This is a genomic window from Microbacterium sp. LMI13-1-1.1 (assembly GCF_040815625.1).
Classification (GTDB): domain Bacteria; phylum Actinomycetota; class Actinomycetes; order Actinomycetales; family Microbacteriaceae; genus Microbacterium; species Microbacterium forte.
This window is the reverse complement of sequence record NZ_JBFPNL010000005.1, coordinates 277,487-332,046: the sequence shown is the minus strand read 5'-3', so window position 1 is coordinate 332,046 and position 54,560 is coordinate 277,487. Positions and strand designations below refer to the sequence as shown.

Genomic DNA, 54,560 nt, shown 5'->3' with positions numbered 1-54,560 from the left:
CGGAGTCGGCGTCGAACAACGCCGCTGCGTGCAGACCGCCCGTCTTGTCGAATGCAGCCTGCTCCGCACGCAGTCGATCCGGAAGCGCGGCGATGTGCTCGGCATCGACCTGCACGTCATCCTGGTCGACCGGATGGCGAGACACCGTGCGCACCGCGTCGATGCTGGCCTTGCCGCAGACGCCGCACGAACTGGTCGTGTAGAAGCGTCGGGCGGCATCGGGGTCGGGAAGCGCGACGCCGCGAGCAAGGCTGATGTCGAGGACGTTGTACGTGTTCTCCTGGCCACCCGTGCCCGGGCCGCCGCAGTGGATCGCCGAGTGGAACTCGGCGCCTTCGGCGATGATCCCCTCGGACACGAGGAACCCGGCCGCCAGCTCGACGTCGTGCCCTGGAGTGCGCATCGTGACAGCGAGCGGCGAGCCCGCGACGCGGATCTCCAGCGGCTCCTCGACGGCCAGCGTGTCGGCGCGACGGCTCGCACCCTCGCCGAGGGTGAGCTTCAGAATCGGTCTCCGCGTCGTGATCCGCCCCACACCAGCGAGCGTACTCCGCGGTCACGGGATCGGATCGATACGTCATCGGGAGGCCGATACCTGGGTACCCTAAGCCCATGAGCGCGCCTCGCAACGCACGTCGGACACCCGCAGCCCTCGCCATGGCGGCGATCGTCGCCGTGGCGCTCACCGCGTGCACCGGCGGTGGAGGCGAACAGGGCACGACGAGCGACGGCGGCCAGGGATTCCCCGACGACGGCTGCACCCACATCGCGGTCGCCACCTCGTCTGAGAAGGTCAACATGCTCGACGAGCTGGCCGAGGCGTTCAAGGATTCACCCGAGCACGAGGGGCTCGAGACGTGCGCCACGGTGCGCCCGACCAACGTGTCGTCCGGCAACGCGACGCGCTTCCTGACCTCCGGCGAAGACTGGCCGAGCGATGACACGTCGCTCTGGCCTACCCTGTGGTCTCCGGCATCCACCGTCTGGACCGATCGCGTGGCGGCCGCCGCATCACCCAGCCTCGTGGGCGAACCGAAGTCGTTCACGCGCACGCCCGTCGTGTTCGGCATGCCCGAGCCGATGGCCACGGCCCTCGGCTGGCCGAACACCCCCATCAGCATCAGCGACCTCGAGACCCTGTGCCAGGACCCCGCGGGGTGGGGCAGCGTCGGCAAGGACATCTGGGGTGCCTTCAAGATCTCGAAGACCAACCCCAACACCTCGACCACCGGGCTCTCGACCATCCTGATGCAGTCGTACGAGGCGACCGGCAAGCTCGAGGGACTCACCTCGGCCGATGTCGAGGCCGCGGCGGACTTCTCCCGGGTGTTCGAGGAGTGCGTCATCCACTACGGCGACACCACCGGAAACGTGCTCTCGACGCTCTATGACGAGACGCAGAACGGCTCCAACGGCTCGGCCTACGTCTCGGCCGTGGCGCTGGAGGAGACCTCGCTGCTGAACTACAACCAGGGCAACCCCGACTCGCACACCGTGCAGCCGGGCGAGACCCTGACGCCGCCGAAGACCAAGCTCGTCGCCGTCTACCCCGAAGGTGGCTCCATGTGGTCGGACAACCCGATCACCGTGCTCGGGGCCGATTGGGTGACGGCCGAGCAGCGCACGGCCGGGGAGGCCTTCGCCGAGTTCGTGCAGACGACCGCGGCGCAGAAGATCCTGCCCGAGTACGGCTTCCGCCCGCTCGACGAATCGGTGCCGCTGGGCGACCTGTTCACCCCGAAGTACGGAGTCGATCCCGCTCAGCCCGCCGTGACGCTGCCGAAGCCCGAGGTCGACGTGATCTCGACGGCGATCGACCAGTGGACGCAGGTGCGCAAGCCCTCGTCGGTGCTCGAGCTCATCGACATCTCAGGGTCCATGGACGACCCGATCGGCGACGGACGCTCGCGCCTCGACGGGGCGATCGAGGGTGCGCAGTCGACGCTGAACCACTTCCGTTCCACCGATGAGATCGGCGTCTGGGCGTTCACGACCGGAATCTCCTCCGACGAGGGTGAGGGCATCCAGGTGCTCCGTGACGTGAGCGCGCTCGGCTCGGACGGCGAGAAGCTCGACTCGTCGCTCGATGACCTGCGCTACGCGCAGCGCAACGGCACTCCGCTCTACGACTCGATCCTGCTCGCGTACGAGGCGATGAGCGAGCGGGCCGAACCCGGTCGCATCAACGCGATCGTGGTGCTCTCGGACGGCGAGGACACCGACTCGAGCACCTCGCTCGACTCGCTCATCGCCAAGATCGGCAAGAGCACGAAGGAGGGCGGAGACGACGCTCCCGTGCGTATATTCCCGATCGCGTATGGAGAGGGTGCTGACACCTCGGCACTGCAGCGGATCGCGGATGTGACTGGCGGACAGCTCTTCGACGCCTCGGATGCCGAGCGCATCGACCTCGTCTTCGCCTCCGTGATCAACAACTTCTGAGGTCTCGCGATGCCGTATCTCTCCTCGTCGAACAACCCGTGGCTCGAGGATGCCGTCGCAGGCATATCCGGTCAGAACATCTACGTCGACCCCGACGTGTCGGGCGGACAGGCGCTGACCAACGCCCTCGCGGGGGTCGTTCCCGGTGACGGATCGATCGCGGTGGTCGTGCTGCCGGCAGAGGCCGACAAGACCACGCCCTACAGCAGCTACATCCTCGAGCGGCTGACTGCCGCGGGCGACCACGAGACCGTGATCCTCGCCGTCGGCGACGATCTGCAGGCGGCCTCAGCGGCGATTCCCAGCGATGACGCCCTGCGCATCGCGAACGAGAACGAGTCGTCAGGGGCGAATCTCCAAGACAAGCTCGTCGAAACGGTGCAGGAGATCTCAGCCGAGACCCCGACCTCATCGGGGTCTGACTCCGGTGTCGCCGGGCCGGTGATCCCGCTGGTGATCGGAGGCGTGGTTCTCGTGGCAGCCGCCGTGACCGCCGCCGGCCTGATCGCGCGTCGTCGACGTCGCACCGCGGCCGTCTCGATCGACCCGGTGCCCGCCGGCATCCGTCTGCGAGTGAACCGTCTGCGTGAACTCCGCGCCGACTACGCCGCCGTGCCGGGCAGCCCGGTGGCGGCCGAGACGGCGGCGGGGATCGACGCCCTCGCCTCGCACGTCGAGCAGCTGTTCATCCGTCTCGACGCCAAGGCCGGTGAGGACCAGAGCGTGCTGGCCGAAGCCGAGTACTCCGACAAGCTCGCCCGCCTGGTCGCGGCCCTCGACCGCGACTACCTGCTCGACCTGCTCACCCGGCCCGACCTGTGGGATGCCCCCGACGAGCGCATCGCCGAGGTGCGCGAGGCGCTGTCGTCGGTGACCACCCAGATCGTCGACAACATCAAGCAGGTCAACGCCCGCAAGGGACTGCTGTTCCAGGTGTCGCTCGACTCGCTCATCGGTCGCAGCGAGCTGCGCGACTGGGAGCGTCAGTTCAAGCAGAGCTCCGGGGAGTAGTCGGCTCTCAGCGCATCGGAACGGCGGCGTCGACCACACGACCGTCGACGAGGTGCAGCACCCCGTGCATGCGCGGAAGATGCACGAGATCATGCGTGACGAGCAGCGTCGAGGTGTTCAATTCGTCGGTGAGCCGCAGGATGAGGTCGATGATCTTGGCGCCGCGTTCCTGATCGAGAGCACTGGTGGGCTCGTCGACCAGGAGCACGCTCGGATCGTTCATCAGCGCTCGCGCGATGTTGACGCGCTGACGCTGTCCGCCCGAGAGCTGGTGCGGCCTCTTATGACCGTGCTCGGCGAGGCCGACCGCGGCGAGCAGCTCATCCGCGCGAGCTGCCGCCCTGGCGCGATTCCGCCGGCTGTGCGGGGCCCCGAGCTCGTTCATGACGCTCAGCTGCTCACGGGCGGTCAAGGAGGGGATGAGGTTGGGCTGCTGGAAGACGATCCCGATCCGATCGCGCCGCAGCCGCGTGGCCTCGGCCGGATCGAGGGCCGTGACATCGCTGCCGTCGATGAGGATCTCGCCGGAATCGGGACGCAGAAGGGTGCCGGCGACGGCGAGCAGACTCGACTTGCCGGAGCCGCTCGGGCCCGTGATGCCGGTGACGGTTCCGGGGTGGGCGGTGAGGGAGACGCCGTCCACGGCGGTCACCCGGGAGTCGCCGTCGGGGAAGGTCAGGGTGATGTCGTTCAGGCGGATCATCGGTTGCTCCCGAGGGCGGTGAGGGGGTCGGCGGAGGTGACGGAGCGCAGGGCGAAGGCGGCGCCCGCGAGGCCGAGGGCGATCATGATGCCGCCCGGAAGGAGGGTCGTGAGGGGGCTCAGCAGGAACGGAAGGGCGGTGCCTGCGAGCAGGCCGAGCGCAGTGACCATCCCCAGACCGATGCCGATGCCCACCAGCAGGACGATCAGCGCTTGACCCAGCGCGTCGCGGATCAGGGACGGCGTGCTCGCGCCGAGCGCCTTGAGGACGGCGACATCGCCCTTGCGCTGCATGGTCCACACGGTGAAGAAGGCCCCGATGACGAGTCCCGAGATGCCGAAGAGCATCGCCACCATGAGCAGGAGCGATCCGATCTCGGAGCGGAAGGCGCTCAGCGCCGTCAGCGATCCGAGGGTCGTCTCCGAGATCGTGTCGTTCGCGGCATCCGCTGCATCCCAATCAGGGGCGCCTGTGACGGCGAGCACCGTGGCGTAGGCATCGGGGTTTCCCGTGGATGCCGAGTAGGCCTGCCAGTCGTGCAGGGTCATCTGAACGACGGGCGTATGGCTGTACCACGCGTCCCCCTCGACCGTCTCGACGTCGTAGGAGACGCCGGCGATCTCGATCTGCGCTCCGACCTTCACGCCGAGCGCATCCGCAGCGGGCACCGACAGGCGCAGCTGCCCGTCCCCGGAGGGCGCACCGGCGTCGAAGCCGGGCTCGACACCGAACACCGCGATCGCAGCACGGGTGTCGTCGGTCTCGGCGCGGGTCTGACTGATGCCGAGGGGGCGCGCGTCGGTCACGCCGGACGTCGCCGCCCAGTCGTTCGCCTGCTGCTCGGTGATCGTGGAGTCGGCGAAGCTCGCCGCATCGTCTCCGCCCGAGGGGGCCGAGAACACGATGCGGTCTGCGGGGAGCGCCAGCACGCCAGAGACGTTCTGGATGGCGAGGCCCCCGGTCAGTCCACTGAGGAACCCCACGAGAAGGGTGATGAGGGCGACGACGGAGCCGATGAGGATGAATCGCCCCTTGGCGAAGCGAAGATCGCGTAACGCGACGAACATGACGGTTGCCTTTCCTGTCTCCGATGCGGCGACCATTCCACTCTCGTCGTCGGCGCCATCGTGGTCATCGGCCACTCGGAGAGCGTTCCCCGCCCAGGATGAGTACGCCTCGATCGTCCTTTCGGACGATGCCGCGCTCGGTGCGGCGGCGTAGAGTTCGATCCATGGCGCATACCGCTCTGACCCCGGTGTTCGTGGGTCTGCGGACCGGCCTCCACGTCCTCTTCTTCGCCCTGACGGGGGTCGTCATCGCCCGCGCCGTGCTCGACCCGTCGGATTCGAGCGCCGCCGCGATCGTGCTGGCACTGATCGTCGGCGTGACGTACGCCTCGGGTGTGCTGCTCGCCCGCCTCTCCCATGGTCGACGACCCGTGTCACTCGTCTGGTTGGCGCTGCTCTCCCTGGAGTGGCTGGGCCTGCTCTGGCTGAGTGCCGATGCCGCATATCTCGTCTTCCCACTGTTCTTCCTGTTCCTCCACCTGCTGGGACGCTGGGCGGGATCGGCCGCGATACTCGTGTCGACGATCGTCGCGGTGTACGCCCTCGGCATTCACGGCGGGTGGAGCGTCGGCGGAGTCGTCGGTCCGTTCGTCGGCGCCGGCGTCGCCCTCCTGATCGGCCTCGGCTATCAGGCTCTGGCGAACGAGGCCCAGCAACGCGAAGCGCTGGTCGGCGAACTGCTCGCGACCCGTGGGCAGCTGGCCGCGCAGGAGCACGAATCCGGCGTCCTCGCCGAACGTGCACGGCTCGCCCGCGAGATCCACGACACGCTCGCGCAGGGACTCTCCAGCATCCAGATGCTGCTGCACGCCGCCGAACTCGCCGACGACACGCGCCCGGGGATCGAGCACATCCGACTCGCACGCGAGACGGCTGCCGCGAACCTCGTCGAGGCGCGGCGGTTCATCCGCGAGCTGACGCCTCCCCAGCTCGACGACCAGACCCTCGGCGGGGCGCTGCGCCGACTGGCCCGCACGCAATGGGCGACGCAGGGACTCGACGTGCAGGTGCGGGTGTCCGACACGGTCGTCCTGCCCATGCATCTGCAGACGGCCCTGCTGCGCATCACCCAGGGTGCGATCGCCAATGTCATCCAGCACGCTCACGCGAAGACGGCGACGGTCACGATCGGCATCGAGGACGACCACCTCCACTTCACCGTCGAAGATGACGGAACCGGGTTCGATGCGGAGATTCCTGCACCGGGGACCGCCGAGAAGTCGGATTCCTTCGGTCTGCGCGCCACCGCCGAGCGGGTGCAGCAGTTGGGCGGGAGGCTCGAGGTCGATGCGGCACCAGGACGGGGAACGACGCTCACCGTCGACCTCCCTCTGACGGAGTTCGCATGATCCGCCTCGTCATCGCCGACGATCACCCCATCGTCCGAGCCGGTCTCACGGCCCTGTTCGGCCTCGAACCGGACCTGGAGGTCGTCGCAGAAGCGTCGACACCCGACGAGGCCGTCGCCTGCGCCGAGCGCGAGAACCCCGACGTGGTGCTGATGGACCTGCAGTTCGGCTCGCAGTCCCAGGCCACGGGCGTGGACGCGACGCGACGCATCCGTGCGCTCGAGGCTCCGCCCTACGTTCTCGTGCTCACCAACTACGACTCGGATGCCGACATCCTCGGCGCCGTCGAGGCCGGCGCGAGCGGCTACCTGCTGAAAGACGCCCCACCGCATGAGCTGACCGCCGCCGTGCGCGCGGCGGCAGCCGGAGAGAGCGCGCTCGCGCCGGTGATCGCCTCCCGCCTGCTCGACCGCATGCGCGCGCCCCGCGTCAGCCTCAGCAGTCGCGAGATCGAGGTGCTCGAGCTCGTCGCCGCCGGGCGATCGAACAGCGAGGTGGCAGAACAGCTCTTCGTCAGCGAGACGACCGTGAAGTCGCATCTCGCGCACATCTTCTCGAAGCTCGACGTCAGCTCACGCACCGCCGCGGTCTCGGCGGCCCGCCGGAAGGGCATTCTCCGCTGAGACCTGGAGCGTCCTGGGAGATCCGGGCCGGATCGAGTGCTCACACGGGAGCGAGTGGTTCACCCACCCCCGCAGGGATCTCCGCCACGACCAGATCGCCGGGCTTCACGACACCGCCGGCGAGTACGACACCCATCACTCCCGCCTTGCGCACCGTGCGACCTTCGGAGTCGGTCTCGACGACCTGCTTCAGCAGACCAGACTCGAAACGATCGATCTGCAGACACGGGTTCCTCAGCCCCGTCACCTCGACCACGGCGTCCGCTCCCAGCCGCAGCAGCGTTCCTCGGGTGAGGGCGAGCAGATCGATCCCCTCGGTGGTGATGTTCTCGCCCAGTTCACCCGGAGAGACATCCGCGTCGACCTCATCGAACAGTTCTCGGTGCATGAGATGAACCTGGCGGAGATTGGGCTGCGTGGGGTCGCGTCGAACCCGGGAGAGATGCTGCACCGTTTCGCCGAAATGCGCGTCCCCCTCCACCCCCAGGCCGGCGACGAGGGTGATCGCCTCACGGCGGGGCTTGGTGAAGCGGTGCTCGTCGTCACTGCTGACCGAGACGACGCGGGGGGTTGTCATGCCACCAGTCTCCACCTGCGTGCTGTTCCTGCGAAAACCCACGACCGCCGCCCCAAGGGCCTCCGCCAGGCCCTCCGGAGACAACTGGCATCACTCGCTGTCGAGGCGACGTCTCACGAAGCAGGGCGCATCATGTTCTCAGCCGGGCGTTCCGCTGATCGTGAGACGACGCAGACGCGACCTCAGGCGGCGCCGAGCAGTTCCGTCATCTTGGCGTAGAACACGGCGGGGTCCCCCGCGAGCGATGCCTTCACCATCGCGCTCCAGTCGTCGACGATCACCTCGATCGAACCGTCCGCGAGGCCGTCGAGTGACCGACGGGCCACGTCGCGAGGATCGATCTTGGGCCCGTCGTAGTTCGCCATGAGATCCGTGTCGGCGGCACCGAGATGCACGCCCTGCACGAGGGTTCCCTGACCTGCGAGCTCCAGCCGAACCCCGTTGGTCATGTTCCATGCCGCAGCCTTCGCGGCGGCATACCCTCCGGCACCCGGAGACGCGAACCACGACAGCGCCGACAGCACGTTGACGACAGCACCGCCGCCGTTCGTGGAGAGGATGGGAGCGAACTCGCGGATCACGTTGAGCGTCCCCCAGAAGTGGGTGTCCATCTCGCGGCGCAGATCCGGCAGATCGCCGGTCACCAGGCCGGCACCCGTGGAGATCCCCGCGTTGTTCACGACGACAGTCACGTCCTGGGCCACACCGGCCGCCTCGACGATCGAGTCGTGGTCGAGCAGATCGAGCCGCATCGGCACCACGCGCCGGTCGTCGAAGTCGAGCGTGTCAGTGCGGCGGGCAGTCGCGTAGACGGTTCGGGCACTGCGTTCGAGCAGTTCGAGCACGAACTGACGGCCGATTCCGCGGTTTGCTCCGGTCACGAGGGCGATCTGGTCGGTGACGTTCATGGGTTCCTTGCTTCGCTGGGATTGTGCGCTCTCCGGCCCGATCGGGCCGACACCACTACGCTAGAACTTGACGTTGACGTCAAGGTCAAGTCCCAGTCACGAACACGGAGGAACGGATGCGGATCGGCGAGGTCGCACGTCAGGCAGGGGTCAGCACGAGGGCGCTCCGCTATTACGAAGAGCAGGGGCTGCTCGCCTCGGAGCGCACGCCCAGCGGACAGCGCGAGTATGCCGTGTCGGCCGTTGAGCGCGTCAGACTCGTTCAGCAGTTCTTCACTGCGGGGGTGCCGAGCCGCACGATCGCGCAGCTGCTGCCTTGCGTCGACACCGGACACGGTTCCCCGGAGGCCTTCGCCCTGCTGGCAGCGGAACGCGATCGCATCACCGGCGCCATCGAGGGGCTCACCGCCGCCCGCGATGCCCTGGACCTCATCATCGACATCGCCCACAACCCCACCCCGGAACACTGCCCGGCCCTCCGGCACCCAGCCTGGGAACCACACGTCACCATCGAGGCGGCGGCAACCGCACTCGACCGGGTGTGACCATGATCACTGGATGCGACGCAGGCCTCAGTCACCGAGGGTGACAGTGGCGGGAGCAGCGGTCGATGCGCGCACGATCAGCTGCGAGCCCAGCGTCACGACGTCGTCGATCGCCGTGCCGTTCATCGCCTGCAGCAGCAGATCCACGGCGAGCGCACCGCTGCGTTCGATCGGCATCCGCACCGTGGTGAGCGCTGGCGTGACCGCGCCGGCCAGGTCGATGTCGTCGATGCCCACGATGCTGATGTCGGCGGGGCAGCGCTTGCCGAGCTCGAGCAGTCCTGCCTCGAGTCCGAGGGCGACGAGGTCGTTGTAGGCGATCACGGCCGTGGCGCCGCTCGCTGCGGCCGGGGCGGCGGCCGCTCGGCCACCCTGGATGGATGCGGCGTGGTGGCTGAGGCCGGTGAGACGGATGCCGTGGCGCTCGCATGCGCGGGCCACGGTGTCGGCGCGACGCACATCGGCCCACGATCCGCGAGGACCCGCCGCGTACGCGATATGCGTGTGGCCGAGCGCTGCGAGGTGCTCGATCGCCTGCGCCGGCCCGTGCTCGGTGTCCATCAGCACGCAGGGGGCGCCGTCGATCTGGCGGTTCACCACGACGTAGGGGGTGTCGCCGACCAGTTCGAGCACGTCGGCATCGGGAAGGCGAGGGCTGCACAGCAGCATCCCGTCGAGCTTGCGGGCCTGCTCGATCTGCTCGCGCTCACGGCGCAGGTCTTCATCGGCGTCGAACAGCACGATGCGGTGGCGCCCGTGCCACGCCTGCCCCTGGATCGCCTTGAGCAGCGTCGCGTAGACAGGGTTCGACACGTCGGGCACGACGACCCCGAACGTGCGGGTCGCGGTGGCTGACTGCGGGGTGGAGTAGCCGAGCTCCCCCGCGGCTTCGAGGACGCGACCGAGGGTGTTCGGCGCGAGACGATCCGGCTCTCCGAACGCGCGGGAGGCGGTCGCGATCGAGACGCCTGCTCGTCGTGCCACGTCCGTCAGCGTCGCTGCCATCTTCACCTCCCGCTCTCGCAGCAATCCTACGATCCCCCACTCGGATGTAAAACGTGTTGACAAGTTTGTACAAAAGATGCACACTGATTTGCATGACGATCAACGCCGATCACCCTCAGCGGTGCGCGGCCCCGAGCGAAGGAGCCACCGCGTGAGCATCCCAGCACCGGCCCTGCGCCGCACGACCTCTGCGACCGCATCCCCCCTGGTCGCCCCGACTGCTGCAGGCATCCTGCACCTCGGACTCGGCAGCTTCCACCGCGCACACCAGGCCGTCTACACCGCAGCAGCACTCCAGTCCGCCGGCGGCGACTGGGGAATCGTCGGCGTCGCATCGCGTTCGCGCTCGATCGTCGACGCGATGCACGCGCAGGACATGCTCTACTCGGTCGCGACCATCAGCCCCGGCAGCACGTCGCTGACCATCCCCGGCGTGCACACCGACGCGTTCGTCGGCGCCGAGCAGCCCGAGCGCGTGATCGCGCAGATCGCCGACCCCGGCATCCGCATCGTGACCCTCACCGTCACCGAGAACGGCTACAGCTACTCCCCCGCGACGCAGCGCCTCGATCTCGACGACGACACGGTGCGCGCCGACCTCCGTGGCGGTGCCGCTCGCTCGACGATCGGCCAGCTCGCCCGCGGTCTGCAGGCCCGTGCCGCTGCCGGCGGAGCGCCGATCTCGATCCTCAGCTGTGACAACCTCTCGTCGAACGGCGCCCACACCGAGAAGCTCGTTCGCGAGTTCCTGCACGAGCTGCCGGGCTCGGAGGGCGCAGATGCGCTCGCGTTCCTCGACCGCTCCGTCTCGTTCCCCTCGAGCATGGTCGACCGCATCGTGCCCTCGACGACCGCCGAGCTGCGCACCCGCGTGAGCGCCCTGCTCGGTGCCACCGACGACATCCCCGTGCCCGCAGAGCCCTTCACGATGTGGGCGATCGAAGACCGCTTCGCCGGCGGCCGCCCCGCCTGGGAGGCCGCCGGCGCCGTGTTCACCGACGAGGTCGGACGCTACGAGCAGATGAAGGTGCGGCTGCTCAACGGCACGCACTCCCTCATCGCCTACCTCGGTGCGCTCAGCGGAGTCGGCACGATCCCCGAGGCGATCGGACTCGACGGCATCGAGAGTGCCGCGCGCGCCGTGCTGCGCGACGAGTACGAACCCTCGATCGAGGTGCCCTCCGGCGTCGACATCCGCGCCTACGAGAGCGAGCTGTTCGAGCGCTGGGCCAACAGCGCCCTCGGCCACCGCACCAGCCAGGTCGGAACCGACGGCTCGGTCAAGCTGCGTCAGCGCATCCCCGAGCCGGCCATGCTCGCCATCCGCAACGGCGGGATGCCGCACCTGATCGCCCTGACTGTCGCCGGCTACCTGTCGTGCCTCGCTCCCCTGCCGGGCTTCGACCCCGGCCCGCACGCCGCCGCGATGACCGACGGCGCCCGCGAACGCCTCGCAGGATACGCGGCGAGCGCTCGCGACGGACGCGAGCTCGCGCAGCGCGTGATCGGCGAACTGCACCTGTTCGGTGATGAACTCGGATCTCAGGATGCGTTCATCACCCGCGTCGGCGAGCTCGTCGACACCATCCAGCGACGCGGCGTCGATGCCGCGATCGCCGATGCCGTCTCGGCATCCCAGACCACATCATCACTCACCGGCGCAGAGGAGATGCAGCCATGAAGGCTCTCGCCATCCACGGCAAAGAAGACATCCGCTGGGAGGACCGCGAGGTTCCCACTCCCGGCGACGGCGAGGTGCGCCTCCGCGTGAACTACGTGGGCATCTGCGGATCCGACCTGCACTACTACTTCCACGGCGCCAACGGCGAGTACACGATCCAGGAGCCGCTGACCCCCGGTCACGAGCTCTCGGGTGTCGTCGACCTCGATCCGTCAGGTCGCCTCGCACCGGGAACCCCCGTCACCGTGCACCCCGCGCGCTACGGCCCCGAGGTGCCCGGTCTCGAGGACCGCCCACACCTGCGCCCCGGCGGTGACTACTTCGGCAGCGCCGCGGCGAACCCGCACCGTCAGGGCGGAGCATCCGAGCTGCTGATCGTCGAAGAGCAGATGATCCGCGTGCTTCCGGCTTCGCTTCCCCTCGAGCGTGCCGCCCTCGCCGAGCCTCTGGCCGTCGCGATCCACGCCGTGAACCTCGCCGGCGACATCGCAGGCAAGCGCGTGCTCGTGATCGGCGCAGGGCCCATCGGCCTCCTCGTCGTGGCCGCCGCCGTCAACGCGGGGGCATCGGTCGTCGGCGCCAGCGATGTGCGCGAGGAGCCCCTCGAGCGGGCGAAGAACCTCGGCGCGACCGAGGTCTCGCTCGTCGGCCGCGACACGATCGACAACGAGTCGTACGACGTGGTCTTCGAGTGCTCCGGCGTCGGAGTCGCGCTCACGCAGGCCGTCCGCGCCGCCCGCCGTGCCGGCACGATCGTGCAGGTCGGGATGCTCCCGAACGCCGATATCGGAGTGAACCTCGCCCCGATGCTCGCGAAGGAGCTGACCATCCGCGGCGCCTTCCGCTTCTCCACCGAGATCGACGACGCGGTCGCCCTGCTGGCCGAGTCCGACGCCCTCGACTCCGTCATCTCTCACGTCCTCCCGGCATCCGACGCCGTCCAGGCCTTCGAGCTCGCCCGCGACTCGTCCGCTTCGGCGAAGGTCCTGCTCTCCCTCTAGCGACACCCCACCCGACACCCCCCTGTTCCTGGTCCGAAGGAGTACCTCCCATGTCAGAACCGCAGACGACGGCCACCGCCGTCGACCCCGCCGAGAAGAGGTCGGTCAAAGACCTCGTCCGCGCCGCCATCTCCGGATGGCTCGGCACGGCGCTCGAGTTCATGGACTACCAGCTCTACTCGCTGGCCGCCGCGCTCGTCTTCGCCGACCTGTTCTTCTCCTCCGAGAACCCGGCAGTCGCCGTGGTCGCCGCGATGGCCACCTACGGGGTCGGCTACGTCGCCCGCCCGGTCGGTGCGTTCTTCTTCGCTCGTCTCGGTGACAAGACCGGCCGCACGAAGGTGCTGTTCTACACGATCCTCCTGATGGGTCTCGCGACCACCCTGATCGGCTTCCTGCCGACCTACAACCAGGTGGGCGTCCTCGCACCGATCCTCCTCGTGCTGCTGCGCATCGCGCAGGGCTTCGGCGCGGGAGCCGAGATCTCCGGTGCCGGCGTCATGCTCGCCGAGTACGCACCGGCCAAGCGCCGCGGCATCATCGCCTCGCTCGTCGCCCTCGGCACCAACTGCGGCACGCTGCTCGCCTCGGGCATCTGGGCCATCCTCCTCGTCGCCTACAGCGAAGACGAGGTCATCGCCTGGGCATGGCGCATCCCCTTCATCGCCAGCGCGGTCATCATGCTCTTCGCGATCTGGGTGCGCTTCAACCTCAAGGAGACCCCGGTCTTCGAGGAGCGCGACGACGTCGTCGACGGCAAGGCGCTCTCCCGCGACGAGGTCGTGAAGCTCGCCACCGAGACCAACGACATCCGCACTCTGGAGGCGCTGCAGCGCAAGCCGTGGAAGGCGTTCTCGATCGCGCTCCTGCTGCGCTTCGGCCAGGCCGGCAACTCCGGCATGATCCAGACGTACCTGATCAGCTACATCACCGTCGTGCTGCTGCTCGACCGCTCGATCGGCGTCAACGCCGTGATCGTCTCGTCGCTCGTCGCCTTCATCACCGTTCCGCTGTCCGGTTGGCTCGGCGATCGCTTCGGCCGCAAGCGCATGTACATGGTCTGGTCGATCGTCGCGCTCATCGTCATCGTCCCGACGATCCTCATGATCAGCAGCAAGGACACCGTGCAGGTCTTCGTCGGCTATGTCGTGCTGCACAACCTCGCGGTGATGAGCTTCGCATCGCTCGAGAACCTCACGCTGCCCGAGCTCTTCGGCTCCCGCAACCGCTACACCTTCACGGCCATGGCACGAGAGATCGCCGCCATCGTCGCGACCGGTGCAGGCCCCGTCATCGCCGCCGCATGGGTGTCGGCCGTCACCGGCTCGTTCATCCCGATCATCATCATGCTGTTCATCTTCACCCTGAGCGCGCTCGTCGCATCGATCTGGATGCCCGAGGTCGCCGGTCGCGATCTGACGGACCCCCGCGACGCGATCTGACCGAACCGCTCATCACGACCCGGGGTGCGGGCGCCCGAACGCCCGCACCCCCACTTCGACCCGCTTCTTCAGGAGAACGACATGACCATCGAGATCGTCGACGTCAACATCACCAGCCCCGGACGCAACTTCGTCACGCTCAAGATCACGACCTCCGACGGCATCGTCGGCCTGGGTGACGCCACTCTCAACGGACGCGAGCTCGCCGTCGCCTCGTATCTCTCCGAGCACGTCGCCTCGATGCTCATCGGCCGCGACGAGGACCGCATCGAAGACACCTGGCAGTACCTCTACCGCGGTCCGTACTGGCGTCGCGGCCCGGTGACCATGGCGGCGATCGCCGCGGTCGACATGGCGCTCTGGGACATCAAGGCCAAGAAGGCCGGGATGCCGTTGTACCAGCTGCTCGGCGGCGCCAGCCGCGAGGGCGTCCGCGTCTACGCCCACGCGTCGGGCACCGACTACGCCGCACTCAAGAACGCCATCACCGGCTACGAGGAGCTCGGCTACACCGCGGTGCGCGTCCAGACCGGCGTCCCCGGCCTCGGCCAGATCTACGGCGTCTCGTCCACCGGCCCCGGCGTGCGCTACGACTACGAGCCCGCCAAGCGCTCGGGCGACCGCCCCAGCGAAGAGACGTGGGACACCCGCAACTACCTCAACCACATGCCGGGGATCTTCTCGCAGATCCGCGAGGATTTCGGCACCGACCTGCGCATCCTGCACGACGGACACCACCGCATGTCGCCGATCGAGGCCGCGCGCTTCGCGAAGGACATCGAGCCCTACGACCTGTTCTGGCTCGAGGACTGCACCCCCGGTGAAGACCAGACCGCGCTGCGCCTCGTGCGCCAGCACTCGACGACGCCGCTCGCGATCGGCGAGGTCTTCAACTCGGTCTTCGACTACCAGACCCTCATCACCGAGCGTCTGATCGACTACGTGCGCTCTGCCGTCACCCACACCGGTGGCATCACGGCCATGAAGAAGCTGCTCGACTTCGCCGCGATCTACGGCATCAAGTCCGGCATCCACGGTCCGACCGACATCTCGCCCGTCGGCATGGCCGCGGCGCTGCACCTCGACCTCGCGATCCACAACTTCGGCATCCAGGAGTACATGCCCCACAACGAGCAGACGCTCGAGGTGTTCCAGACCTCCTTCACGTTCGACAAGGGCTTCCTGCACCCCGGCGACAAGCCCGGACTCGGTGTCGACCTCGACGAGGATGCCGCGGCCGGCCACGACTACACGAAGGCCTACCTGCCGGTGAACCGTCTGCTCGACGGGACCGTCCATGACTGGTGAGGCCATGACTGGTGAGGCCATGCCCGGCGAGCCGCGCCGGGTCGCCCTGCCGCAGGGCACGGTCGACTCGCGCCTGATCGTCGTCGCCCGTGCGAAGCGGGCGGAGGACTACGACGCCGTGCTCGACGTGCTCGTGGACGCCGGCATCCGCAGTGTCGAGCTCACGCTCACGACTCCGGGCACGTTCGAGCACTTCCCCCAGCTGCTCGCGCGGTTCGGCGACACGGTCGACCTCGGAATCGGCACCGTCACCAACACGGCCGACCTGGCTCGGGCGATCGAGGTCGGCGCGGCGTACATCGTCACCCCGATCACGTCGACCGACTTCGTCACCCAGGCGACGGATTCCGGTGTGCCGATCGTTCCGGGAGGGCTCACGCCGACCGAGCTGTTCGCCTCGTGGTCTGCGGGTGCGTCTGCGGTCAAGGTGTTCCCCGCGGGTCAGGTCGGCCCCGCATATCTGAAGGACCTGCGTGGGCCTTTCCCCGACCTCGTCGCGGTGCCTTCCGGCGGAGTCGACCTCGCGGGTGCTGAGGCCTGGCTGCGAGCCGGTGCGGTCGCGGTGAGCGTGGGCGGTCCGCTGCTCGGCGATGCGTTCAACGGTGGCGATCTCGCCGCGTTGCGCGAGCGCGCGGCCGCCTTCGTCGAGGTGTGCGCGCGGGACTCCGCGTGACCTCGCCGACTGTCGTCACCCTCGGCGAGACCATGGCGCTCGTGCGCACGACCGAGATCGGCTCGCTGCGGCATGCGAACTCCCTGGCGTTCGGCATCGGCGGCGCCGAGAGCAACGTCGCGATCGGCCTCGCCCGGCTCGGCATCCCGACGTCGTGGCTCGGACGCGTGGGCGACGACTCCCTCGGTGAGCGCGTCGCGCGGGAGATCCGCGGAGACGGCGTCGACGTGCGAGCGATCGTCGACGCGGATGCCGCGACCGGCCTCATGGTGAAGGAGCGCCCGTCTGCGGCATCCACCGCCGTGCATTACTACCGCGCGGGGTCGGCCGGATCCCGGCTGCGGCCGGAGGATCTGCCGGACGGATGGGTCGAACACGCCTCCCTGCTGCACATCACCGGCATCACTCCCCTGCTGTCCGACACGGCCGAGGCCGCCGTGCACCTCGCGATCGACCGGGCGCGTGCAGCCGGGACCAGGGTGAGCTTCGACATCAACTACCGTTCGGCGCTCGCCTCCCCCGCGGTCGCGGGCCGGGCACTGCGCGACATCGCCGAGCGTTCCGATGTCGTCTTCGGCGGCGCCGAGGAGTTCGCCATCCTGTATCCCGGGATCTCGGTGGCGGATGCGGCGGCACGACTGCACGATGCCGGGTGCGCGACGACCGTGCTCAAGCAGGGTCCCGACGGCGCCTCGGTCTTCACGGCCGGATCCGTGGTCGGCGCGCCCGGATTCACGATCGCCCCGGTCGACACCGTGGGTGCGGGCGACGCCTTCGTCGCCGGCTATCTCAGCGCTCTGCTCGACGGCCAGGATCTCGAGGCCGTGCTGCGGCGAGCGAACGCCTGCGGCGCGATGGCCTGCCTGGTTCCCGGTGACTGGGAGGCCGCTCCGACCCTGCGCGATCTCGAGCGGTTCGTCGACGGCGATTCCGACCCGGTGCGGCGCTGATTCGGCGTTGAAGCAGCCCGAGAACGCGTAGCCTCGAAGGATGTCCAAAGCCGTCATTTCTCCGTCCACGGCTTCCGGCCTACCCGATGCAGAGCCCGCGCGCAGAGCGCTGTTCTCGCACGCTGCGGTGAACTCCCGACCGGTCGCGCTCGTCTACCGACTCCTGGCGCTGGCTGTCATCCTCACCGGTGTCATCCGGCACGCCAACCTCCTGACCGGCGACCCCTCGTGGACGACCGTGCTGTTCTACACGATGGTCAGCAATCTGCTCTGTCTCGCCTGGGTGCTGTTCCTCATCGTCCGGACCATCCGAGACCTGCGTCAGAGCGGCCCGTTCGGCACCTCGACGCCCAGTGCCAGGGGCAGCGGAGCGGTGATGTTCGCGATCACCGTCACGATGCTCATCTATCTGATCGTGCTCGTGCCCACACGGTTCGCCGACGGCGACGCCGAGATCTTCTCGCTCACCGACAACCTGATCCACATCATCACGCCGGTGCTGGTCATCGTCGACTGGCTGCTCTTCGTGCCGAAGGGATCGTTCCGGTGGGTCGACCCGCTGCTGTGGACGCTCGTCCCCTACGCGTACCTGACGTGGGCGTTCGCCTATGGAGCGCTCGGCGGAGAGTTCACGCCCGGCCAGACGTATCCGTACCCCTTCATGGACGTCGACGCGCTCGGTCTCGTCGGCGTCGCCCAGTGGATCATCGCCCTGACGATCGCCCTCATCGCTGTGGGCTTCGTGTTCGTCATCATCGACCGCGTGCTCGGCGCACTCGCCCGACGGGTCGCACGGCGCTGATCCGTTCCCTCTCCTGACGCTTCCGGTCCCTTCACGCGGCCCGTTCCCTTCGCGGGAGACCCCTGGCCCATCTGCAGTAACGAAGCACGGATGCAGGACCGAACTCGAGCTTCTGTCCCGCATCCGTGCTCGAGTCCTGCAGATGCGTCGTCGCCGCCGAGTCAGTTGATGATCTCGGCGCGATCGTCGGCGTGAAGGGCGGCGAGCCTCTCCCGCCAGGTGGCGAGCGCCTCCGGCGAGAGACGGGTCCAGTCGAGCACTTCGCGCACGACCCTCAACGGCGCACTGCTGCGATAGGAGCGGGTCGGATTGCCGGGGAACTTCTTGTCCGTCACATTCGGGTCGTTCTCGAAGTCGCCGGTCGGCTCGACCTCGTACACGCGCGGCTCACGATCACCCGGCGCGAGCTCGGCGGCGAGACCCGCGCCATCAGCCACGGCCGTGAAGTAGATGTGATTCATCACGATCTCGGGGCGGTAGTTCGACGCGAACCCCGCCGTCAGGAGGTCACCCGGGCGCAGATCCGCCTTGGTGCCGTGAAAGAAGGGTCCGTCATCCAGTGCGTCGCTCACCGGCACAGCCTACGACTGCTCCGGATGCCGCGGAAGGGCACTCTGCCCGGGCGCCGATCTGCACGTGAGGGGGAGATCCGCGCCCGCGGAAGGCACTGCTCGTGGGGAGGACACTGCGCCCGGGAGAAGGCACTGCGCCTGGGGAAGGCACTGCGCCTCGGGACGGCACTGCCTCGGGACGGCACTGCCTGGTGAGGGCGCGCTGCGCGTGGGGAGGAGACCTGCGCCTGGGGAGGATGAATCCTCGGATTCTCCCCTCCCGAAGCGCAGTCCTCCTCCCGACGGAGCGCCTGCCTCAGTCCCTCAGTCGCCGGAGCGACGCGTGCCGACACCCGGCTCGTCGTTGTGGACAGACTCGTCCTGCACGGATGATTCCGAGGACGGATCGACCCGCACCGGACCCGACCCTCCGGAGTCCGCGCCGGCGTTGCCCGCGGGAATCTCCCCGACTTGGTCAGGGTCGTCGGCATCCCGATCCTCGATGAGCGCCGCGATCCCGTCTTCGGAGGGTTCTGCGCCGCTCACATCCCGGCCGGAGTTCTCGCCGTCGCTGGTCACTCGGTGCCGTCCCGCAGATCCGACGGCGCATCGCCGCTGTGCGGCAGGCCTTCGTCTTCCGGGGCGAGGTCGCCCTGTCCGTCCTCGCCGAGCTCGGCCTCGAGCGGCTCATCGCCCTGTGTCTCAGGCTGCGAGGTGTCGGTGGGGAACGTCCCATCGGTGAAGTCGTCGACCGGGGGGACTCCCGGCATGTTCGGCGGGAAGCTGTTGGCGAATGCGTCGATGTTCGACATGGTGCCCTCCTCTGATTCGTCCGGACCATAATGATCCGTCCGATCCGCGGCGAGCGCAGGGCGGTTGACAGCTGACCTCGAGACGGGGAGGATTCCGCCCGATCCGGTCAGGGTCAGGCTTCGACAGGAAGACCCGACGAGCGGAGCACCACATCGACCTGCGTGTCGATCTCAGCCGGAGTCGGCGGTCCGGCGAGGCCGAGCAGCCGACGTCGGTGGAGTTCGCCGAGCAGCGCGGCGAAAAGGAACTCCGCCGTCACCACGGCATCCGCCGGCAGGTGCGACGCGATGAACCCCTGAGCGCGCCCTGGACCCTCGTCATAGAACTCCACGGCGAGAGACGGATGCCGGGCAGCTGCGGCGATGATCGCACGATGGATGCCGATCGCCTCGTCTCCGAGCAGGTGCGCCAGGATGGCTCGGCACGCCGATCGAAGGTCGTCCCCCGCGTCCCCCGCCTCGCCGAGATAGGCGTGCTGTCTGAGGATCGCCGCCCGCACGAGGCCGGCGCGGTCGCCGAAGACTCCGTACAGTGTGCGCTTCGCGACATGCGCGTCGGCCGCGACGCGATCGAAGGTCAGCGCCTCGAAGCCCTCATCGCTGAGGAGAGAGACGACGACGTCGACCACTCTCTCGTCTCGAGCGTTCGCCTCACCGGCGGAAGGCCGACCTCGTTTTCCCGTCATAGGATGACCCTAGCAATAAATGCTACGCACTCGTTTCATTAAGGAGTCCACCGTGTCAGACCTGATCCACCACATCGCCATCCAGGACGACTGGGAGATGAGCCGAGGCTTCGGCGAATACGTCGTCTCGACCCGGGGAGTCCATCTCGATGACGCCGGTTTCATCCACGCCACGACCGCCGACCGGCTCGGCGCGGTGGTCGCCGCCCGTTTCGGCGATCTCACCCTGCCGCTCCTCGACATCGCGATCCGCCCCGAGGGTCTGGCCGCCGAAGGCATCGCCGTCGAGTGGGTCGATGGCGATGCGCACATCCTCGGCGCACTGCCGATGACGAGTGGCGTGGTCGCCTCGGAGACACCGATCTCGCGCTGAGCCGCGGCGCCACCGGGAGCGTCGCCGTGAGCTCCCAGCATCCGTCTCTAGGCTCGCCACCGTGGACACGGAGATGACGGTCACCGAGCGCCGAGACAAGCGCATCGAGATCGCGGCAGAGGTCATCATCCTGGTGATCGGGCTGACTGCCGCAGCCGCTGCCCTCTCGACTCTCTTTCCGGGGATGCTGTGGACGATCCAGTGGCTCCCCCTCGGAATTCCGGGGATCGCGTCGGCTCTGCTCGTCGTCGCCACGGGCCTGGCCGCGTTCGTCAGGCGAGGCGATCTGGTCAAGGGAGGGTTCGCGGTGCTCCTCCTCGTCTGGGTGATGTTCCTCGGACCGGCCATCGGGTTCGCGCTCGTGCTCGTGCTGTTCGGATTCAGCTGACCGCCGCCCCTGACCGCTCCGCACCGTGAGAGCATCGATCGCAGACCACGACAAGAGGGAGTATTCGGATGCTGGACACAGCAGGCAGCGTGAGGCTCGGTCGCTCAGGACTCCGGATCTCCCCGGTGGTTCTCGGATGCATGAGCTTCGGCGCCCCGGATCGCGGCGCGCACGGGTGGTCCCTCGACGAAGAGGCCAGCCGCCCGCTGATCAGGCACGCGCTCGAAGCCGGGATCACCACCTTCGACACCGCTGACGTCTACTCCGACGGCACGAGCGAGGAGTTCGTCGGTCGCGCTCTGGCCGACTTCGCGAACCGCGATGAGATCGTGATCGCGACCAAGGTGCACGGGCGCATGGGACCGGGCGCGAACCAGGCCGGGCTCAGTCGCGCCCACATCCTCTCGGGCATCGACGCGAGCCTGAGGCGCCTCGGCACCGACCACGTCGACCTCTACCAGATCCACCGATGGGATCCGCAGACGCCGATCGAGGAGACGATGCAGGCTCTGCACGACGTCGTCCGCTCCGGCAAGGCGCGATATATCGGAGCGTCGTCGATGTGGGCATGGCAGTTCGCGAAGGCTCAGCACGTTGCGGCGCAGAACGGGTGGACGCCGTTCGTGTCGATGCAGGACCAGTACAACCTGCTGCAGCGCGAAGAGGAGCGCGAGATGCACCCGTTCTGCCTCGACTCCGGCGTCGGAGTGCTGCCCTGGTCGCCGCTCGCGCGCGGCAAGCTCACACGCGACTGGGACGAGAAGACGGCACGCACCGCGACGGATGACTTCGGAGCGACGCTGTATCGCCGCGAAGAGGAGTCGAACCGCGCCATCGTCGAGGCGGTCGCTCGCGTGGCCGAGGCGCGAGGAGTCTCCCGCGCGCAGATCGCTCTCGCATGGGTCGCTCAGCAGAGCGCGGTGACGGCGCCGATCGTCGGCGCGACGAGGGCGGGTCACATCGAGGATGCCGTCGCGGCCGTCAGCATCCACCTCGAACCCGCCGAGCTCGAAGCGCTCACCAGTGCCTACACGCCTCGCGAGCCGGAGGGTTTCTGACCCAGGTCGAGCGCTACTCGATCTGACCGATGGGCTCGCGCTTCTCGGCCTGGAACTGATCCTCTGCGCGGCCCCGTGCCCAGTAGGCCGAGATCGACAGTGACTCTCTCGGCACGTCGCGCTGCTTCAGCAGAGCCCGCACGGCCTTGATGGTTCCGCGCTCGCCATGCGCGAAGACCCCGGGGTGACCCGCACCCCAGGGCAGCTCGGCGAGAACGGCCAGCAGCTCGTCATCCGAGTCGGTCCATCGAACCGTCACGCCGGCCGGCACCTCCGGCAGGAGGCGGTCGGCGGGGTCGGCGACGGTGAGGATGACGTGCCCGACGGCATCCGCGTCCATCGCTTCGACGGCCGACGAGATCGCGGGGAGGGCGGTGTGGTCGCCGATGAGCAGATGCCACGGGGTTCCCGGCGCGGGCAGGTACCCGCCGCCTGCTCCGCTGACGACGAGCGTGTCGCCGATCTGGGCCGACCGAGCCCACGGGCCCGCGACGCCCTCGTCGCCGTGCACGACGAAGTCGATCACGAGACGCTGCTGCTCGGCATCCGCCGCGCGCACCGTGTAGGTACGTCGGGTGGGCAGCTTCTCGGGGCTCTCCTCGCGCAGCTGCGCGAGATCGTACGGAGGAGTGAGCCCGTGGCGCGGGTCGGCGAACAGGATCTTCACGTACTTGTCGGAGAAGACGTTGTCGGTGAAGGCCTCGTACCCGTCGCCTCCGGCCGTGATGCGCACGAGGTCAGGACTCACCTGCTCCACCCGCTGCACGCTGAGCACGGCTTGGCTGGGGGTTCGACGAGGCTGGTCCGGCATTTTGCGTCTCCTGACGGTGAGGAACGAAGTCTCCTCCAGTCTGCCCGGCGCAGCCCGGAGCGAGGGCCGCTCAGCCGGCGCAGAGGTCGGTGTCGGCGCTGCGGTTCACCGCGTCGACCGGGCGCGGCGGCACCGGCGTCGCGTGGGGCTGCGAGACGAGCGCTTCGTAGTCGCCACCGAGCAGCACCTGCACTCCTTCGACGTCCCCGACCTGAACGGTCACCGCGAGGCCCAGTTCGGCAGCCAGCGCCTGCGCCGTCTGCTGGGCGTCGGGGGTGTCCGCAGCGGTGATCGTCGTCAGTTCGACCGGGTCGGCATTGGCGATGCTCGCGACCGTGTATCCGTAGCCGGTCGCATCCTCCGAGACGCGGGATGCCAGCCCGCTGATGCCCGCTCCGTTGAGAATCTGCACGGGGGCGGTGCGCACGGTGGCTGGGGGCTGCACCTCGTCGGTGGTCAGCACGATCGGCACGTCGTCGATCAGCGCCCGGAAGATGACGTCGGCATCGGCGGTGGGCACGACGCGGTTGGGATCCTCCGGAGCCTCGGTCGTCGGCATCGTGACGAACGTCACGCTGCTCAGGGGAACATTCGCGACCCGCGCGGCGAGGCCGGCCAGATCGGTCAGGGCGCCGAGCCCCGGATCGACGGTCATCGACGAGGTGACGGCATCGAGAAACGCGTAGAGACGGTCGGGGCGCACCAGCACGTCGGACTTCGTGGCCTTCTGCACGATCGCCGAGAGCACCATCTGCTGATGTCCGAGGCGAGCGATGTCGCTCTCTTCGGCGAGCGCGTGCCGGGTGCGGGCGAGAGCGAGCGCCTGGTCGCCGTTGATCGACTGAGCGCCGGCCGGCAGGTCGAGCCTCGCGTGGCCGTCCTGCAGGGGTTCGGGCAGGCACACGTCGATGCCGCCCATCGCATCGACCATGCCGATGAAGCCCTCGAAGTCCATCTGCACGAAATGGTCGATCGTCATGCCCGTGAGCTGCTCGACCGCCGCGACGGAGCAGGCCGGCCCGTACTGCAGGGCCGAGTTCAGCATCCCGAAGCCGCCGTCGTACGACCCGCGTCCGTTGTCGTCGCAGGCGGGCAGGTCGCCGAGGGTGTCACGCGGAAGCTGCACGGCGTCGATCCGGGTGTTGTCGCTCGAGATGTGAGCGATGACCATCGCATCGCTGCGCTCGGTGCCGTCGTCTTCGCCGAAGCCGTCCGATTCGAGCGCTCTCGAGTCGGATCCGAGCAGCAGGATGTTCAGATCCCCTGTCGCGAGCTCGGGTTCGGACTCCCCGTCGTCCGAGCGGATCGGCGCGGTCGTGACGTTCCCCTGCAGCTGCGCGTAGGCGATCGCACCGACGGCGACCAGCGCCACGACGACGGCAGCGCTGATCCAGCCGATCACCCAGCCACGCCGCCGGCGAGGTCGGGGCACCGGTCCGGTCTCGGGCGATACGTCGTTCTGGCCGTCACTGGGGGAGGATGCTGGCGGTCTCACCTGTTCACACCATCACGACTCAGCCGCCACCACCAACACGTGGAGGCGGCGAGTCCTGCGAGGGTGCTGTGAGCTCGGGCTCACACCGTGACGTAGCCGCGGGAGGAGTCATCGTGGATGAGGCGGTAGTCCGGGCTCGTCCCACGGTGATCGGCAAGGCTCCACACCCGTGCCGATCTCGTCTGGTCGGAGGACGAAGCGCCGTATTCGAGCACGAGTGCGGTCGGCATCCGCCCGTCGCGGTACTCGCCGACGAAATAGCGCGGGCTCCCCAGACCGCCCGAGTCCACCCGACCGACGAAGTGACCGGGCTCGCTCGCGCGAGGCGGGGTGGCGAGCAGGTCGGCGGTCGTGATGCGCTGCACGGACTCATGCTGTGCGAACCGCAGCAGCGGGGCGGGCAGAGATCTGTACTCTGGGGCGTGTTCGTGACTCATGCGAGCCTCCTCAGTCAGGGATGGTGGTGTCTCACGGACAGTGGTGCCGGGGCTGCAACCCCGGCACCACGTTGTTCTTCCACCGTACCTTATTTTGAGTCATTCAAAATAACCGCAGTGGTCGGCGCGTCCGACGGGAGCGGTGAGTAGCCTTCATCCATGAGCTTCCACATCGAGCACACACTCGACGGCCGTCACACGAGCACCGGCAGCTACGACACTCTCGGCGAGGCGGTGATCGCGGCGCTGGGCGTGAGGCGGGCGCCCGTTCTCGTCGTCGAGGACTCCGCGCCTGGAGATGCGGATGCCGTCGCCGTCGTCCTGAAGAAGGGTGAGGTGCTCACCGCAACGGCCGAGCCCGAGTGGTGGGGTCGAGTGACGAAGGCATCACAGCAGAAGCTCCTCGCCGGCGGCCGACTCGACGCCGCGGTCGTCACGGATCTCACCGACGCGGGTGGCGCTGTGGCCGCGACAGCATGGGAGAGCGGCCCCGTCGAAGAGTGGGAGCTGACCCCGGCATCCGACCATGACTGGGTGCGGTTCGAGGCGGCTCGGCGGGCGATTCGCGGCTGACACACTTCCGACGCATGCGAAAGGCCCGGCTTCCTCGAGAGGAACCGGGCCTTTTCACATCTGCTTCTCGCTGTGCGCGAGGGGGGACTTGAACCCCCACGTCCATAAGGACACTGGCACCTGAAGCCAGCGCGTCTACCATTCCGCCACTCGCGCGAGTATGTCGGGCTCCGAAGAACTCAACTTCCCAAAGATATCACGCGTTCCGCCTCGCGAAGAAACCGAGGCCGCGGTGGACTCAGCACCGTCGGGAGGACTTCTGCCCCTGGGGAGGAGGATCCCCTCGATTTCCTCCTCCCCAGGGGCAGTTCTCCTCCCGAACGGCGCGCCCCCGGCCGCCGCGAGACACCACCCTCAACCCCGCATACCCCTCCCCACTCCCCCGGATTCTCGGCGCTTTCCCGCCTCGCGAGGGCGTTCACCCAGCACACCTGGCTACGATGTGCGTACCGGTCGGTATGCCAGAGGAGCCCAGTGGGACTACTTGACAGCTTTGAGAAGGGTCTCGAGCGCGCTGTGAACAGCGCGTTCGCGAAGACCTTCCGCAGCGGCATCCAGCCCGTGGAGATCGCTTCGGCCCTTCGGCGCGAAGCGGACACCAAAGCGGCTGTGGTGAGCAGGGACCGCATCATCGCGCCCAACAACTTCGTCGTGCGCCTCAGCACTGACGACGCCGAGCGGATGCAGGGGCTCGGCGGTGCGCTCACCGATGAGCTGCACGCACTGCTCACCAAGCACGCGAAGGCGCAGGGCTACAGCTTCTCCGGCCCGCTGTCGATCTCGCTCGAAGGCGACGACAAGATCGCCACCGGCACGATCAACGTCAGCTCGGGCACGGTCGAGGGTCGCGTCAACTGGCAGGCCGTCATCGACGTCGACGGCCGCCGCCATTCGCTCACCCGTGCACGCACGGTCATCGGCCGCGGAACGGATGCCGACATCACGATCTCCGACGCGGGATCCAGCCGCAAGCACGTCGAGGTCCTCTGGGACGGCGAGCGCGCCATGATGCGCGACCTCGGCTCGACCAACGGCACCAAGGTCGACGGCCAGAAGGTGCGAGAAGCGGCCCTTCCCTCTGACACCACCATCACCATCGGACGCACCGACCTGGTGTTCCGCATCGTTCCCGTCGCCACCCCGTCACGCCCGCCGCGGCCGCGTGACGATGACGCGACCCGCGCGTTCGGAGCCATCTCGTGAGCACTCCCAGCGAGCTCGTCCTGCTCCTGCTGCGCATCGGCTTCCTGCTGATCCTGTGGTTCTTCGTGTTCGGAGTCGTCTACTCGCTGCGCGCCGACCTGTTCGGCATGAAGGTGCGCAAGCTCCCGGCCGAGGCCGCTGCCGCGATGCCCGCCCCGACGAAGGCACCCGCCTCAGCACCGGCATCCCGCCCCGCATCGTCGAAGCCCAGCACCGGCCCCGCGACGGTCGCGACGGCCAAGCGCCTCGTGATCACCTCCGGCCCGAAGGCGGGGCTCGAACTGCCCCTCGGCACCGAGACTCTGACGATCGGCCGCTCGAGCGAGTCGGCTCTCGTGATCCGCGACGACTACACCTCCAGCCATCACGCGCGCCTGCTGCTCCGAGGCGACAGCTGGGCCATCCAGGATCTCGACTCGACCAACGGCACGTACGTCGCCGGCCAGCGGGTGACCGGCGGTCCGGTCGGCCTCGCCCTCGGCACCCCGATCAAGGTGGGCGCCACGACCTTCGAGCTGCGAGCCTGACCCCGGCATGGTCTTCGAAGGCTCGAGTGCCGCGATCTCCCACACCGGGAAGGTCCGCTCCAACAACCAGGACTCCGGATATTCCGGGGCGAACCTGTTCGTCGTCGCCGACGGCATGGGCGGTCACGCGGGCGGAGACGTCGCGTCGAGCATCGCGATCCACCGGCTCGAGCCGCTCGACCAGCCCTACACGTCGGTCGAAGACGCACAGGCCTCCCTTCAGGCCGCCGCGACCACGGCAGCCGGCGATCTGATCCGCGCCGCCAAGGACCGCCCCGAACTCGCCGGCCTCGGCACGACGCTCAGCGCGATCATCATGGTCGACGACTATGCGGTCATCGGTCACATCGGCGACTCGCGCATCTACCTGTACCGCGACGATGCGGTCACCCAGATCACCGCCGACCACACCTTCGTGCAGCGACTCGTCGACTCTGGTCGCATCACCCCCGAAGAGGCGCGATACCACCCGCGTCGCTCGGTGCTCATGCGCGTGCTCAGCGACATGGACGCCGACCCGGAACTCGACATGTTCGTCATGCACACCCAGCCGGGTGACCGCTGGCTTCTGTGCTCCGACGGGCTCTCCGGTGTCGTCGACGAGGCGCACATCCTCAAGGCGATGCGCATGGGCATGGCACCGGGGCGCACGGCCGACAACCTGCTGAAGCAGGCACTCGACGGCGGCGCGCCCGACAACGTGACGATCGTCCTCGTCGAGGTCGGCGGCCAGCACGCCATGCACTCCGGCACCGCGACGATCGTCGGATCGGCCTCGAACCCCGCCAACATCACCGTGCCGCCCGTGCGCGCACCGCGCGGCAACTGGCTGCATCCTGTTCGGCAGGCGGCGAACGAGCCCAGCCACTTCGAGCCGGCCCCCGAGTACCTCGAGGAGCTCATCGAGGAAGACCGCCGACGCGCCAAGCGCCGTCGTCTCGGCTGGATCGCCGGGATGCTGGTGGTCGTCGCGATGCTCGTGTTCGCCGCCTTCGCGGCTTACAGCTGGACCCAGACCCGCTACTTCGTCGGCGCCGACGAGGACAGCGTCGTGATCTACCAGGGCGTGCAGCAGAACATCGGCCCGATCACGCTGTCGACGCCGCTGCGCGACACCGACATCCTGCTCGCGAACCTCCCGCCCTACCAGCGGGATTCCGTCGAGCGCACGATCACCGCCCGTTCCTTCTCCGACGCAGAGGCGATCGTCACGCGGCTCCAGGCCGGAGCCGACCGCGTGATCGGCGAGACTCCCCTGCCCACTCCCCTGCCCACCGAGACGCCGACGGAGGATGCGGGATGAGCACCGACGTCACGGCTGACACGAGTGTCATCAAGGCCCTCAAGAAGATGCGGATGCCGCAGACGCAGCGCAACCGCGAGTTCTGGCTGCTGCTGTTCGCCGTCGCGATCAGCGGCGCGTCCCTCACGCTCGTGCAGCTTGGCGCGCTCGGCCTCATCGACCCGATGATCCTCGCGATCGGCGGCGGTCTCGCCGTTCTCGCGTTCGCGGTGCACTTCGTGCTGCGCGCCGTGGCCTCCGCGGCCGATCCCTTCATCCTGCCGATCGCCACCCTGCTCACGGGTCTCGGCATCGCGATGATCTACCGCATCGACATCGCCCAGTCGCTGACCGGGTGGAACGCGTACTCGACGAAGCAGCTCGCGTGGACCGCGATCTCGCTCGCGGGAGCGATCGCCGTCGTGATCCTGCTGCGCAACTACCGGGTGCTGTTCCGCTACACGTACATCTTCGGGCTCTCCGGCATCCTGCTGCTGCTGCTGCCGTTCGTGCCCGGCCTGCGCATCCCCGACGCGAACGCCCAGGTGTGGGTGTCGCTCGGCGGCATGTTCGCCTTCCAGCCGGGCGAGCTCGCCAAGATCTGCCTCGCCATCTTCTTCGCCGGCTACCTGGTGCGCACCCGTGAGAGCCTCACGTCGGTGGGCACGAAGTTCCTCGGCATCACCTGGCCGCGCATGCGCGAGCTCGGACCCGTGCTGGTGGTGTGGGCGATCTCGCTCGGAATCATCGTGATCCAGCGCGACCTCGGCACCGGAACCCTCATCTTCGGCATGTTCGTCGCGATGCTCTACGTCGCCACCGGCAAGACCAGCTGGGTGCTGATCGGCCTCGGCCTCGTCGCAGCCGGCGTCGCGGTCGCCACCCAGATCCTCAGCTACGTGCAGGGCCGCTTCACGAACTGGCTGTTCCTCTTCGATCCTGAGAAGGTCGACCCGGACGTCGCAGGGTTCCAGCCCATGCAGGGCCTGTTCGGCCTCGCACACGGCGGTCTGCTCGGCACCGGATGGGGTCAGGGTCGCCCCGAGGTCACCCCGCTCGCGCACAGCGACTACATCATCACCAGCCTCGGTGAGGAGATCGGCCTGATCGGGCTGTTCGCCATCCTCTGCCTCTACATGGTGTTCGTCAGCCGCGGCGTGCGCATCGGGCTCGCCGGTCAGGACGACTTCGGCAAGCTCCTCGCCATCGGCCTCTCGTTCACCATCGCACTGCAGGTGTTCATCATGGTCGGCGGTGTGACCCGGCTCATCCCGCTCACCGGTCTGACCACCCCGTTCCTCGCCGCCGGTGGCTCGTCGCTCGTGGCCAACTGGCTCATCGTGGCCATCCTGCTGCGCATCTCCGACGGTGTCCGCAGCCAACCCAGGGCGGTGATCGGCTGACATGACCGACTCTTCGACTCGCCGCTGCGCTCCGCGCTCAGTGACCGGCGTGCACTCCGCCCGAGGGGGCGTCGCATGACCAAAGAGCTCCGCCGTCTCAGCATCGTCATGCTGTTCATGTTCCTGTCGCTGTTCGCGGCGACCAGCTGGATTCAGGTCGTCGAGGCCGATTCCCTCGGGCAGAACCCGAACAACAGGCGCACGCTGCTCGACAGCTACGAGATCCAACGAGGATCGATCATCGTCGACGACGTGGCGATCGCCTCCTCGACGGCCTCCGACGACCGCTACCAGTTCCAGCGGGTCTACACGGATGCCGCGATGTGGGCGCCCGTCACCGGGTACTTCAACCCTGCACTGCAGTCGGCGACGGGGATCGAGCGGGCGATGAACGCCGATCTCTCCGGCACCGGCTCGAGCGCGTTCTTCGCCGAGATCGAGCGGATCCTCTCGGGCCAGCCGCAGAGCGGATTCAGTGTGGAGCTGACCCTCGACGCCGCCGCGCAGCGAGCGGCCTACGAGGGCCTCCAGGGACTCAACGGCGCCGTCGTCGCCATCGAGCCGAAGACCGGGCGCATTCTCGCCATGGTGTCGACGCCCGGCTTCGACACCAACCTGCTCGCGACGCATGACGCGGATGCCGCGAACGCGACCTACGACCAGCTCGACGAAGACCCCACGAAGCCGCTCTCGAATCGGGCGATCGCCGGGGACCTCAACCCGCCCGGCTCGACGTTCAAGCTCGTGGTCGCAGCCGCAGCCTATGCGAGCGGCGACTACACCCCTGACTCGACGCTGCCGAACCCCGCTCGCTACCAGCTGCCGCAGTCGAACAACACGGTCTCGAACGCATGGGGTGGCACGTGCGGGCCGGGTGACACCGTGACGATCGCCGAGGCGATCCGGTTGAGCTGCAACATCCCGATGGCTGAACTCGCCGTGCAGCTCGGCGACGACAAGATCCGCGAGATGGCGGAGAAGTTCGGGTGGAACCAAAGCTTCTCCACCCCTCTCGAGTCGACGCCCTCGAGCTACCCCCGCGCCCTCGACGACCCGCAGACCGGACTGACCGGATTCGGACAGGGACAGGTCACCGCCACACCGTTGCAGATCGCGATGGTGGCGGCGGGAATCGCGAACGAAGGCGTCGTCATGAACCCCCGTCTGGTCGACACGGTGATCGGCAACGACCTCTCGGTCATCCGTTCGTACGACGACACGCAGTTCGGCCAGGCCACCGATGCGACGATCGCCGATCAGATCACGGCGTCGATGGTCGCCAGCGTCTCAAACGGCGCTGCGCAGGGTGCAAGAATAGACGGGGTCGATGTGGCTGGAAAGACAGGCACGACCGAGAACGGTAACAAGCCCTACACGTTGTGGTTCACCGGTTTCGCGCCGGCGGACGACCCGGAAGTGGCAGTAGCGGTCCTCGTCGAAGACGGCGGCGGACAAGGGCAGTCAGGATCCGGCGACACCATCGCCGCTCCGATTGCAAAGAAGGTCATAGAGGCGGTGCTGGGCAGATGAGACCGACGCAGGGTGTGTCGTTCGGTGGTCGCTACGAGCTGCAGTCGCGTATTGCGATCGGCGGCATGGGCGAGGTGTGGGAGGCGACGGATCACGTCATCGGCCGCACCGTGGCCATCAAGATCCTCAAGGACGAGTACATGGGGGACCCCGGGTTCCTCGAGCGGTTCCGCGCTGAGGCGCGCCATGCCGCACTCGTCAACCACGAGGGCATCGCGAGCGTCTTCGACTACGGCGAGGAGAACGGCAGCGCCTACCTCGTCATGGAGCTCGTGCCCGGCGAGGCGCTCTCGACCGTGCTCGAGCGCGAGGGCGCGCTGAGCGCCGACAAGACGCTCGACATCGTCGCGCAGACGGCATCCGCTCTGCAGGCCGCCCACGCAGCAGGCCTCGTGCACCGCGACATCAAGCCGGGAAACCTGCTGATCACGCCCGACGGCCGCGTCAAGATCACCGACTTCGGCATCGCCCGCATCGCCGACCAGGTGCCGCTGACGGCCACCGGCCAGGTCATGGGCACCGTGCAGTACCTCTCGCCGGAGCAGGCTTCCGGGCACCCGGCATCGCCGGCGACCGACACCTACTCGCTCGGCATCGTCGCGTACGAGTGCCTCGCAGGCAAGCGCCCCTTCACGGGTGAGTCACAGGTCGCGATCGCGATGGCGCAGATCAACGAGCAGCCTCCGCCGCTGCCGCCGACCGTGCCGATCCCGGTGCAGAACCTCGTCATGGCGATGATCGCCAAGAAGCCGGCCGACCGGCCCTCGTCCTCCGCGACGGTGGCACGCGCCGCTCAGGCACTGCGCCGAGGCGACCTGAACTCCGCGGCCATCGCCGTGCCGGCCATCGCGACCGGCGGCGTGGCATCCGACGATGCCACCCGACTGCTCACCGCATCGGGCGACGACGGCACGACTCGCATCCTCCCCACCACGGCCCAGCTGCCCACCGGCGAGCAGGCCGATGAGGGCGCAGAGAAGACGAAGAAGAAGCGCAGCCCCTGGACGTGGCCGCTCATCGCTCTGATCGCCCTGCTCGTGATCGTGCTCGGCGGAACCGTGTTCGCTCTGATGAACCCGGGTGACCCCGAGCCCGAGCCGACGCAGTCGGAGACGGCTGTCCAGACGCCCAAGCCGACGCCGAGCGAGACCGAGACGCCCGAGCCCGAGCTGATCGACGTCGATGCTCTCGGGCTCGTCGGAATGCAGTGCGAGGCCGCGCAGGCCGCGGCGGTCAACGCCGGGCTGCAGGCCGAGTGCACCGTGGGCAACACCGTCGCCCCGAGCGCGAGTCAGGTCGGAACGGTCGAATCGGTCCAGCCGGGTGGGAACGTGCCGGAGGGCACGACCATCACCCTGACGACCTTCAAGGAGCAGGTGAAGGTGGGCAAGCCCTCGGGCACCCCGACCATCGCCGGCACCGCGACCGAGGGCGTTCCTGTGACGCTCAACTGGCCGAGCTTCGAGTGCCCCTCGGGCACCCCGGCGCGGTCCGCCTTCGAGGTCACGCTCACCAACGCGACCTTCTCCGGCGGCAACTCGGGCGAGTCCATCCGCAGCTTCGGACCGAGCGTCCTCTCGACGCAGATCGTCCCCGGCACGGCCGGCCAGACGATCACTGCCACGTTCCGTGTGTTCTGCGGAAGCGACATGCCGTCCGAGCAGTCCGACGCGATGCCGGGCGTCGCCATTCTGCCTGCCGCACCGGATCCCGGTGAGGGCGACACCGACGGCGGCGACTCAGGCGAATAAACCGCTCTCGCCGTAGGCTAGAGCATCCACAAGGTCGTATCAGGGGGTCAGTACGTGTCGACAGAGCCACGCGTTCTCGCGGGTCGCTACCGCGTAGACGAGCTCATCGGGCACGGCGGCATGGCGAAGGTGTACCGAGGGTACGACCTCACGCTCGGTCGTGCGGTCGCGATCAAGATCCTCGACCCCGAGCTCGCACGGGACAACGCGTTCCGCACGCGCTTCCGTCTCGAAGCGCAGTCGGCGTCGCGCATGTCGCACCCGTCGATCGTCCGCGTCTACGACGCCGGCGACCCCTCGACCACCGACAGCAGCACCGATGAGCCTCCGTACATCATCATGGAGCTGATCAGCGGAACCCTGCTGAAGGACATCATCGCGAAGGGTCCGGTGCCTGTCGAAGACGCCGTGCGCTACGTCGACGGCATCCTCGAGGCGCTCGACTACTCGCACCGCGCGGGCGTCGTGCACCGAGACATCAAGCCGGGCAACGTCATGGTGACCGACAAGGGCCAGGTCAAGGTCATGGACTTCGGCATCGCCCGCGCCGTGTCCGACTCGTCCTCGACCGTTGCCGAGACCACGCAGATCATCGGAACCGCCGCATACTTCTCGCCCGAGCAGGCCAAGGGCGAGCCGGTCGACGCCCGGGCTGACCTCTACTCCACCGGCGTGGTGCTCTACGAGCTGCTCACCGGTCGTCAGCCGTTCCGTGGCGAGTCGCCGGTCGCCGTCGCGTACCAGCACGTCAGCGAGACCCCCGTGCCTCCGACCGAGGTGAACGAGGACTCCCCCGGTGCGCTCGACCCGATCGTCCTCCGCGCACTCGCGAAAGACCCGTACCAGCGGTACCCGGATGCCGCGCACTTCCGCGCAGCGCTCGACTCCGCGGTCTCCGGCCACGCGCCGAGCCGCAAGGAACTCGGCGCGCTCACCAGCGAGCTGTATGGACCGAGCCCGCGCGCCGCGCAGGAGACGGCCCGGTCGCTGCGCCAGCTGAGCACCGACACGACCATGGCTCGCACGCAGTCGGGTCCGCCGGTCGCGTGGATCTGGGCAGGTGTCGCGCTGCTCGCGGTGCTCCTGGCATCCGTGCTGTTCTGGGTGTGGACGCTCAGCATGCGCCCGGATGACGTGCCGTCGAGCGCTCGCGTCGTGCCGGATCTCGTCAACGTCTCGTCCGAGCGCGCCCAAGACGATCTCGCCGAGCTCGATCTGACCACCAAGCTCGTGCTCGAATCGAGCAACGACATCGTCGAGGGCAACGTGATCCGCACCGATCCGGAGAGCGGCACAGCCGTCAGCGAGGGTGATTCCGTCACCATCTACGTGTCATCCGGCAAGGAGACCGTGATGGTGCCGATTCTCGAGGGGCTGTCGTTGACGGCCGCCAAAGATGCTCTCGCGGCGGCGGGTCTCGAACTCGGCACGGTGATCCAGCGCAACGACAAGGGTCTGGCAGCAGAGACGGTGATGGAGGCGAGCGAGGCCGCCGAGAGCGAGGTCGCGCCGCAGACCGTCGTGAATCTCGTGGTCGCCAGTGGCCGGGTGACCCTCACCGATGTCACAGGGTGGACGATGGATGCCGCGCAGGCAGAGCTCGAACGCATCGGGCTCACACCGAGCCCGGTCGAGCTGATCGACTGCACGCCGACCGAGCCCCCCACCGTGTCGTCGATGTCGGCCGCGCCGGGCGATGTCGCGATCGGCTCGACCGTCGAACTGCGCTACTGCGTCGCCGCCGGCTGACCCGAGGCGTCACCGACGCTTCACACGCCCGACAGGGGATGCAGGTTCGCCGACAGAGCCACGGCGTCCGGGTCGCCGCAGAGGTCGAGCCAGTTCGCCAGCAGGCGGTAGCCGCCTTCAGTGAGCACGCTCTCGGGGTGGAACTGCACCCCGAGAATCGGCAGCCGGGTGTGCGCCAGGGCCATGACGGTGCCGCTCTCCGTGCGGGCGGTGACGACGACGTCGGCCGGCAGCGCGGACTCCGCGAGGGCGAGGGAGTGATATCTACCGGCACCGAACGGCGAAGGGATGCCGGCGAAGAGAGCCGAGCCGTCGTGCGTGACCCGCGACACCATGCCGTGCATCAGCTCCGGCGCCTCCGACACGGCTGTGCCGAAAGCAGCGCCGATCACCTGATGGCCGAGGCAGACGCCGAGGAGAGGCATGCTGATCCGCGCGGCGAGGCGCACCGCATCGATCGATACCCCGGCGTCGGCTGGTGTGCCCGGGCCCGGCGAGAGGAGCAGCGCGTCGAAGGCGGGCAGTATCCCCTCGAGCTGCGCGGCGTCGGTGGCATCCGCTTCGATCAGGGTCACATCGGCGCCGAGCTCACGCAGGTACCCGACGAGGGTGTGCACGAAGCTGTCGTGGTTGTCCACGACCAGCACGCGGGTCATTCGAGATCGACCTCGCCCGGTGTGATCAGGGGGCTCACCCAGGGGAACACGAACCAGAACAACCCGTAGAGCACTGCTGCGATGAGCACGAGGAGGAAGAAGAGCTTCAGCCACCACGGACCGGGCAGCAGGCGCCAGAGTGCGGCATACATGATTTCGTCTCGTTCCGTTCGGCTAGATCGACGGCGCAGCCGGCGGAGGCGGGGGGTCGGTGAGCGCCGTGGGCGGGCCCTCGGCACGGGGCTGGAAGCTGTCGAACACCCCGTAGGCGACGATGCGCTCAGCGAGTGAGTAGAGCGGCGAGCAGGCGGTCAGAGTGATGTACTTCTCGCCCGTCTCGACGCCCGGCATCTGCGGCACGTCGAGCAGCACGTCGGTCTGCGTCGGCTTCACGTACTCCAGCGTCCGGAAACGGTAGGTGAACCATCCGTCGGGGGTCTCGACGACGATCGCATCGCCGACCTGGAGCTTGTCGAGCTGGTTGAAGGGCTTGCCCCAGGTGGTGCGGTGCCCGGCCATCGCGAAGTTGCCGACCTCGCCGGGCATCTTCGAGTCGGTGTAGACGCCGATTCCCAGGTCGTCGAGAGTGCGTGCACGGCTCGTGCCCCCGTAGATGCCGACGTTGTAGTCAGCACCGAAGCGCGGCACGTGCATCTGCGCGAACCACTGTGCGTCGGCGGGGGCGGCGGGTATCACGGGCTCGTAGTAGGTCGTGCCGTCCTCCCCCTCGATCAGGGGCGGAGGCTCGGGTGCGGGAGCCTCGGCAAGCGTCTGCGACATGGCCGCGCCCTCGTCGTTCTTCTGCGCGGCGATGATGATGTCGCCGATCCACATCTGCCAGGCGACGAAGAGCAGCACGAGCACGCCACCGGTGAGCAACAGCTCGCCGAGCACGCTCGTGAAGGTCGCGCGCGATCGGGGGCGACGGCGTCGTGCACGTCGCTCCCCCGAGACGACGGATGCAGTCATGGCCAGATCTTATCTTCCAGACCTGGACACCAGCCCTCTGGCCTTGCTTTTCCGCGCGATATGACACTCTTGGGTACACTGTGGGAATGGCACGCGACCGCAAGACTGAAGAACCCGAAGCTCCGCGCAGCGAAGGCGAAGCCGCACCCAACGCCGTGTGGTTCAAGCCGGTGATGGTCGGCTTCATGCTCCTCGGTCTGGTGTGGATTCTGGTGTTCTACATCTCCGGCATGCAGTTCCCGATTCCCGGTCTCGACAACTGGAACCTCGCGATCGGTCTGGGCATCGCCCTGATCGGATTCCTGATGACCACCCGCTGGCGCTGACGCCAGCCCTCTCTCTTCGAAGAAGGCCCCTCTCGCTCAGGCGAGAGGGGCCTTCTTCGTGTCGTCGACGAGCGATTCGGCTGACACTGTCGTCCTGAGTTATCCACAGGTTATCCCCACCCTGGGGAGAATTACACCCATGTTATTCACAACGGTTAACAACCCTGTTAACAACTCTTGATCAGGAGTAAACCGTCGTGATCAGGAACGGCACCAGGAAGGCGACGATCAGGACGAGTGCCACGACCACCGCAGCGAGCAGCAGGATCTGCAGCGTGCGCTGCTCTCGCCTTCGGGTTCTCGTGAGGATGAATGCGACGAGTGCACCGACGATCGCTCCACCGAGGTGCGCCTGCCAGGCGATGTTCTGAGAGAACACGAATCCGACGACGAAGTTGATGCCGAGGATCACGAGGATCCCCGTGACGTTCGCGCCGATGTGCCTGCCGATGATCAGCAGCGCGGCCATGAGGCCGAAGATCGCCCCGGAGGCGCCGACCGTCGCGGTCCCGGGCGCGAGCAGGGCGACGGCGACGGAACCGCCGAGTCCGCTGATCAGATAGAGCGCGAGGAAGCGGACCCGACCGAGCATCGGCTCCAGGCTCTGCCCCAGCATCCACAGCGCGAGCATGTTGAGCGCGAGATGCAGGAACCCGCCGTGGACGAACACGGCGGTGAGAAGCCGCCAGGGCTCGAAGGTCATGAGAGACAGGTTCGGATACAGATATCCCGCCGCGAAGAGCAGCTGGCCCGTGATCGCGTCGCCGATCCCCGGGATCAGCTGCACCAGCCCGATGAACGACGTCACTGCGAGCAGTGCGTACGTGACGATCGGCTTGCCGCTGCGCACGGCGGCGGTCGCCGTGTTGCGGCCGCCCCACCGGCGCTCTGCACGCTTCTGGGCGGGAGTGCGGCTCTTGCGTTGCTCGGCCATGCACTCGGGGCAGATCACTCCGACCGGCGCCTGCGTCTGGCACTCGGGGCAGATCGTTCGCAGGCACCGCTGGCAGAGCACGAAGCTCTGCCGATCCGGATGCCGGTAGCAGAAGTTGTCGCGGTTGTCCGCGAACTCAGGCGTCGTCATCCGGATCGGCCAGCGTCGGCGTCAGGCCGCGACGATGTCGATCGACTGCAGCACGACGGGCTCGATCGGGCGGTCGCCCGCGGCCGTCGGCACTGCGGCGATCGCGTCGACGACAGCCTTGGAGGCGTCATCGGCGACCTCGCCGAAGATCGTGTGCTTGCCCTGGAGCCAGGGAGTGGGGTCGGTCGTGATGAAGAACTGCGAGCCGTTGGTGCCCTCGGGCTTGCCCGTGATGGCGTTGCGACGCAGGCCGGCGTTCGCCATGGCGAGGATGTAGGGCTCGTTGAAGTTGAGCTCCATGTTGATCTCGTCGTCGAAGTTGTAGCCGGGGCCGCCGATGCCCTGTCCGAGCGGGTCGCCGCCCTGGATCATGAAGTTCGGGATGATGCGGTGGAAGACGACGTCCTTGTAGAGAGCGCCCTCGCCCGGCTTGCCGGTGGCGGGGTGCGTCCACTCCTGGGTGCCGTCGGCGAGGCCGACGAAGTTCTTGACCGTCTTCGGAGCGTGGTCGCCGAAGAGGTTGATGACGATGTCACCGTGGTTGGTGTGCAGGGTTGCGACATGAGAAGCATGAGCCATGCGTCCATTCTCGCAGAGCTTCCCATGAGTTGGCCCGCGTCTAGCGTCGATCCGCCTTCGGCGCAAGGGTTCGGCGATTCCCTCGCCCCATCCAGGGTCGCGTGGCAAGATGGGGAATCCGTACTCCAATCGACAGGAGAGCATCGTGAGCATCAGCCGCAAGCGGAAGAAGGAGCTGCGTCGTCTTCAGAACGACGCCAACCAGCTCTGGGAGAACCAGCAGGTCCTGGTCGGCCACGCCGCCGACGTCGCCCGTGAGGCCGGACGCCAGCTCGGCCACTTCGGCCGCGAGCAGGTCGGTCCTGTCGTGCAGGACACCTACAACCGTCGCGTCGCGCCGGTCGTCGACCGTGGCGTGCGATTCGGCCACCACGTCGTCGACGACAAGGTCGTCCCGATCGTCGGCGGAGTCGTCGGAACCGCGCTCACCGCGTGGGACGTGGCGAACGCCAAGCGTGAGGGTGTCGTTCGCAAGGTTCGGAAGGCCACCAAGCCCGAGCCGAAGGGCCCGGGCGTCGGCTCGATCATCGCCCTGATCCTCGGAGTCGCCGCAGCAGCCGGTGTTCTCTACGCCGCCTGGCAGGCACTGCGCGCCGACGACGAGCTCTGGGTCGCCGACGACCCGCTCTCCGCACCTGACGCGTGACCTCGACACCGGAGCCCCCGGCCACTGAGCCGGGGGATCTCCATGCTCGGGTGAAGGATGCCGCGGCCGCGCGGGGCCTCGAGATCGAGATCCGTGAACGGCCGGCGGCCCGCAGCCTCGTCGAAGCTGCGGAACTGCTCGGTATCCTGCCCTCCGGCATCGTGAAGACCCTCGTCGTCAAGCGCTCGGACGACACCTATCTGTTCGCGCTGGTACCGGGCGGCAGGTCGATTTCGTGGCCCAAGCTGCGTGCGGTGGTGGGTGTGAACAAGCTGCGCCTGCCTGAGCCGGAGCTGGCCCTCGCAGCGACCGGATACGAGCGCGGCACGATCGTGCCGATCGGCAGCACCACCGACTGGCCCGTCTTCGCCGACGAGTCGATCATCGGACAGCGGATCGCCATGGGCGCCGGTGCTCACGGCTACAGCCTGTTCGTGGACGCAGACGACCTCATCTCCGCCTACGGCGCGACGGTGGCCGACATCTCGGTTCCCGAAGAGGCGCGCGACTGACTCAGAGGATGCCGGCCATCCGCAGTGCGATGTCGACCAGCTTCACCCTCTGCAGCTCCTTCACCGCCTTGAGGGGAAACCACTCCGCCATGTCGGTCGAGCCGTCGGCCTCGAAGGTCAACTTCCCGCCCGTCACAGATGCGCGGTAGACGATGCGCAGCGTGTGCAGCGGCTGGTCCGACTCGCCCACCCGCTGACCGGCGGGGATCACCCGCGAGTGGATGCCGAGCAGCTCCCCGACTTTGACGCTGTAGCCGGTCTCCTCACGAAGCTCCCGCCGCACGGCGTCTTCGGGTGCCTCGCCGGCCTCGAGACCGCCACCGGGCATCGTCCAGGCGACTCGGCGTCCTTCGATCCAGCGCGCCAGAAGTATGCGTCCGTCGTCATCGGTGACGACCGCGTATGCCGCGACCCGCATGTCCATGCCCTCACACTAGCCCCCGCGCGATGACATCCACCGCTGTGTGTCGAGCCGTCATGACAGAGGGTGCCGGATCGATCAGGAATCGAGAAGCACAACCGGCCGTGGCATCCGTAGTGTGAAGTTCATCGCAGATCACGCCAGGAAAGGAACCCGTCATGGCTGACAACGAGAAGAACTTCAGCGCCGAGGAACGCGAGGCGATGAAGGAGGCCGCGGCCGACAAGCGCAAGTCGCGCTCTCGAGCGAAGAAGAGTCCTGAGGAAGTGCGCGCCGAGGGGATCGCAGATCTCGAAGCGGCGGTGGCGAAGCTGCCGGACGACAAGGATCGCGAGTTGTCGCTGGCGCTGCATGCCCTCGTCACCGAGGTCGCTCCCGAGCTGATGCCGCGCACCTACTACGGCATGCCGGCGTGGGGCAAGGACGGCAAGGTGCTGTGCTTCTTCCAGCCGGCGAGCAAGTTCAAGGTCCGCTACGGCACCTTCGGGTTCGAGCCCATCTCGAACCTCGACGACGGCACGATGTGGCCGACCGCCTACGCGCTGCTCGACCTCACTGCAGCGAACCGCAAGGTGCTCACCGAGCGCATCCGCCTCGCCGTCAGCTGAGTCGTCGTTCCCTGTCGCAGGCCCGAGCAGTAGCGTGGATGCCGTGAGCACACTGCCGTTCCCCGCTTCCGTGTACGCCGCCCGACTCGACCGCGCCGCGTCTCTCGCCGCCGACGCCGGTCTCGACGGAATAGTCGTGGGCCCGGGCCCCGACCTGCAGTATCTGGTCGGCGTCGAAGGTGACACGATCGAACGCCTCACAGCACTCGTGCTCGGTCCTGGACTCGCTCCCACGATCGTCGTGCCGAGGATGGAGCTGGCGAAGGTGAGGACCACCGCTGTGGGGGCGCTCGGACTCGCGGTCTCCGACTGGGTCGACGGCGACAACCCCTACGACCTCGTGGCCGCGGCCCTCGGCACCGTCTCGAGGGTCGGCGTCTCCGACGCACTGCCGGCACTGCACGTCATTCCGCTGGCCGACCGGATCGATGTGCGCGTCGAGCTCGCGACGCCGGTGCTGCGTGAGGGTCGCATGATCAAGGATGCCGAGGAGATCGCCGAGCTGCGGCTGGCCGGCGAGGCGATCGACGCCGTGCACAGGCGCGTGCCCGAGTGGCTGCGTGCCGGGCGCACCGAGCGCGAGGTGGCGGCCGACATCGCCGAGGCCATCGTCGCCGAGGGGCACCGCACGGTCGAGTTCGTCATCGTCGGCTCCGGCCCCAACGGCGCCGACCCGCATCACGAGGTGTCGGACCGGGTGATCGGCGACGGAGAGATCGTGGTCGTCGACATCGGGGGAGCGGTGCCCAGCGGCTACAACTCCGACAGCACCCGCACCTACGTCGTCGGCGCCCCCGACCCCGACGCTGCCGATCGCATCGCGGTGCTCGTGCGCGCTCAGCAGGCCGCGGTCGACGCCGTGCGCCCCGGAGCGACGGCCGAGCAGATCGACGCCGCGGCGCGGTCCGTGCTCGCTGAGGCGAGGCTCGGAGAGGCCTTCCTGCACCGCACCGGTCACGGCATCGGCGTCTCGGTGCACGAAGAGCCCTACATCGCGCCCGGTAACGATCTGGTGCTGCGCGAGGGCATGGCGTTCAGCATCGAACCCGGCATCTACTTCCCAGGCGAGTGGGGTGCACGCATCGAGGACATCGTCGTCGTGACCGCCGACGGATGCGAGCGCCTGAACATCGCACCCCACGGACTCACCGCGGTCTGAACCGCGCCGGCAGGTCGTCGGCGCGCGGTCGGTCAAGCCCCTTGGTCGACACGATCCCGGGTGGCAAGACTGTTCCCATGGCATCCGATCACAGCACCGAGACCGGCGATGCACGCGGCCCGGAGCACACCGCAGACGGGCATCACGTCGTCATCGACGGCCGGCGATGGCGGGCGACGGACCCGTCGATCCCCGACGCGTTCCGGCAGGAGCTCGTGGATGAGCTGATGGCTGCGCGTCGTGCCGTGAAGACGCAGGATTCCGATGCGCGACGGCGGGTGCAGGACGCGAAGACCGCGCTGGGTGAACGCGGGGAGCCCTGGTGGGAGGACCGCAGCGGCGACGGCTTCGACGAGAGGATCGCGGCCGCGCTGCGCGCGCTCACCCGCAAGCGGAACGAGTCCTCGATCTGTCCGAGTGACGTGGCGCGAACGGTGGGCGGTGAATCGTGGCGAGCGGTGATGCCGGACGTGCGGCGGGTCGCCGCCGCACTCGCAGACCGCGACGAGATCGTCGTGACTCAGAAGGGCGAACCGGTGAGCATCCGTGAGGCCAGAGGACCCGTGCGGATCATCCGCGGTCCGAAACTCTGATCACGGGCGGTTCTGACGCCGCATCCCGGCTTCAGAGCTCGTCGTGATACCCGCTGTAGGGGAAGTCCACGTCGCCGGTGTCACGCGGGTCGTACGCCACCGAGGCCACGCTGATCGTCACCTGGGTGTTCGGGGTGATCAGCACGCTCACGGCCCTGTTTCCGACCACGACCAGGTCGACGAACGTACCTGAGCTCCTCGTCGCCGACTCGATGCGTTCTCGCAGGTCGTCGACGTCCTGATCCTGGGAGAGCAGGAAGCTCGCTCCGTCGAACACGATCTCGGTCTGGATCATCGTCTCCCTGTCAGCCATGCGTGCACGCTACGCCCTCGACCTGAGAGTGAGAAGGGGGGTTGATTACTAGACGATCTTCGAGTTGTTAACAGATGCATCCACAGCTGTGGACTGGAAGAGCCCCTGATCCGGCAGGCTCGGGCAGTTGTTAACAGGGTTGTTAACACCTGTGGAGGAGCGCAGATGGCCCTAATCGAGGGCGGCCGTCTCGGCGATCAGGTCGAGTCGATCGAGAAGCAGCTGTCCTGTTCCACTCATCGCCGAGACGGCATTCACGGTGACCAGGAGGGCCACGAGTGCGAAGAAGATGACACCGGGGAGGCTTCGCCGGGAGGTGAGTGTGATGACGAGCGCCACCAGCGCCCCGATGATCGCGATCGTCTGCCCTGCGACCGAGGCGAAGGCCATCCGCAGCGCGGAGTCGACCGTGAGCGGTCCGTAGCTGTTCAAGGATGCGGAGAGTGCGATCGGGATGACGAAGAGGCTCATGATCAGCACGAAGCGGCGTCGGGCGAACCAGCGCGGTGCGCGGACCGCGACCTGAGGGTGATCGGTCGCCGTTGCACTCATCCCCGCATCGTACCCGGGGAACACACGCGAAGGGAGAAACGAGAAGGCCCCGCACGTGGCGGGGCCTTCTCGAACTGTCTCAACACAGTGTGGAGCCTAGGAGATTCGAACTCCTGACATCCTGCTTGCAAAGCAGGCGCTCTACCAACTGAGCTAAGGCCCCGTGAGGGAATTTTTAAGTTGAAAAGTGGGCCCACCAGGACTTGAACCTGGGACCTCTTCATTATCAGTGAAGCGCTCTAACCGCCTGAGCTATGGGCCCGTCAACCTCCGAAACTTTACCGGAGATTTCCGGAAATACCCAATCGAGGGCGGGGCACCGGCGCGCCCCTGCCCTCGATCATGGTCAGCGCCCCGGTCGGATGGTCACGCTGCCCGCCGAAAGCGAGACGTCGATCGCGTTCCGGGTGTCGGATGACTGGTCGACCTTCGCGTCGAGCGACCCCGCGCTGACGTCCTGGGTGATCGAGTACGACTCGTCAGGAACAGTGAGGTCGACCGACCCCGCGCTCACGTCGATCGTCGTCTGCGACGGCGCATGTCCGGTCAGCTCGAGGTTGAGATCGCCTGCCGAGACGCTGAGATCCGCCTCGTCGACGCCGTCGAGCAGCGCGTCCGCGCGTCCGGCGCTCATGTCGATGGTGAGGCTCCGTGCGGCTGCTTCGACATCGAGCGCGCCCGCGTTGACCGTGATGTCGAGAGCGCCGAACTCGCCGACCACATCGAGGCTGCCCGCGTCGAGGGTGAGATCGGCATCGAGCTGTACGTCGAGAAGGTCTTCGGGGAGAGTCAGCACGGCTGACTGGTCGTCGCCGAACCAGCTGCCGAACCACCATCCGAACCGGAACTCGGGACTGCGCACCACCAGGTCGTCGCCGTCGCGCTCGAGAGTCCACGCCGGGCCACGGGCGTCGGTGACGGCCAGCCGGGCCTCGTCGACATCCCCGAACTCGATGCGCATGTTTCCCGCATCCACGTCGAGGTCGAGGCCCTTGATTCCCGATGCATCCTCGGTCAGCACCGAGTCGCTGCCCTGCGTGGAGCCCATCATGCTGCCGGTCGCCGCGAACGCCGCAGACCCTCCCGCACCGAGGAGCGCGATACCGCCGACGATCGCCGTCACGATCATGATCGCCGTCGTGCCCGATGAACGGCCGGCATCGGCGGGCGCCGCCTGAGCAACGGGAGCAGTGGTGGGCGCCGGTGCCTGATCGTGGCCCTGAGGCGCGGAAGCCGGCGGGGGAGTGAGGGGGGTGTGCCCGCCCTGGAAGTCGTCGTTCGAGGTCATCGTCCCAGTCCTGTCTGTCCGGTCGGCGTGGTGCCGCCCGTGTTCTCGATGTGTGCGAGGGCCGCCAGCACGCGTCGGTTGCCCGACTCGCCCTGCTCGAAGCCCAGTTTCTGGAAGATCGCGGTGATGTGCTTCTCGACGCTCGCCTCGGAGAGGAAGAGCAGGCCCGCGATCGCCTGATTCGACTTGCCTTCGGCGATGAGCGACAGCACGGTGCGCTCGCGCTCGGTGAGACGCTGCATGCGGTCGTCGCGGTTGCGACGGGTGAGCAGCTGAGCCACGACCTCGGGGTCGAGCACCGTCGCGCCCTCAGAGATCCTCTGCACCGAGGCGAGGAACTCCGAGACGTCGGCGACCCGATCCTTGAGCAGGTAGCCCAGCGGCCCGCCCTGCGCGGAGATGAGGTCGGACGCATAGCGCTCCTCGACGTACTGCGAGAGAACGAGCAGCGGCAGCGCAGGGTGCGTGACGCGCAGTCCGAGCGCCGCGCGGATGCCCTCGTCGGTGAACGTCGGGGGCAGCCGCACGTCGAGGATGCAGAGCTCCGGATCGGTCTCGATCACGGCCTCACTGAGACCGTCGGTGTCGGCGAGAGCGGCGACCACACTGTGGCCGGCATCCTCGAGCAGTCGCACCAGTCCCTCGCGCAACAGGACGGAGTCCTCGCAGATCAGGATGCGCATGGCACGTTCACCTCCAGGCTGGTCGGCCCGCCGACGGGGCTCTCGAGACGGAAGGTCCCGCCCGCTGCCAGGACGCGGTTCGCGATGCCGTCGAGGCCACCGCCCGGTTGCACCTGTGCGCCGCCCATGCCGTTGTCTTCGACACGTGCCCAGAGCACTCCACCGTCGCGAAGACGAACGGTGACCCGGGCCTCACTGGCTCGTGAATGCTTGGCGGCGTTCGTGAGCGACTCGGCGATCGAGAAGTACACGGCGGCCTCGGCCTCACGGCTGCAGCGTCCGTCCATCCTCACGTCGAGACTCACGGGGATGTGGGATCGCCCTGCGAGGGCCGACAGGGCTGCGTCGAGGCCTCGATCGTCGAGGACGGATGCATGGATGCCTCGGGCGAGCTGTCGCAGCTCGGTGATCGCTGCCTTGGTCGAGGTGTGCGCTTCAGCGATCAGCTCTTTCGCGGCATCCGGATCGTTGTCGATCTTCTGCTGCGCGAGCCCCAGGGTCATGCCGACCGACACGAGGCGGGGCTGGACGCCGTCGTGCAGATCCCGCTCGATGCGGGTGCGCTCGACGTCTGCGGCGCGCACGGCGCCCTCGCGCTGAGCGGTGCTGGTGCGCACTCGCTCCGTGAGCTCTGCTTCACGGCTGCGAACGACGATGGCGAGCGAGAGCACCCGGTTCAGCAGTGCCAGGCCGATCATTCCGGCGATGCAGGCGGCGATGCCGAGGATGCCGACGAGCGGCGCCCACGCAGGGTCGATGCCGCCCCCGCCGAACGGGCCCATCACGGCGTCCGCTCCGGTGAGGGGTGCGAACGAGATCGTGATCGACCAGACGAGGCCGAAGGCGAGGCGCAGCACGATCCAGCCGAGCACAGCGGTGATCGCGAAGTTGGCGAGGGCGCGCCACATGCGGCCGTCGATGGCCTGGCGTCCGAGCGAGCGCAGCCAGCCCACGAATCCGGGGCGGTCCCGCGGGCGCCACCGGAGCGGCGTGATCGGCGACCGGTAGAGGGCGCTGACCCGGGCCACCTCGAACCAGCCCACGCCGAAGAGGGCGTAGACGAGTCCGACGAGCAGCACGATGCCGACGCCCGCCGCGAAGAGCAGGCCGAGCCCGGTGCCGAGGAGTCCGGAAAGAGTCGCGAAGATGAAGCCGCCGATGACTCCGATGCCTGCGAGGTGCAGGATCGTGAGCACGATGCGCAGCGGCGGCTTCGTGGCCGTCGCCGGTGGTGGCGTGGCAGTGTGTGTCGTCATGGTTCAAAGGTACGGCGGCGCCGATCGGGCCGACACCGAGCCAACCAGACACCCGGCTTCGGGTTTTCCCTACTCCGTCGGAGAGCACAGAAGAGGGGCGGATGCCGACGCATCCGCCCCTCTTCGAATCCGGAGGATCAGTTCGACATGAAGCCGACGAGCAGACCGCCCGTCACCTTCACGGCGACGTTGTAGATGCCGGCGACGACCGCGCCGAGCACCGTGAACACGATGAGGTTCAGGATCGAGACGACGGCGGCGAACGCCATCACCTGCGGCAGACCTGCCACCTCGGAGATGCGCACCGAGTTGTCGGTGATCGCGCCGACGATCTCGTCGGCCTGAGTGAGGAGGCCCGTGGCCTGGAGCACCAGGAAGATCAGGAAGAACGACACCATGGTGACGATCGCGAGTGCGACCGCTCCGAGGAACGAGAGCTTCACGGCCGACCAGAAGTCGACATAGACGAGACGCAGGCGCACCTGCTTGCCACTGGTCTTGCGCGTGGACTTCTTCGCCAGCTTGTCGGCTACTGTGCTCATGCGTCTGCTTCCTCAGGGTTCTCGTTCGTCTCGGGGGCGGTGGACTCGGCGTCCACCTCAGCCTCATCCGATTCGTCTTCCTCGGTGAGGCCCCGCTCGCCGTTGCGGGCGATGGCGAGGATCCGGTCGGCTTCCGTCGTCCGTGCGAACACCACTCCCATGGTGTCTCGGCCCTTGGCGGGCACCTCGGCCACGGCAGAGCGTACCACCTTGCCGCTGGACAGAACCACAAGGACCTCGTCGTCGGCCGAGACCATCAGACCACCCGCGAGAGTGCCCCGATCGTCGTGCAGCTTGGCCACCTTGATGCCGAAACCACCGCGTCCCTGGACGCGATATTCCTCGACGGCCGTGCGCTTCGCGTACCCGCCGTCCGTCACCACGAACACGAACTGACCGGGAGCGGCGACGGATGCCGACAGCAGGCTGTCGCCCTCACGGAACTTCATGCCCTTCACTCCGGCGGTCGCGCGTCCCATCGGTCGCAGCGCATCGTCGGTCGCGCTGAACCTGACCGACATGCCCCGGCGGCTGATGAGAAGGATGTCGTCCTCGGCGTTGACCATGAGCGCCGAGACCAGCTCGTCTTCGTCGTTCAGACGGATCGCGATGACGCCGCCCTGGCGGTTGGTGTCATACGTGTCGAGGCGCGTCTTCTTGACGAGACCGTCGCGCGTCGCGAGCACCAGATAGTCGGCGACCGCGTAGTCGCGGATGTCGAGCACCTGCGCGATGTTCTCGTCGGGCTGGAGTGCGAGCAGGTTCGCGACGTGCGTCCCCTTCGCGTCGCGCCCGGCCTCGGGGACCTCATAGGTCTTCGCGCGGTAGACGCGTCCCTTGTCGGTGAAGAACAGCAGCCAGTGGTGGGTCGTCGTCACGAAGAAGTGCTCGACGATGTCATCCGCTCGCAGCTGCGCGCCCTTGATGCCCTTGCCGCCGCGGTGCTGCGAACGGTAGTTGTCGCTCCGCGTGCGCTTGATGTACCCGGCGCGGGTGATGGTGACGACCATCTCCTCCTCGGCGATGAGGTCTTCCATCGAGACATCGCCGTCGAAGCCGTGCAGGATGTGCGTGCGGCGGTCGTCGCCGAAGCGCTCGACGATGCCGGTGAGCTCTTCGCGGATGATGTCGCGCTGCAGCATCTCGTCGGCCAGGATCGCCTGGTACTCGGCGATGAGCCGCTCGAGCTCGGCCGCCTCGTCGAGGATCTTCTGCCGCTCGAGAGCCGCGAGGCGACGGAGCTGCATGTCGAGGATGGCCTGCGCCTGGTCGTCGTCGATGTCGAGGAGCTTCTTCAGTCCCTCGCGTGCGTCGTCGACCGTGGCCGACCGACGGATCAGAGCGATGACCTCGTCGAGCGCATCGAGCGCCTTGAGGTAGCCGCGCAGGATGTGCATGCGACGCTCGGCCTTCGCCAGACGGAAGCGCGTGCGACGGACGATGACTTCGAGCTGGTGGGTGATCCAGTAGGTCACGAACCCGTCGATCGCCAGCGTGCGCGGCACGCCGTCGACGATGGCCAGCATGTTCGCGCCGAAGTTCTCCTGCAGCTGCGTGTGCTTGTACAGGTTGTTGAGCACGACCTTCGCGACCGCGTCGCGCTTGAGCACGACGACGAGGCGCTGACCCGTGCGGTCGGACGACTCGTCGCGGATGTCGGCGATGCCGCTGATCTTGCCGTCGCGCACGAGATCGCCGATCTTCACGGCGACGTTGTCGGGGTTGACCTGGTAGGGCAGCTCGGTGATCACGAGGCACGTGCGGCCCTGGATCTCCTCGACGTTGACGACCGCGCGCATCGTGATCGATCCGCGGCCGGTGCGATAGGCCTCGTGGATTCCCTTGGTGCCCAGGATCTGAGCGCCGGTGGGGAAGTCGGGGCCCGGAACGCGCTGGATCAGCCCGTCGAGGAGCTCTTCACGCGGAAGGCCGGGGTTGTCGAGCGCCCAGAGCGCAGCATCCGAGATCTCGCGCAGGTTGTGCGGGGGGATGTTCGTCGCCATGCCGACGGCGATTCCGACCGAGCCGTTGACGAGCAGGTTCGGGAACCGCGCCGGAAGGACCGTCGGCTCCTGGGTCTGGCCGTCGTAGTTGTCCTGGAAGTCGACGGTGTCTTCTTCGATGTCGCGCACCATCTCGAGCGCGAGCGGAGCCATCTTCGTCTCGGTGTATCGAGGAGCGGCGGCTCCCATGTTCCCGGGGGACCCGAAGTTGCCCTGACCCAGCGCGAGCGGGTACCGCAGCGCCCACGGCTGCACGAGACGCACGAGGGCGTCGTAGATCGCCGAGTCACCGTGCGGGTGGTACTGACCCATGACCTCGCCCACGACACGGGCGCACTTCGAGAACGACTTGTCGGGGCGGAACCCGCCGTCGTACATGCCGTAGATCACGCGGCGATGCACAGGCTTCAGACCGTCGCGCACGTCGGGCAGGGCACGTCCGACGATGACGGCCATCGCGTAGTCGAGATAGCTGCGCTCCATCTCGAACTTCAGGTCGACCTGGTCGATGTTCCCGTGGTCGTGGGCCGGGGGCTCGGGGCGTACTTCGTCAGTCATGTGTGTTGTCGATTCCGGTCGTTATTCGAGCGAATGCAGGGCGCGGAGCGCCTCAGATGTCGAGGAAGCGGACGTCCTTGGCGTTGCGCTGGATGAAGCTGCGTCGCGATTCGACGTCCTCACCCATCAGCACGCTGAAGATCTCGTCTGCCGCCGCGGCATCCTCGATGGTCACCTGGCGGAGCGTCCGCGTCGTGTGATCCATCGTGGTCTCCCACAGCTCCTTGGCGTTCATCTCGCCGAGACCCTTGTAGCGCTGGATGCCGGCATCCTTCGGGATGCGCTTGCCGTTGTCGAGGCCGAACTTGAGCAGCGCATCGCGCTCTGCGTCGCTGAACACGTACTCGTGCGGCTGGTTCGACCACTTGAGGCGGTACAGCGGCGGCATCGCGAGGTACACGAAGCCCGCCTCGATGAGGCCGCGCATGTAGCGGAACAGCAGCGTGAGCAGCAGCGTCGTGATGTGCTGCCCGTCGACGTCGGCATCCGCCATCAGCACGATCTTGTGATAGCGCGCCTTCTCGATGTCGAAGTCCTCGCCGATGCCCGTGCCGAAGGCCTGGATCATCGCCTGGACCTCGCGGTTGCCCAGCGCCTTGTCGAGGCGAGCGCGCTCGACGTTGAGGATCTTGCCGCGGAGCGCGAGGATCGCCTGCGTGTGCGGGTCACGTCCCTGCACTGCCGAACCGCCGGCCGAGTCACCCTCGACGAGGAAGATCTCGCTGATCGAAGGGTCCTTGCTGGTGCAGTCCTTGAGCTTGTCGGGCATCGCGGCCGACTCGAACACGCTCTTGCGCCGTGCGGTCTCGCGCGCCTTGCGCGCGGCCAGGCGCGCCGTCGCGGCGTCGAGCGCCTTGCGGATGATGATCTTCGCCTGGGCCGGGTTGCGGTCGAACCAGTCGCCGAGCTGATCGCCCACGACCTTCTGCACGAACGCCTTGGCCTCGGTGTTGCCCAGCTTGGTCTTGGTCTGACCCTCGAACTGGGGCTCGCCCAGTTTGATCGAGATGACGGCGGTCAATCCCTCGCGGACGTCGTCTCCGGAGAGGTTGTCGTCCTTCTCCTTGAGGATGTTGTTCGCACGCGCGTACTTGTTCACCAGCGTGGTGAGCGCGGCGCGGAAGCCCTCTTCGTGGGTTCCACCCTCGTGCGTGTTGATCGTGTTCGCATAGGTGAAGACGTTCTCGGTGTACGACGTGGTCCACTGCATCGCGACCTCGAGCGAGATCTTGCGCGCCGTGTCCTCGGACTCGAACGCGATGATCTCCTCGTTGACGACCTCGGCGTGACGCACCTTGTTCAGGTACTCGACGTAGTCGACGAGTCCGCGCTCGTAGAAGAAGACATCACCGGGCTGCTTCGTGACGGTCACACCGGATTCTTCGACCTCGTAGGCCGAGGACGCGCGCTCATCGAGCAGCTCGATGCGAAGACCCTTGTTGAGGAACGCCATCTGCTGGAAGCGCGTGCGCAGGGTGTCGTAGTCGAAGTCGATCGACTCGGTGAAGATCGAGGCATCCGGCCAGAACGTGATGCTCGTGCCGGTGTCGTCGGTCGCCTCGCCCTTGACGAGCTTCTGCTGCGGCACTCCGCCGTCGGCGAAGCTGTGCCGCCAGACGAAGCCCTTCTGCTTGACCTCGACGTCGAAGCGGGTCGACAGGGCGTTCACGACAGAGGAGCCGACGCCGTGCAGACCACCGGAGACGGCATACGCGCCGCCACCGAACTTGCCACCGGCGTGCAGGATCGTGAGCACGACCTCGACCGTCGACTTCGACGGGTCGGAGGAGTGCGGGTCGACCGGGATTCCGCGGCCGTTGTCGATGACGCGCACGCCGCCGTCTTCGAGCAGCGTCACGTGGATCGTGTCTGCGTAGCCGGCGAGAGCCTCATCGACCGAGTTGTCGACGATCTCGTAGACCAGGTGGTGCAGACCTCGCGGACCCGTGGAACCGATGTACATTCCGGGTCGCTTGCGCACCGCCTCGAGTCCCTCGAGGATCTGGATCGAGTCGGCGCCGTACTCGCCGGGCTGCTTGATCTTGGGGGAGATCGATGTGGACCTCGTCTCCGCTTCCGCGGGAGCCTGGGTCTCTGCGCCCTGTGAGGGGTCAGGGGTTTCCCCGGTGGTCGATTCCGTCTCGTCAGCAGGGAATTCAGGCGTCATCAGAGGGCATTCTCCACATCAATATCACGAACTCCCATTCTAGCGGTCTTTCGACTCGAAATCCCGCTGAACGGCCGTGTGTGGCCCTCTGAGCCTCTTGAACCCCCTGAACGGTGCCCTACCCGTAGGTATCGCGCGGGCCCCGTCCTGGAACGACTCTGGGACCCCATTTCCATGAGGGTACGTCCGGTCCGATGAAGCGGAGGTTCTCGACCCCCGCATCCGGATACCGTCGGCCGATCTCGGTGAGGATGGTCCCGCGCATGTACTGCAGGTTCTTCGCCCAGGCCGTCGAATCGCACTTCACGGTGAGCACTCCGCGTTCGAGCGAGACGGGTTCGGAGTGCTTCGCCGTGTCCGTACCCGCAAGATCGGCCCACTGCCTGACCAGGTCTTCACGGGCAAGAGTCTTCTGCCACCCGGAGTCGCGGCTGAGCTTGTCGAGCACCGCTCCGAGGGGACCGGGGTCACGTCCGGGCGTGAAGGGGGCGTTGTCATCGTCGGTGACGATGCGCCGCTTGCGCTTCCACGTCTTGGAGCTCGGTGCGAGACCGCGCAGACGCAGATACGTCGCGACCGTCTCCGGAGTCTCGGATGCCGGAACGGGTGCGGCGTCACTCATGCGGCACCTCCCTCTCATCGCTGATGGTTCCGGCCGAGATCCTCACCACATGCGCGTGGAGCACCTCGGGGATATCCTCCTCCACGGCCGCGGTCACGACCACCTGCTCGTACCCTGCGGTCAGCGCGGCGAGGCGCTGACGGCGCTCGGCGTCGAGTTCGGCGAACACGTCGTCGAGGATGAGCACGGGGTCGCCGGCGGGGGACTCGCTGCGCAGCAGCTCGGCCGAGGCGAGGCGCAGGGCGAGAGCAACCGACCACGATTCCCCATGCGACGCATAGCCCTTCACGGGCAGCCCGCGAACGCGGAGAACGAGATCGTCGCGATGGGGTCCGGTGAGGGTGAGCCCGCGGTCGAGCTCGTTCGACCGCTTGGCGAGCAGTGCGGCGTGGAACATCTCGGCGATGTCTCCCGAGGTCTCGGCCGGCGCGTCGACCCCCTCTTCGGGGTCTGCCCCTCGCACCGAGAGTGCCCAGTCGAGCTGGGGACGATGGTCTTCGCCGGCGATCGCCGCATACGCCTCTGCCACCGGGGTCTGGAGGTCGGCCGCCAGACGCTGTCGTGCCGTGATGATCTCTGCTCCGAGGGAGACCAGCTTGTCGTCCCACACATCGAGGGTGCTCAGGCCCTCGCCCTTGATGCCCCGCGCTCGGGCCGACTTGAGAAGGGCGTTGCGCTGCTTGAGCACACGGTCGTAGTCGGCGAGCACCGACGACATGCGAGGAGTGCGCTGTATGAGCAGCTGGTCGACGAAGCGACGCCGAGAAGACGGGTCGCCGCGCACGATCTGCAGATCCTCCGGGGCGAACAGCACCACATGGGCATACCGGGGAAGCTCGTTGGTCTTCGACGGCGAGCCGTTGATGCGTGCCTTGTTCGAGCCGTGCTTGTTGAGCTGAACCTCGATCAGCACTTTGCGTTCGCCGTGCGAGAGGCGCGCGCGGATGATCGCGAAATCCTGACCTTCACGCACCATCGGCGCATCCGACGAGACCCTGTGAGAGCCGAGCGTGGCGAGGAAGACGACGGCCTCGGCGAGGTTGGTCTTGCCCTGACCGTTGCGGCCGACCAGGACGTTGGGCCCCTTGTGCAGTGCGAGATCCGCGGTCGCGTAGTTGCGGAAGTCGACCAGGCTCAGGTGTTCCACAATCACGCTGTCAGCCTACCTTCGGGGTCTGACACCGCTGTCGCCGCGCGGAGCGCGCCCGTCGCAGGATCAGCGGAGCAGCAGGTTGGGCTGCAGCAGGTACTTGAACGAGTCGAGTCCGGCCTGATCGACCGAGGTCTGGCTCGTGATCAGCACGGGGCTGAGCTTGTTCGCGTTGTCGCTCGAGGTGAACGTGACGCGCACGAACTCGCTCTTGACCGCTCCGAGTGCCTCGATGAGGTACTGCGGGTTGAGACCGAGAGTGACATCGTCGCCACCGTTCAGGATCGCGTCGACGGACTCCGATGCACGGGCGTGCTCACTGCCCGACGCGTCCATCGTGACGCTGTCGGACGTGAACGTGAAGCGCAGCGGGGCTGCACGATCCAGCACGAGCGACACACGGCGCACCGCTTCGACCAGGTCGGCGGTGTTGACGACCGCGTAGTGCTCGGTCTGCTCGGGGAAGAGACGACGGACAGGCGGGAAGTTGCCCTTGATCAGCAGCGAGGTGACGGTCTTGTTGCCCGCCGTGAAGGCGATGATCTCACGATCGCCGGCTCCGGAGAACGCGATCTGGATCGTTCCGGCGTGACCGAAGGTCTTTCCGACCTCGAGAAGCGTGCGTGCGGGAACCAGTGCGCTCGCCTCGACGGCTTCGCCATCCCACGGCACGTCCCTGAGCGAGACGCGGTAGCGGTCGGTGGCGACCAGGCTGAGCGTGTGCCCGGAGACTTCGAGCTGGACACCGGTGAGCACAGGGGTGACATCATCGCGTGATGCGGCGAAGCCGACCTGTGCGATCGCCGTTCCGAAGTCGTCGGCGGGAACCACACCGGACGAGCCTGAGACCTCGGGGATCGAGGGATATTCCTCGACCGGCATGGCTGCGAGGGTGAATCGTGCGGAGCCACAGGTCACCGTGATGCTGCCGTCGTCCTCGACGGCGATCTCGATCGGTGCGTTGGGGAGGCGGCTGGCGATGTCGGAGAGCAGTCGACCGTGGACGAGGATCGTGCCGGGAGTGTCGACCGTGGCTTCGATGGTGGTCCGAGCGGATGCTTCGTAGTCGAAAGCGGAGAGAGTCAGTCCGGATCCGTCTGCCTCGATCAGGACTCCGGCGAGGATCGGCTGCGGGTTGCGCTGCGGAAGGAGCTTGA

59 protein-coding genes and 3 tRNA genes (2 of these 62 running past the window's edge) are annotated in these 54,560 nt (G+C 67.7%); 29 read left to right on the top strand and 33 right to left on the bottom strand.

Annotated features, from left to right (window positions below; genetic code table 11):
- Positions 1-535 carry the 5' portion of a formate dehydrogenase accessory sulfurtransferase FdhD gene (gene fdhD / locus MRBLMI13_RS08515; RefSeq protein ID WP_367821795.1) on the bottom strand. The gene continues 350 nt to the left of window position 1, outside the view, so only the first 535 of its 885 coding nucleotides appear in the window; it begins with the start codon at positions 533-535; the stop codon falls past the left edge of the window.
- A gap of 77 nt (positions 536-612) precedes the next feature.
- Here fdhD and MRBLMI13_RS08510 point away from each other — a divergent pair, with 77 nt between their 5' ends.
- Both MRBLMI13_RS08510 and MRBLMI13_RS08505 read left to right on the top strand, forming a co-directional pair.
- Positions 613-2,442, top strand: a complete 1,830-nt coding sequence (locus tag MRBLMI13_RS08510) for a substrate-binding and vWA domain-containing protein (protein WP_367821793.1) — start codon at positions 613-615, stop codon at positions 2,440-2,442.
- Positions 2,443-2,451: 9 nt separating this feature from the next.
- Positions 2,452-3,453, top strand: a complete 1,002-nt coding sequence (locus MRBLMI13_RS08505; protein WP_367821791.1) for a hypothetical protein — start codon at positions 2,452-2,454, stop codon at positions 3,451-3,453.
- 7 nt (positions 3,454-3,460) lie between these two features.
- Here the strand turns inward: MRBLMI13_RS08505 and MRBLMI13_RS08500 are convergent, their stop codons facing one another.
- Positions 3,461-4,156 (bottom strand): ABC transporter ATP-binding protein, encoded by a 696-nt coding sequence (locus MRBLMI13_RS08500; protein WP_367821789.1) that lies wholly within the window; start codon positions 4,154-4,156, stop codon positions 3,461-3,463.
- The gene (locus tag MRBLMI13_RS08495; protein WP_367823086.1) at positions 4,153-5,223 is read right to left on the bottom strand and encodes an FtsX-like permease family protein; all 1,071 of its coding nucleotides are present in this window, start codon (positions 5,221-5,223) and stop codon (positions 4,153-4,155) included. Before MRBLMI13_RS08495 ends, MRBLMI13_RS08500 begins: the two co-directional genes overlap by 4 nt.
- Positions 5,224-5,387: 164 nt before the next feature.
- Between MRBLMI13_RS08495 and MRBLMI13_RS08490 the strand changes: the two genes are divergently transcribed.
- Positions 5,388-6,572: a sensor histidine kinase gene (locus MRBLMI13_RS08490; protein WP_367821787.1), complete on the top strand. Its 1,185-nt coding sequence runs from the start codon at positions 5,388-5,390 to the stop codon at positions 6,570-6,572.
- Complete coding sequence (locus MRBLMI13_RS08485) at positions 6,569-7,195, top strand: response regulator transcription factor (protein WP_367821785.1); 627 nt, start codon at positions 6,569-6,571, stop codon at positions 7,193-7,195. Before MRBLMI13_RS08490 ends, MRBLMI13_RS08485 begins: the two co-directional genes overlap by 4 nt.
- 40 nt (positions 7,196-7,235) lie before the next feature.
- On the opposite strand, the gene MRBLMI13_RS08480 is transcribed toward MRBLMI13_RS08485, so the two are convergent.
- Positions 7,236-7,772, bottom strand: coding sequence for an MOSC domain-containing protein (locus MRBLMI13_RS08480; protein WP_367821783.1), 537 nt, complete (start codon positions 7,770-7,772; stop codon positions 7,236-7,238).
- Between the two features lie 182 nt (positions 7,773-7,954).
- Complete coding sequence (locus MRBLMI13_RS08475; RefSeq protein ID WP_367821781.1) at positions 7,955-8,680, bottom strand: SDR family oxidoreductase; 726 nt, start codon at positions 8,678-8,680, stop codon at positions 7,955-7,957.
- A gap of 116 nt (positions 8,681-8,796) precedes the next feature.
- Between MRBLMI13_RS08475 and MRBLMI13_RS08470 the strand changes: the two genes are divergently transcribed.
- On the top strand, positions 8,797-9,225 hold the full coding sequence (locus MRBLMI13_RS08470) for a MerR family transcriptional regulator (protein WP_367821779.1): 429 nt from the start codon (positions 8,797-8,799) through the stop codon (positions 9,223-9,225).
- A gap of 27 nt (positions 9,226-9,252) precedes the next feature.
- Here the strand turns inward: MRBLMI13_RS08470 and MRBLMI13_RS08465 are convergent, their stop codons facing one another.
- Complete coding sequence (locus MRBLMI13_RS08465) at positions 9,253-10,230, bottom strand: LacI family DNA-binding transcriptional regulator (RefSeq protein ID WP_367821777.1); 978 nt, start codon at positions 10,228-10,230, stop codon at positions 9,253-9,255.
- Between the two features lie 151 nt (positions 10,231-10,381).
- Between MRBLMI13_RS08465 and MRBLMI13_RS08460 the strand changes: the two genes are divergently transcribed.
- From MRBLMI13_RS08460 to MRBLMI13_RS08430, 7 genes are all read left to right on the top strand, one after another.
- Positions 10,382-11,911: a mannitol dehydrogenase family protein gene (locus MRBLMI13_RS08460; RefSeq protein ID WP_367821775.1), complete on the top strand. Its 1,530-nt coding sequence runs from the start codon at positions 10,382-10,384 to the stop codon at positions 11,909-11,911.
- Entirely contained in the window at positions 11,908-12,912 is a 1,005-nt protein-coding gene (locus MRBLMI13_RS08455; protein WP_309692541.1) for an L-idonate 5-dehydrogenase, read from the top strand. The genes MRBLMI13_RS08460 and MRBLMI13_RS08455 overlap by 4 nt, the downstream gene beginning before the upstream one ends.
- A gap of 50 nt (positions 12,913-12,962) precedes the next feature.
- Positions 12,963-14,354 carry an MFS transporter gene (locus tag MRBLMI13_RS08450; RefSeq protein WP_042540985.1) on the top strand — a complete coding sequence of 464 codons (1,392 nt, stop codon included), beginning with the start codon at positions 12,963-12,965 and terminating at the stop codon, positions 14,352-14,354.
- Between the two features lie 81 nt (positions 14,355-14,435).
- The gene (gene manD / locus MRBLMI13_RS08445) at positions 14,436-15,662 is read left to right on the top strand and encodes a D-mannonate dehydratase ManD (protein WP_042540987.1); all 1,227 of its coding nucleotides are present in this window, start codon (positions 14,436-14,438) and stop codon (positions 15,660-15,662) included.
- Between the two features lie 4 nt (positions 15,663-15,666).
- Positions 15,667-16,335, top strand: a complete 669-nt coding sequence (locus tag MRBLMI13_RS08440; RefSeq protein ID WP_367821772.1) for a bifunctional 4-hydroxy-2-oxoglutarate aldolase/2-dehydro-3-deoxy-phosphogluconate aldolase — start codon at positions 15,667-15,669, stop codon at positions 16,333-16,335.
- Entirely contained in the window at positions 16,332-17,285 is a 954-nt protein-coding gene (locus MRBLMI13_RS08435) for a sugar kinase (protein WP_367821770.1), read from the top strand. Before MRBLMI13_RS08440 ends, MRBLMI13_RS08435 begins: the two co-directional genes overlap by 4 nt.
- A 40-nt stretch (positions 17,286-17,325) precedes the next feature.
- Entirely contained in the window at positions 17,326-18,087 is a 762-nt protein-coding gene (locus MRBLMI13_RS08430; RefSeq protein ID WP_367821768.1) for a Pr6Pr family membrane protein, read from the top strand.
- 161 nt (positions 18,088-18,248) lie between these two features.
- Here MRBLMI13_RS08430 and arr read toward each other — a convergent pair whose 3' ends face one another.
- From arr to MRBLMI13_RS08410, 4 genes are all read right to left on the bottom strand, one after another.
- A complete protein-coding gene (arr, locus tag MRBLMI13_RS08425; RefSeq protein WP_056376371.1) occupies positions 18,249-18,659 on the bottom strand; it encodes an NAD(+)--rifampin ADP-ribosyltransferase in 411 nt (136 codons plus the stop codon).
- A 303-nt stretch (positions 18,660-18,962) separates the two neighbouring features.
- On the bottom strand, positions 18,963-19,217 hold the full coding sequence (locus MRBLMI13_RS08420; RefSeq protein WP_367821766.1) for a hypothetical protein: 255 nt from the start codon (positions 19,215-19,217) through the stop codon (positions 18,963-18,965).
- Positions 19,214-19,450: a hypothetical protein gene (locus tag MRBLMI13_RS08415; RefSeq protein WP_042540995.1), complete on the bottom strand. Its 237-nt coding sequence runs from the start codon at positions 19,448-19,450 to the stop codon at positions 19,214-19,216. The genes MRBLMI13_RS08420 and MRBLMI13_RS08415 overlap by 4 nt, the downstream gene beginning before the upstream one ends.
- A 113-nt stretch (positions 19,451-19,563) precedes the next feature.
- Positions 19,564-20,136 carry a TetR/AcrR family transcriptional regulator C-terminal domain-containing protein gene (locus MRBLMI13_RS08410; protein WP_367821763.1) on the bottom strand — a complete coding sequence of 191 codons (573 nt, stop codon included), beginning with the start codon at positions 20,134-20,136 and terminating at the stop codon, positions 19,564-19,566.
- 52 nt (positions 20,137-20,188) lie between these two features.
- Between MRBLMI13_RS08410 and MRBLMI13_RS08405 the strand changes: the two genes are divergently transcribed.
- The 3 genes from MRBLMI13_RS08405 (at position 20,189) to MRBLMI13_RS08395 (ending at position 21,955) form a co-directional block, all read left to right on the top strand.
- Positions 20,189-20,509: a DUF952 domain-containing protein gene (locus tag MRBLMI13_RS08405; RefSeq protein WP_052492964.1), complete on the top strand. Its 321-nt coding sequence runs from the start codon at positions 20,189-20,191 to the stop codon at positions 20,507-20,509.
- A 61-nt stretch (positions 20,510-20,570) separates the two neighbouring features.
- Positions 20,571-20,897 carry a hypothetical protein gene (locus MRBLMI13_RS08400; RefSeq protein ID WP_367821761.1) on the top strand — a complete coding sequence of 109 codons (327 nt, stop codon included), beginning with the start codon at positions 20,571-20,573 and terminating at the stop codon, positions 20,895-20,897.
- Positions 20,898-20,965: 68 nt separating this feature from the next.
- Positions 20,966-21,955, top strand: a complete 990-nt coding sequence (locus MRBLMI13_RS08395) for an aldo/keto reductase (RefSeq protein ID WP_367821759.1) — start codon at positions 20,966-20,968, stop codon at positions 21,953-21,955.
- Positions 21,956-21,968: 13 nt separating this feature from the next.
- Here the strand turns inward: MRBLMI13_RS08395 and MRBLMI13_RS08390 are convergent, their stop codons facing one another.
- The 3 genes from MRBLMI13_RS08390 to MRBLMI13_RS08380 all read right to left on the bottom strand — a co-directional run bounded on the left by MRBLMI13_RS08390 (position 21,969) and on the right by MRBLMI13_RS08380 (position 24,698).
- Positions 21,969-22,766 carry a siderophore-interacting protein gene (locus MRBLMI13_RS08390; protein ID WP_367821757.1) on the bottom strand — a complete coding sequence of 266 codons (798 nt, stop codon included), beginning with the start codon at positions 22,764-22,766 and terminating at the stop codon, positions 21,969-21,971.
- Between the two features lie 70 nt (positions 22,767-22,836).
- The gene (locus MRBLMI13_RS08385; protein ID WP_367821755.1) at positions 22,837-24,198 is read right to left on the bottom strand and encodes an LCP family protein; all 1,362 of its coding nucleotides are present in this window, start codon (positions 24,196-24,198) and stop codon (positions 22,837-22,839) included.
- A gap of 143 nt (positions 24,199-24,341) precedes the next feature.
- Complete coding sequence (locus MRBLMI13_RS08380; RefSeq protein WP_367821753.1) at positions 24,342-24,698, bottom strand: hypothetical protein; 357 nt, start codon at positions 24,696-24,698, stop codon at positions 24,342-24,344.
- A gap of 159 nt (positions 24,699-24,857) precedes the next feature.
- Here MRBLMI13_RS08380 and MRBLMI13_RS08375 point away from each other — a divergent pair, with 159 nt between their 5' ends.
- Positions 24,858-25,271, top strand: a complete 414-nt coding sequence (locus tag MRBLMI13_RS08375) for a hypothetical protein (protein WP_367821751.1) — start codon at positions 24,858-24,860, stop codon at positions 25,269-25,271.
- 73 nt (positions 25,272-25,344) lie between these two features.
- Here MRBLMI13_RS08375 and MRBLMI13_RS08370 read toward each other — a convergent pair.
- Positions 25,345-25,427: transfer RNA gene (locus tag MRBLMI13_RS08370), tRNA-Leu, on the bottom strand.
- A 318-nt stretch (positions 25,428-25,745) separates the two neighbouring features.
- On the opposite strand from MRBLMI13_RS08370, the gene MRBLMI13_RS08365 reads away from it, so the two are divergent.
- The 7 genes from MRBLMI13_RS08365 to pknB all read left to right on the top strand — a co-directional run bounded on the left by MRBLMI13_RS08365 (position 25,746) and on the right by pknB (position 34,716).
- A complete protein-coding gene (locus tag MRBLMI13_RS08365; protein WP_042541009.1) occupies positions 25,746-26,474 on the top strand; it encodes an FhaA domain-containing protein in 729 nt (242 codons plus the stop codon).
- The gene (locus MRBLMI13_RS08360; RefSeq protein WP_056375015.1) at positions 26,471-27,001 is read left to right on the top strand and encodes an FHA domain-containing protein FhaB/FipA; all 531 of its coding nucleotides are present in this window, start codon (positions 26,471-26,473) and stop codon (positions 26,999-27,001) included. The genes MRBLMI13_RS08365 and MRBLMI13_RS08360 overlap by 4 nt, the downstream gene beginning before the upstream one ends.
- 7 nt (positions 27,002-27,008) lie before the next feature.
- Complete coding sequence (locus MRBLMI13_RS08355) at positions 27,009-28,304, top strand: PP2C family protein-serine/threonine phosphatase (RefSeq protein WP_042541012.1); 1,296 nt, start codon at positions 27,009-27,011, stop codon at positions 28,302-28,304.
- On the top strand, positions 28,301-29,686 hold the full coding sequence (locus MRBLMI13_RS08350; RefSeq protein WP_042541014.1) for an FtsW/RodA/SpoVE family cell cycle protein: 1,386 nt from the start codon (positions 28,301-28,303) through the stop codon (positions 29,684-29,686). Before MRBLMI13_RS08355 ends, MRBLMI13_RS08350 begins: the two co-directional genes overlap by 4 nt.
- 75 nt (positions 29,687-29,761) lie before the next feature.
- On the top strand, positions 29,762-31,216 hold the full coding sequence (locus MRBLMI13_RS08345; protein ID WP_056375013.1) for a peptidoglycan D,D-transpeptidase FtsI family protein: 1,455 nt from the start codon (positions 29,762-29,764) through the stop codon (positions 31,214-31,216).
- The gene (locus MRBLMI13_RS08340; RefSeq protein WP_042541018.1) at positions 31,213-32,967 is read left to right on the top strand and encodes a protein kinase domain-containing protein; all 1,755 of its coding nucleotides are present in this window, start codon (positions 31,213-31,215) and stop codon (positions 32,965-32,967) included. The genes MRBLMI13_RS08345 and MRBLMI13_RS08340 overlap by 4 nt, the downstream gene beginning before the upstream one ends.
- 54 nt (positions 32,968-33,021) lie before the next feature.
- On the top strand, positions 33,022-34,716 hold the full coding sequence (pknB, locus tag MRBLMI13_RS08335; RefSeq protein ID WP_042541020.1) for a Stk1 family PASTA domain-containing Ser/Thr kinase: 1,695 nt from the start codon (positions 33,022-33,024) through the stop codon (positions 34,714-34,716).
- A gap of 20 nt (positions 34,717-34,736) precedes the next feature.
- Here the strand turns inward: pknB and MRBLMI13_RS08330 are convergent, their stop codons facing one another.
- Genes MRBLMI13_RS08330 through MRBLMI13_RS08320 form a run of 3 tightly spaced genes read right to left on the bottom strand, consistent with a single transcriptional unit; the run spans position 34,737 to position 36,341 of the window.
- Positions 34,737-35,372: an anthranilate synthase component II gene (locus MRBLMI13_RS08330; protein WP_367821746.1), complete on the bottom strand. Its 636-nt coding sequence runs from the start codon at positions 35,370-35,372 to the stop codon at positions 34,737-34,739.
- Positions 35,369-35,524, bottom strand: coding sequence for a hypothetical protein (locus MRBLMI13_RS08325; RefSeq protein WP_042541024.1), 156 nt, complete (start codon positions 35,522-35,524; stop codon positions 35,369-35,371). Before MRBLMI13_RS08325 ends, MRBLMI13_RS08330 begins: the two co-directional genes overlap by 4 nt.
- Before the next feature lie 22 nt (positions 35,525-35,546).
- Complete coding sequence (locus MRBLMI13_RS08320; RefSeq protein ID WP_056375007.1) at positions 35,547-36,341, bottom strand: class E sortase; 795 nt, start codon at positions 36,339-36,341, stop codon at positions 35,547-35,549.
- An 86-nt stretch (positions 36,342-36,427) separates the two neighbouring features.
- On the opposite strand from MRBLMI13_RS08320, the gene MRBLMI13_RS08315 reads away from it, so the two are divergent.
- Positions 36,428-36,667: a cell division protein CrgA gene (locus MRBLMI13_RS08315; RefSeq protein ID WP_042541028.1), complete on the top strand. Its 240-nt coding sequence runs from the start codon at positions 36,428-36,430 to the stop codon at positions 36,665-36,667.
- Positions 36,668-36,848: 181 nt separating this feature from the next.
- Here the strand turns inward: MRBLMI13_RS08315 and MRBLMI13_RS08310 are convergent, their stop codons facing one another.
- Together MRBLMI13_RS08310 and MRBLMI13_RS08305 are read right to left on the bottom strand one after the other, a co-directional pair.
- Positions 36,849-37,751: a rhomboid family intramembrane serine protease gene (locus MRBLMI13_RS08310; protein WP_056375006.1), complete on the bottom strand. Its 903-nt coding sequence runs from the start codon at positions 37,749-37,751 to the stop codon at positions 36,849-36,851.
- 21 nt (positions 37,752-37,772) lie between these two features.
- Positions 37,773-38,330, bottom strand: coding sequence for a peptidylprolyl isomerase (locus tag MRBLMI13_RS08305; RefSeq protein WP_042541032.1), 558 nt, complete (start codon positions 38,328-38,330; stop codon positions 37,773-37,775).
- 145 nt (positions 38,331-38,475) lie between these two features.
- Here MRBLMI13_RS08305 and MRBLMI13_RS08300 point away from each other — a divergent pair, with 145 nt between their 5' ends.
- Both MRBLMI13_RS08300 and MRBLMI13_RS08295 read left to right on the top strand, forming a co-directional pair.
- Positions 38,476-38,976 carry a hypothetical protein gene (locus MRBLMI13_RS08300; RefSeq protein WP_042541033.1) on the top strand — a complete coding sequence of 167 codons (501 nt, stop codon included), beginning with the start codon at positions 38,476-38,478 and terminating at the stop codon, positions 38,974-38,976.
- Between the two features lie 50 nt (positions 38,977-39,026).
- On the top strand, positions 39,027-39,488 hold the full coding sequence (locus MRBLMI13_RS08295) for an aminoacyl-tRNA deacylase (RefSeq protein ID WP_042541035.1): 462 nt from the start codon (positions 39,027-39,029) through the stop codon (positions 39,486-39,488).
- Between the two features lies 1 nt (position 39,489).
- On the opposite strand, the gene MRBLMI13_RS08290 is transcribed toward MRBLMI13_RS08295, so the two are convergent.
- Positions 39,490-39,912 (bottom strand): NUDIX hydrolase, encoded by a 423-nt coding sequence (locus MRBLMI13_RS08290; RefSeq protein WP_042541037.1) that lies wholly within the window; start codon positions 39,910-39,912, stop codon positions 39,490-39,492.
- Between the two features lie 155 nt (positions 39,913-40,067).
- Between MRBLMI13_RS08290 and MRBLMI13_RS08285 the strand changes: the two genes are divergently transcribed.
- The 3 genes from MRBLMI13_RS08285 to MRBLMI13_RS08275 all read left to right on the top strand — a co-directional run bounded on the left by MRBLMI13_RS08285 (position 40,068) and on the right by MRBLMI13_RS08275 (position 42,269).
- On the top strand, positions 40,068-40,517 hold the full coding sequence (locus MRBLMI13_RS08285) for a DUF1801 domain-containing protein (RefSeq protein WP_056375000.1): 450 nt from the start codon (positions 40,068-40,070) through the stop codon (positions 40,515-40,517).
- A gap of 43 nt (positions 40,518-40,560) precedes the next feature.
- Entirely contained in the window at positions 40,561-41,676 is a 1,116-nt protein-coding gene (locus MRBLMI13_RS08280) for a M24 family metallopeptidase (protein ID WP_367821741.1), read from the top strand.
- 77 nt (positions 41,677-41,753) lie between these two features.
- A complete protein-coding gene (locus MRBLMI13_RS08275) occupies positions 41,754-42,269 on the top strand; it encodes a DUF3253 domain-containing protein (RefSeq protein WP_367821739.1) in 516 nt (171 codons plus the stop codon).
- Between the two features lie 31 nt (positions 42,270-42,300).
- On the opposite strand, the gene MRBLMI13_RS08270 is transcribed toward MRBLMI13_RS08275, so the two are convergent.
- The 13 genes from MRBLMI13_RS08270 to dnaN form a co-directional block, all read right to left on the bottom strand.
- Positions 42,301-42,582, bottom strand: coding sequence for a hypothetical protein (locus MRBLMI13_RS08270; protein ID WP_042541043.1), 282 nt, complete (start codon positions 42,580-42,582; stop codon positions 42,301-42,303).
- 171 nt (positions 42,583-42,753) lie between these two features.
- Positions 42,754-43,134 (bottom strand): hypothetical protein, encoded by a 381-nt coding sequence (locus MRBLMI13_RS08265; protein WP_367821737.1) that lies wholly within the window; start codon positions 43,132-43,134, stop codon positions 42,754-42,756.
- A gap of 90 nt (positions 43,135-43,224) precedes the next feature.
- Positions 43,225-43,297 (bottom strand) — tRNA-Ala (locus tag MRBLMI13_RS08260).
- Positions 43,298-43,322: 25 nt separating this feature from the next.
- Positions 43,323-43,396, bottom strand: a tRNA-Ile gene (locus MRBLMI13_RS08255).
- Positions 43,397-43,480: 84 nt separating this feature from the next.
- Positions 43,481-44,422 (bottom strand): DUF4097 family beta strand repeat-containing protein, encoded by a 942-nt coding sequence (locus MRBLMI13_RS08250; RefSeq protein ID WP_367821735.1) that lies wholly within the window; start codon positions 44,420-44,422, stop codon positions 43,481-43,483.
- Positions 44,419-45,105 (bottom strand): LuxR C-terminal-related transcriptional regulator, encoded by a 687-nt coding sequence (locus tag MRBLMI13_RS08245; protein ID WP_042541046.1) that lies wholly within the window; start codon positions 45,103-45,105, stop codon positions 44,419-44,421. Before MRBLMI13_RS08245 ends, MRBLMI13_RS08250 begins: the two co-directional genes overlap by 4 nt.
- Positions 45,093-46,361, bottom strand: a complete 1,269-nt coding sequence (locus tag MRBLMI13_RS08240) for a sensor histidine kinase (RefSeq protein ID WP_309692462.1) — start codon at positions 46,359-46,361, stop codon at positions 45,093-45,095. Before MRBLMI13_RS08240 ends, MRBLMI13_RS08245 begins: the two co-directional genes overlap by 13 nt.
- Before the next feature lie 137 nt (positions 46,362-46,498).
- The gene (locus MRBLMI13_RS08235; protein ID WP_042541050.1) at positions 46,499-46,903 is read right to left on the bottom strand and encodes a DUF3566 domain-containing protein; all 405 of its coding nucleotides are present in this window, start codon (positions 46,901-46,903) and stop codon (positions 46,499-46,501) included.
- Complete coding sequence (gyrA, locus tag MRBLMI13_RS08230; RefSeq protein ID WP_042541052.1) at positions 46,900-49,464, bottom strand: DNA gyrase subunit A; 2,565 nt, start codon at positions 49,462-49,464, stop codon at positions 46,900-46,902. The genes MRBLMI13_RS08235 and gyrA overlap by 4 nt, the downstream gene beginning before the upstream one ends.
- A 52-nt stretch (positions 49,465-49,516) precedes the next feature.
- Entirely contained in the window at positions 49,517-51,631 is a 2,115-nt protein-coding gene (gene gyrB, locus MRBLMI13_RS08225; RefSeq protein ID WP_367821731.1) for a DNA topoisomerase (ATP-hydrolyzing) subunit B, read from the bottom strand.
- A gap of 118 nt (positions 51,632-51,749) precedes the next feature.
- A complete protein-coding gene (locus MRBLMI13_RS08220) occupies positions 51,750-52,253 on the bottom strand; it encodes a DUF721 domain-containing protein (protein ID WP_042541559.1) in 504 nt (167 codons plus the stop codon).
- Positions 52,246-53,406: a DNA replication/repair protein RecF gene (gene recF, locus MRBLMI13_RS08215; RefSeq protein WP_367821729.1), complete on the bottom strand. Its 1,161-nt coding sequence runs from the start codon at positions 53,404-53,406 to the stop codon at positions 52,246-52,248. Before recF ends, MRBLMI13_RS08220 begins: the two co-directional genes overlap by 8 nt.
- 63 nt (positions 53,407-53,469) lie before the next feature.
- Positions 53,470-54,560: the 3' portion of a DNA polymerase III subunit beta gene (dnaN, locus tag MRBLMI13_RS08210; protein WP_042541557.1), read on the bottom strand. 52 nt of this gene lie beyond the right edge of the window; 1,091 of the gene's 1,143 nt are visible here — the last part of the coding sequence; its start codon lies off the right edge, out of view; the stop codon is at positions 53,470-53,472.

Bases quoted from the DNA above. Each gene is read 5' to 3' on its own strand.
- MRBLMI13_RS08270 (WP_042541043.1), bottom strand. From the start codon at position 42,582: ATGGCTGACAGGGAGACGATGATCCAGACCGAGATCGTGTTCGACGGA.
- MRBLMI13_RS08220 (WP_042541559.1), bottom strand. From the start codon at position 52,253: ATGAGTGACGCCGCACCCGTTCCGGCATCCGAGACTCCGGAGACGGTC.
- gyrB (WP_367821731.1), bottom strand. From the start codon at position 51,631: ATGACGCCTGAATTCCCTGCTGACGAGACGGAATCGACCACCGGGGAA.
- MRBLMI13_RS08490 (WP_367821787.1), top strand. From the start codon at position 5,388: ATGGCGCATACCGCTCTGACCCCGGTGTTCGTGGGTCTGCGGACCGGC.
- MRBLMI13_RS08375 (WP_367821751.1), top strand. From the start codon at position 24,858: ATGAGCTTCCACATCGAGCACACACTCGACGGCCGTCACACGAGCACC.
- MRBLMI13_RS08390 (WP_367821757.1), bottom strand. From the start codon at position 22,766: ATGCCGGACCAGCCTCGTCGAACCCCCAGCCAAGCCGTGCTCAGCGTG.
- MRBLMI13_RS08455 (WP_309692541.1), top strand. From the start codon at position 11,908: ATGAAGGCTCTCGCCATCCACGGCAAAGAAGACATCCGCTGGGAGGAC.
- MRBLMI13_RS08465 (WP_367821777.1), bottom strand. From the start codon at position 10,230: ATGGCAGCGACGCTGACGGACGTGGCACGACGAGCAGGCGTCTCGATC.
- MRBLMI13_RS08310 (WP_056375006.1), bottom strand. From the start codon at position 37,751: ATGACGACGCCTGAGTTCGCGGACAACCGCGACAACTTCTGCTACCGG.
- MRBLMI13_RS08510 (WP_367821793.1), top strand. From the start codon at position 613: ATGAGCGCGCCTCGCAACGCACGTCGGACACCCGCAGCCCTCGCCATG.
- MRBLMI13_RS08355 (WP_042541012.1), top strand. From the start codon at position 27,009: ATGGTCTTCGAAGGCTCGAGTGCCGCGATCTCCCACACCGGGAAGGTC.
- MRBLMI13_RS08500 (WP_367821789.1), bottom strand. From the start codon at position 4,156: ATGATCCGCCTGAACGACATCACCCTGACCTTCCCCGACGGCGACTCC.
- MRBLMI13_RS08245 (WP_042541046.1), bottom strand. From the start codon at position 45,105: ATGCGCATCCTGATCTGCGAGGACTCCGTCCTGTTGCGCGAGGGACTG.
- manD (WP_042540987.1), top strand. From the start codon at position 14,436: ATGACCATCGAGATCGTCGACGTCAACATCACCAGCCCCGGACGCAAC.
- MRBLMI13_RS08395 (WP_367821759.1), top strand. From the start codon at position 20,966: ATGCTGGACACAGCAGGCAGCGTGAGGCTCGGTCGCTCAGGACTCCGG.
- MRBLMI13_RS08450 (WP_042540985.1), top strand. From the start codon at position 12,963: ATGTCAGAACCGCAGACGACGGCCACCGCCGTCGACCCCGCCGAGAAG.
- gyrA (WP_042541052.1), bottom strand. From the start codon at position 49,464: ATGACTGACGAAGTACGCCCCGAGCCCCCGGCCCACGACCACGGGAAC.
- MRBLMI13_RS08275 (WP_367821739.1), top strand. From the start codon at position 41,754: ATGGCATCCGATCACAGCACCGAGACCGGCGATGCACGCGGCCCGGAG.
- MRBLMI13_RS08470 (WP_367821779.1), top strand. From the start codon at position 8,797: ATGCGGATCGGCGAGGTCGCACGTCAGGCAGGGGTCAGCACGAGGGCG.
- MRBLMI13_RS08330 (WP_367821746.1), bottom strand. From the start codon at position 35,372: ATGACCCGCGTGCTGGTCGTGGACAACCACGACAGCTTCGTGCACACC.
- MRBLMI13_RS08325 (WP_042541024.1), bottom strand. From the start codon at position 35,524: ATGTATGCCGCACTCTGGCGCCTGCTGCCCGGTCCGTGGTGGCTGAAG.
- MRBLMI13_RS08345 (WP_056375013.1), top strand. From the start codon at position 29,762: ATGACCAAAGAGCTCCGCCGTCTCAGCATCGTCATGCTGTTCATGTTC.
- MRBLMI13_RS08480 (WP_367821783.1), bottom strand. From the start codon at position 7,772: ATGACAACCCCCCGCGTCGTCTCGGTCAGCAGTGACGACGAGCACCGC.
- MRBLMI13_RS08315 (WP_042541028.1), top strand. From the start codon at position 36,428: ATGGCACGCGACCGCAAGACTGAAGAACCCGAAGCTCCGCGCAGCGAA.
- MRBLMI13_RS08485 (WP_367821785.1), top strand. From the start codon at position 6,569: ATGATCCGCCTCGTCATCGCCGACGATCACCCCATCGTCCGAGCCGGT.
- MRBLMI13_RS08320 (WP_056375007.1), bottom strand. From the start codon at position 36,341: ATGACTGCATCCGTCGTCTCGGGGGAGCGACGTGCACGACGCCGTCGC.
- MRBLMI13_RS08285 (WP_056375000.1), top strand. From the start codon at position 40,068: ATGGCTGACAACGAGAAGAACTTCAGCGCCGAGGAACGCGAGGCGATG.
- MRBLMI13_RS08415 (WP_042540995.1), bottom strand. From the start codon at position 19,450: ATGTCGAACATCGACGCATTCGCCAACAGCTTCCCGCCGAACATGCCG.
- MRBLMI13_RS08305 (WP_042541032.1), bottom strand. From the start codon at position 38,330: ATGGCTCATGCTTCTCATGTCGCAACCCTGCACACCAACCACGGTGAC.
- MRBLMI13_RS08350 (WP_042541014.1), top strand. From the start codon at position 28,301: ATGAGCACCGACGTCACGGCTGACACGAGTGTCATCAAGGCCCTCAAG.
- MRBLMI13_RS08380 (WP_367821753.1), bottom strand. From the start codon at position 24,698: ATGAGTCACGAACACGCCCCAGAGTACAGATCTCTGCCCGCCCCGCTG.
- MRBLMI13_RS08240 (WP_309692462.1), bottom strand. From the start codon at position 46,361: ATGACGACACACACTGCCACGCCACCACCGGCGACGGCCACGAAGCCG.
- MRBLMI13_RS08250 (WP_367821735.1), bottom strand. From the start codon at position 44,422: ATGACCTCGAACGACGACTTCCAGGGCGGGCACACCCCCCTCACTCCC.
- MRBLMI13_RS08265 (WP_367821737.1), bottom strand. From the start codon at position 43,134: ATGAGTGCAACGGCGACCGATCACCCTCAGGTCGCGGTCCGCGCACCG.
- MRBLMI13_RS08440 (WP_367821772.1), top strand. From the start codon at position 15,667: ATGACTGGTGAGGCCATGCCCGGCGAGCCGCGCCGGGTCGCCCTGCCG.
- MRBLMI13_RS08290 (WP_042541037.1), bottom strand. From the start codon at position 39,912: ATGGACATGCGGGTCGCGGCATACGCGGTCGTCACCGATGACGACGGA.
- MRBLMI13_RS08495 (WP_367823086.1), bottom strand. From the start codon at position 5,223: ATGTTCGTCGCGTTACGCGATCTTCGCTTCGCCAAGGGGCGATTCATC.
- MRBLMI13_RS08340 (WP_042541018.1), top strand. From the start codon at position 31,213: ATGAGACCGACGCAGGGTGTGTCGTTCGGTGGTCGCTACGAGCTGCAG.
- MRBLMI13_RS08475 (WP_367821781.1), bottom strand. From the start codon at position 8,680: ATGAACGTCACCGACCAGATCGCCCTCGTGACCGGAGCAAACCGCGGA.
- MRBLMI13_RS08505 (WP_367821791.1), top strand. From the start codon at position 2,452: ATGCCGTATCTCTCCTCGTCGAACAACCCGTGGCTCGAGGATGCCGTC.
- MRBLMI13_RS08235 (WP_042541050.1), bottom strand. From the start codon at position 46,903: ATGAGCACAGTAGCCGACAAGCTGGCGAAGAAGTCCACGCGCAAGACC.
- MRBLMI13_RS08410 (WP_367821763.1), bottom strand. From the start codon at position 20,136: ATGACGGGAAAACGAGGTCGGCCTTCCGCCGGTGAGGCGAACGCTCGA.
- MRBLMI13_RS08430 (WP_367821768.1), top strand. From the start codon at position 17,326: ATGTCCAAAGCCGTCATTTCTCCGTCCACGGCTTCCGGCCTACCCGAT.